Here is a 41,525-nt window from a genome sequence, read left to right on the forward strand (position 1 = left end):
AGCCCGCCCGCGGCCAGGGCGAGGCCGATCAGGGCGGCCACGTTCTCCAGCAGGACCGCCTTCACCGCGGTGTCCGGGGTGTGCTTCACGTACAGGCCCAGGGGCGCCCGCATCCGGGCCGCCTCGCCCTTGACCTGGCGCCAGGCGACCAGCAGCGAGTAGCCCTCCAGGGCGAAGGCCACGGCGAGGATGACGTAGGAGAGGGTCGGATCGCCCGGGTCCTCGCCGTGCACCAGGGTGTGGATCCCGTCGTACACCGCGAAGACCGCGCCGCCCACGAAGGTGGCGATCGAGGCCAGCAGCGCCCAGATGTAGCGCTCCGGCCCGTAGCCGAGCGGATGCGCCTCGTCCGCGGGCTTGGCGCTCCGCTTGAGCGAGGCCAGCAACAGCACCTCGGTCACGGTGTCGGCCACCGAGTGGGCCGCTTCGGACAGCATCGCGCTGGACCCGCTGACGATCCCGCCGACCGCCTTGGCCGCCGCGATCCCGAGGTTGGTGACCACGGCGACGAGTACGGTGGCGACGCTCTCGTCGCCACCGCCGCCGGAGCCGTCCGGGTTGCTGGACATGAGGCGACGGTACGTCCGCCGCCCCGGCTACGCGCGCGGGACGCGCACCACGCCCTCCTGGATGACGGTGACGGCGAGCCGCCCGTCCCGGGTCCAGATCCTGGCCTGCCCCAGGCCCCGCCCGGCGGCGGCCGAGGGGGACTCCTGGTCGTACAGCAGCCACTCGTCCGCGCGGAACGGCCGGTGGAACCACATCGCGTGGTCCAGCGAGGCGCCCACGACGTCACCGACCGCCCAGCCGCCGCGCCCGTGCGCGAGCAGGACGGAGTCGAGCAGGGTCATGTCCGAGACGTAGGTGGCCAGGCAGGTGTGCAGGAGGGGGTCGTCGCTCTCCAGCTTGCCCGCGGTGCGGAACCAGACCTGCGTGCGCGGCTCGACCGGCTCGCCGACGCTGCCCCACGGCGGGGTCGTCGCGTACCGCAGGTCCACCGCGGCCCGCGCGTCGATCAGCCGCTCCACCGTGCCCGGGTCGCGGAAGACGTCCCGGTAGCGGGGCAGGGCCTCGGCGGCCGTCTCCAAGGTCTCCGGATCGGGCGCGTCCGGCATCGCGGCCTGGTGGTCCAGGCCCTCCTCGGGCGTCTGGAAGGACGCCGAGAGGTGGAAGATCGGCTGTCCGTGCTGGACGGCGACGACGCGGCGCGTGGTGAAGGAGCGCCCGTCGCGGATCCGGTCGACGGAGTACACGATCGGCGCGCCGGGGTCACCGGCGCGCAGGAAGTACGAGTGCAGCGAGTGCGCGGCGCGGTCCTCGGGCACCGTGCGGCCGGCCGCGACCAGCGCCTGGGCCGCGACCTGACCGCCGAAGACGCGCGGTACCAGCGCCGAACGGCTGGTACCGCGGAAGATGTTCTCCTCGATCTGCTCCAGGTCGAGCAGGTCGAGGAGCGTCGTCAGTGCCTCGTTCATGGTCGGTAAGCGTAAGTGCCGGGTGGCTGCTCGCTCACAGGCCCATGGACTTGGCGATGATGGACTTCATGACCTCGCTGGTGCCGCCGTAGATGCGGTTCACGCGGTTGTCGGCGTACAGGCGGGCGATCGGGTACTCGTTCATGTAGCCGTAGCCGCCGTGCAGCTGGAGGCACTTGTCGATGACGCGGTGCGCGACCTCGGTGCAGAAGAGCTTCGCGGACGCGGCCTCGGCGGCGGTCAGCTCACCGGCGTCCAGGGCCTCCAGCGCGCGGTCCGCGACGGCCTCGGCGGCGTCCACCTCGGCCTGGCAGGAGGCCAGTTCGAACTTGGTGTTCTGGAAGTGGGCGACCGGCTTGCCGAAGACGGTGCGGTCCGTGACGTACTGCTGCGCGAACCGGACGGCCGCCTTGGCCTGGGCGTACGCGCCGAAGGCGATGCCCCAGCGCTCGGAGGGCAGGTTGGCGCCGAGGTAGTAGAAGCCCTTGTTCTCCTCGCCCATCAGGTCCTCGACCGGCACCTTCACGTCGACGAACGCCAGCTCGGCGGTGTCGGAGGTGCGCAGGCCCAGCTTGTCGAGCTTGCGGCCGATGGAGTAGCCCTCGGACTTGGTGTCGACGGCGAAGAGGGAGATGCCGAAGCGGCGGTCGTCCTCGCGCGGGGAGGACGTGCGGGCGCAGACGATCACGCGGTCGGCGTGGACGCCACCGGTGATGAAGGTCTTGGAGCCGTTGAGGACGTAGTGCGTGCCGTCCTCGGAGAGCTTGGCGGTGGTCTTCATGCCCGCGACGTCGGAACCGGTGCCCGGCTCGGTCATCGCGAGGGCCCACATCTCCTCGCCGGAGACGAACTTCGGCAGGTAGCGCTTCTTCTGCTCGTCGGTGGCGAGCATCTTGATGTAGGGGAGGGCCAGCAGCACGTGCACGCCGGAGCCGCCGAAGTTCACGCCCGCGCGGGAGGTCTCTTCGTAGAGGACGGCCTCGAACTTGTGCGTGTCCAGACCGGCGCCGCCGAACTCCTCGGGCACGTTGATGCCGAAGACGCCCAGCTCGCCGAGCTTGTAGTAGAAGTCGCGCGGCGCCTGGCCCGCCTGGAACCACTCGTCGTAGACCGGGACGACCTCGGCCTCGATGAAGGCGCGGATGGTCTCGCGGAACGCCTCGTGGTCCTCATTGAAAACGGTACGGCGCACGGGCCGGCTCCCTTCGGTCGCGGCGGTCCGCCGCCTATGGCTAAGCGCTTGCTCAGACTAAGTTACCGGTGGGTTGTCCGTGCTGTCCAGAGTGGCGGCGGCCACGCCGCCCCTCCCCGCGGGCTCCGGCCGGTGCGTCAGAAGCCGTTGCAGACGGCCGAGGCGAAGGGGCCCATCGCGCTCGCCGTGATCGGCGGGTCGTCGTCGACCGTGACCGAGCAGGTGGCGGCCCCGCCCTGGGCGCCCAGCGTCACCACGAGCGAGCCGCCCTTGGCGAAGCCCTTCGTAGTGAGCACCTTCGTCCACGGCAGGCTCTGGCCGCCCACCTGGCTGGTGGAGGCGCTGCCGTCGTGCCAGGTCGAATACGTGATGGTCACGTCCGTGGCCTTGCCGGTCGCCGCGTAGGTGACCCGGGCGGGCCGACCGGCCTCCTTCTGCACCTCGCCGACGAAGACGGCGAAGAGGGCCGCGCAGCCGCCGAGCAGCAGCAGGAGCAGGCCGAGCAGCACCCACGGCCAGCGGCGGCGCCGGCGCGGCGCGGGCGGGGGCGGGGGGTACGGGTACCCCGCCGGGGGGTCCTGGTGGGGCGGGCGGGGGCCCCATCCCGGCTGCTCCGGTGAACTGTCCGGTCGGCTGTTCATGTCACCAGCGTCACCCCGGCCGGCCCCCTTGTCGTGCGCAGCCCCCGTCGCCCCACCGGCGGGGCCGGGGATTTCAGCCTCGCCGGCGTTCGAGGCGCCCCCGGAGGGCGGGTCAGGGGCGGGCGGTGTCGGGGGAGGCGGTCCCGTCCTCCACCCCGGCGTGCCGCAGCGCGAACCACAGCTCCATCCGGGTGTCCGGATCGTCCAGGTCGAGCGCCAGCAGGGTCGCGCAGCGGGCGATGCGCTGGCGCACGGTGTTGCGGTGGACGCCGAGGGCGGCCGCGCTGCGGTCCCAGCTGCCGTGATGGGCCAGCCAGGCGCGCAGCGTCCGCGCGTGCGCCGGGTTCAGCGGGGCGAGCAGCGCCTCGGCGTGCGCGCGGGCCTCCGCCGGGTCGAGCAGGGCCGCGATGCCCCCGGGGGCGTGCCGGGCCAGCGGGGCGCGGGCCGCCTCGGCGCGCTCCAGGGCCCGCCGCGCCCGGGCCCCGGCGCCGCGCAGCTCCGCGGGCCCGGCGGGCGGGGCGACCCCGAGCCGCCAGCCGGGCTGGGGGGTCGGGTCCCGGTCGGTGAGCAGGCGCACGCCGTCCCCGCCCCCGTCCGGGTCCAGCAGTACGGTGCCCAGCGCGGCCGCCAGGGCCCGCGGATCACCGGCGCCGCGCGCGTGGACGGCGTACCAGGGCCCCGGGCCCAGCGCCCCGCCCGGATCCCCGTCGAGCAGCAGCCGGGTCAGGGCGGCCGTTTCCGGGCCCGGCGGGCGGTGCGCGGTCAGCAGCGTGAGCAGCACGGCGGCCACCGAGGCGATGGTGTGGTCCCCGGGAGCCCGACCGGGCGCGGCCAGCGCCAGCACGGGTACGAGCGCGGCCCCGGGAGCCGCCCCCGGGCGGCCCAGGGCGTGCACCGAGAGGTGCAGCCCCTCGTGGGTGTCGGTCGCGGTCGCGGCGGCGGGCGCGCCGGTCCCCGGGCCGTTGCCCGCGACGCGGGCGGCCAGCGCGGTCAGGGCCGCGAGCACCCCCGGGGGCGCGGGGCGGCCCGCCGCCTCCCGGACCCCGTCCGCGCCCACCAGTACGGCGTGCCCGTCCAGGACACCGGCCAGCCGGGACAGTACGGCCGGTACCGGATCGGGCCGGGCCGCGGCGGCGGCCAGCGCCTGCTGGGCCTCGGTGATCCGGCTCAGCTCACGGGTACGGGCCCGCGCCATCAGCCGCCACACGGCGCGGGCGACCGCCGTGAACGGCGTCCCGGCGGGCACCTCCAGCAGCGGCAGCCCGTGCCGGTCGCAGGCCGCCACCAGCTCCGGGGGCACGGTCGCGTGCACCGGGGTCACGCCGAAGCCGAGGGCCGCCGTACCGGCGCGGGCGAGCCGGGCGACGTACGCGTCGGGGTCCTCCAGCGCGGCGCCCGCGGTGAGCAGCAGCTCGCCGCCCAGCAGGTACGGCGAGGGGTCGGCCATCTCGGAGGCGTGCACCCCGTGCACCTCGGCCCCGGCGGGCCCGGCGAGGTGGCGCAGCCCCAGCTCCCGCTCCGGCAGCAGCGCGCCGAGCGGGACCGGCGGAGCGGGCGGGGCTTCCATGGATACTCCGTACACATCGGGGACGCTCGATGGATGGAACGTACACCCCGCGCGCCCGGGGTGTCCGTTTACGCTCGAAGCACCGCACTCGCAGGACCTCCAGGAAGGGCACCCCCCATGAGCACGCAGCCGCGCGGCCCCGTCGACTCCTCCCGCATCCCGCGCTACGCGGGCCCCGCGACCTTCGCCCGACTGCCCCGCCTCGACGAGGTCGGCGGCAAGGCGGACGTGGCCGTGGTCGGCGTGCCCTTCGACTCCGGCGTCTCCTACCGCCCCGGCGCCCGCTTCGGCGGCAACGCCATCCGCGAGGCCTCGCGCCTGCTGCGCCCGTACAACCCGGCCCAGGACGCCTCCCCCTTCGCCCTCGCGCAGGTCGCCGACGCCGGTGACATCGCGGCGAACCCCTTCAACATCAACGAGGCCGTCGACACGATCGAGGCCGCGGCCGACGAGCTGATCTCGGGCGGCTCCCGCCTGATGACCCTCGGCGGCGACCACACCATCGCGCTGCCTCTGCTGCGCTCGGTGGCCAAGAAGCACGGCCCGGTCGCGCTGCTGCACTTCGACGCGCACCTGGACACCTGGGACACGTACTTCGGCGCCGAGTACACGCACGGCACGCCCTTCCGCCGGGCCGTCGAGGAGGGCATCCTCGACACCGAGGCGCTCTCGCACGTCGGCACCCGCGGCCCGCTCTACGGCAAGCAGGACCTGGACGACGACGCCAAGATGGGCTTCGGCATCGTCACCTCGGCCGACGTCTACCGCCGCGGCGCCGACGAGGTCGCCGACCAGCTGCGCCAGCGCATCGGCGACCGCCCGCTGTACATCTCGATCGACATCGACGTGCTGGACCCGGCCCACGCGCCCGGCACCGGCACCCCCGAGGCGGGCGGCATGACCTCCCGCGAGCTGCTGGAGATCATCCGCGGCCTGTCGTCCTGCAACCTGGTTTCCGCCGACGTGGTCGAGGTGGCCCCGGCGTACGATCACGCGGAGATCACCTCGGTCGCGGCCTCGCACACCGCGTACGAGCTGACCACCATCATGAGCCGTCAGATCGCGCAGGCGAAGGGCAAGTAAGCACCGTGACGCACGACCACGACCTGGTACTCCGCCCCACCGAAGCCCAGAAGGCGGCCGCACTCGCGCCGCCGCCGGGCCGGACCGGCGGGGACCTGGTCGTGGAGACGTTGCGCTCGCTCGGCGCGACCACCGTCTTCGGCCTGCCGGGGCAGCACGCGCTGGCCACCTTCGACGCGCTGGGCCGCTCCGACCTGCGGCTGATCGGCCTGCGGGTGGAGAACAACGCGGCCTTCGCGGCCGACGCGTACGGCCGCCTCACGGGCGAGGCGGTCCCGCTGCTGCTGTCCACCGGGCCGGGCGCGCTGACCGCCCTGCCCGCCCTGGCGGAGGCGGCCGCCGCCTCCGCCCCGGTCGTGGCCATCGCCTCCCAGGTGCCGAGCGCGGGCCTGGGCGGCGGGCGGCGCGGCCACCTGCACGAGCTGCGGGACCAGGCGGCGTCCTTCCGGGACGTGGTCAAGTCGGTGCACGAGGCCCGCACCCCGTCCCAGATCCCCTCCGTGATCGCCGCGGCCTGGGAGTCGGCGCTGACCGCCCCGCACGGCCCGGTCTGGGTGGAGATCCCCGAGGACGTGCTGCGCGCGCGGACCATCGTTCCGCAGGTCACGGGCGTGGACGCGACCCCGCACGACCTCGCCCCGCGCCCGGAGCTGACCGCGCTGGCCGCGCACTGGCTGGAGCGTGCGGAGCGACCGGTGATCATCGCGGGCGGCGGGGTGGTCCGTTCGGACGCCGCGAAGAAGCTGCGGGAGCTGGCCGAGCGGCTGAACGCGCCGGTCGTCACCACCTTCGGCGGCAAGGGCGCCTTCCCCTGGACCCACCCGCTCTCCCTCCAGTCCTGGCTGGAGGACCGCCACATGACGGACTTCCTGGAGGACGCCGACGTCCTGCTGGTCGTCGGGTCGGGCCTCGGGGAACTCTCCTCGAACTACCACACGTTCTTCCCTGAGGGCCGGGTCGTCCAGATCGACGCCGACCTCGGCAAGCTGGAGTCCAACCACGCGGGGCTCGGCATCCACGCCGACGCCCGGCTCGCGCTCCAGGCGCTCCTGGAGACGGTGTCCGAGCGCCCGGATCCGGGCGCGCCCGAGCGCGTCCGCTCCGTCCTGGCCGCGATCGCGGAGCGGCTGTCCACCCAGGACGTGGCCCTGGAGCAGTCCCTGCTGGCCTCGATCAGGGCCGCCCTCCCGGCGCGCTCGCCGTCCTTCTGGGACATGACGATCCTGGCCTACTGGGCCTGGTCCGCCTTCGACCCGAAGCACCCCAACACGATGCACTCGGCCCAGGGCGCGGGCGGTCTCGGCTACGCCTTCCCGGCCGCCCTCGGAGCCTGCGCGGCCGAGCCGGACACCCCGGTCCTGGCCGTCTCGGGCGACGGCGGCGCGATGTACTCCCTGGCGGAGCTGGCCACGGCCCGCCAGTACGACCTGGACGTGACCTGGCTGATCGTCGACGACGGCGGCTACGGCATCCTGCGCGAGTACATGAGCCAGTCCTTCGACGGCCGCACCACGGGGACGGAGCTCACCCGCCCCGACTTCGTCGCCCTGGCCGAGTCCTTCGGCGTCCCGGCGGCGACCACCACCCCGGACTCCCTGCGCGCGGACCTCGCGAAGGCCCTGTCCACCCCGGGCCCCTCGGTCCTGGTCCTACCGGCCACCTTGAAGATGTTCGCCCCGACGCACCTGTAGGCGTTGCCCGACCCGCACCCCGCCTCCTATGCTTTATATGGGACCAGCATAGGAGGCATATATGTCCAACCTCTACATGGAAGTCGATGACGAGGCCCTCGCCGAGGCCGCTTCGATACTGGGCACCAAGTCGAAGAAGGACACGGTCAACGCGGCCCTCCAAGAGGTGGCGCGGCGCAACAAGCGGCTGAAGGCGCTGGAGCGGCTCGTCGAGATGGGCGAGCGCGGCGACTTCGAGCCCCTCCTGAACAAGGCCGACTACCGACGATGAGCCCGGTGACCCACCTCATCGACACCTCCGCCGTCGTGCGCGTCGTGACGAACGAGGACGTTCGCAAGAGCTGGCTGGAGCACCTCGCCGTGGGCGTGATCGGCGTCTGCGAGGTCACGGAGCTGGAACTGCTCTTCTCCGCCCGCTCGCTCGCCGACCGGTTGGAGAAGGAGGCCCTGCTCGGCGAACTCTTCAACTGGACGCCCATGCCCGAGCGGGTCTACCTCCGGGCCCGCGCGGTGCAGCGGCTGCTCACTGACCGGGGCGAGCACCGCAGTGCCGGCCCCGTCGACCTGCTCGTCGCCGCCACGGCCGAACTCACCGGCCTCACGCTGCTGCACTACGACAAGGACTTCGACACCATCGCGCGCGTGACCGGCCAGCCCGCCCGCTGGATCGCCCCTCCCGGCACCGTCTGACCGCGGGCCCCCTCGCCGCCCCCCACGTCCGGCCCCGCCCACCGTGCGCCCCCTCGGGTAAACGCGTTCGATTGTTGCGGCGGGATGAAATCCGCCGGTCGTGGCGTTGGGGCTTGCGGCAGGACAGGCAGGACGGACGGGGAGGCACCACGTGGCGGCGGCGGAGAAACAGGGCCAGGGTCAGGGCTGGGGACGGCGACTGGCCCGGTACACCTGGCGGTACAAGGCCAACGTGCTGCTCGCCCTCGGGTCCTCGCTCGGCGGCATGGCCGTCATGGCGCTCGTACCGCTCGTCACCAAGGTGATCCTCGACGACGTCATCGGGGACAAGAGCAAGCCCATGGGGCCCTGGGCCGGGATGCTCATAGGCGCGGCACTCGTCGTGTACGTGCTGACCTACATACGCAGGTACTACGGCGGGCGCCTCGCCCTCGACGTGCAGCACGACCTGCGCACCGACATGTACGACACGATCGGCCGGCTCGACGGGCGCCGCCAGGACGAGCTGTCCACCGGACAGGTCATCGGGCGGGCGACCAGCGACCTCCAGCTCATCCAGGGCCTGCTGTTCATGCTCCCGATGACCATCGGGAACTTCCTGCTCTTCGGCATATCCCTCGCGATCATGCTGTGGCTCTCGCCGCTGCTGACCCTGGTCGCGCTGCTCATGGCCCCCGCCCTCTGGTTCATCGCCAAGCGCAGCCGCAAGAAGCTCTTCCCCGCCACCTGGTACGCCCAGAGCCAGGCCGCGGCCGTCGCCTCCGTCGTCGACGGGGCCGTCACCGGCGTCCGCGTCGTCAAGGGCTTCGGCCAGGAGGAGCAGGAGACCGGCAAGCTCCGCGACGCCGGCCGCCGCCTCTTCGCCGGGCGCATGCGCAGCATCCGGCTGAACTCCCGCTACACCCCCGCCCTCCAGGCCGTACCCGCCCTCGGGCAGGTCGCGATGCTGGCCCTCGGCGGCTGGATGGCCACCAAGGGGCAGGTCACCCTCGGCACCTTCGTGGCCTTCTCCACCTACCTCGCCCAGCTCGTCGGCCCCGTCCGGATGCTCGCCATGATCCTCACCGTCGGCCAGCAGGCCCGCGCCGGTGCGGAGCGGGTCTTCGAGCTCATCGACACCGAGCCGGTGATCCAGGACGGCACGCACGCCCTGCCCGCCGACGCGCCCGCCACCGTCGAGTTCGAGGACGTGCGCTTCGGCTACGACCCCGAGCGCCCGGTGCTCGACGGTTTCGGCCTCTCGATCGCCGAGGGCGAGACCGTGGCCCTCGTCGGCGCCTCCGGCAGCGGCAAGTCGACCGTCTCCCTGCTCCTGCCGCGCTTCTACGACACCGACCACGGCACCGTCCGGGTCGGCGGGCACGACGTGCGCGAGCTGACCTTCGACTCGCTGCGCGACGCGATCGGGCTGGTCCCCGAGGACTCGTTCCTCTTCTCCGACACCATCCGCGCGAACATCGCCTACGGGCACCCCGACGCCACCGAGGAGCAGGTGCTGGCCGCCGCCCGCGCCGCCCAGGCCGAAGGGTTCATCGAGGAACTCCCCGCCGGTTTCGACACGAAGGTCGGCGAGCAGGGCCTGACCCTCTCCGGCGGCCAGCGCCAGCGCATCGCGCTCGCCCGCGCCATCCTCACCGACCCCCGGCTGCTGCTCCTCGACGACGCGACCTCCGCCGTCGACGCCCGGGTCGAGCACGAGATCCACGAAGCGCTGCGGGCCGTCATGGCCGGCCGCACCACCCTGCTCATCGCGCACCGCCGCTCCACGCTCGCGCTCGCCGACCGGATCGCCGTCCTGGACCACGGGCGGCTCTCCGACATCGGTACGCACGAGGAGCTGGAGCGCCGCTCCGCCCTCTACCGGCGGCTGCTGACCGATCCGGACGCGCTGGGCGCGGGCTCGCCGCGGACGCCCGAGGCGCCCGTGATGGCGGAGTTCGAGCGGGACATCGAGCGGGACCTGGAACGGGACATCGAGTTCGAGGCCGAGATCGACTCCGAGCCCGTCAACGCCAAGCGCCGGGTGGCCGGCGGCATCACCCCCGAGCTCTGGCAGCGCCAGGAGCAGGCGGACGAGAAGACCACCGCCCCCGCCGGGATGCCCGCCACCCCCGAACTGCTCGCGCAGGTGGCCGCGCTGCCGCCCGCCGACGACACCCCGGCGGTGGACGAGGCCCGCGCCGCCTCCAGCGAGGACAGCTACAACCTGCGCCGCCTGCTGCGCGGCTTCTGGGCACCGCTCGCGATATCCCTGGGCCTCGTCGCCCTCGACGCGGGCTCCGGGCTGCTGCTGCCGATCCTGATCCGGCACGGCATCGACAAGGGCGTCGAGGCCGCCGCGCTGGGCGCCGTCTGGGCGGCGTCCCTCCTCGCGCTCGGCGTCGTCCTGGCCCAGTGGGCCGCGCAGTTCGCCGAGACCCGGATGACCGGCCGCACCGGCGAGCGCGTGCTCTACGCCCTGCGCGTGAAGATCTTCGCCCAGCTCCAGCGCCTCGGCCTCGACTACTACGAGCGCGAGCTGACCGGCAAGATCATGACCCGGATGACCACCGACGTCGACGCCCTGTCCAGCTTCCTGCAGACCGGGCTGGTCACCGCGGTCGTCTCGGTCCTCACCTTCTTCGGCATCCTGATCGCCCTGCTCGTCCTCGACGTCGAGCTGGCGCTGATCGTCTTCGCCACCCTGCCCCTGCTGGTCATCGCCACGATCGTCTTCCGCCGCCGGTCGGTGGCCGCGTACGAGCTCGCGCGCGACCGGGTCGGCCTGGTCAACGCCGACCTCCAGGAGTCGGTGGCCGGGCTGCGCATCGTCCAGGCGTTCCGCCGCCAGGCCAGCGGATCCGTCCGCTTCGGGGAGCGCAGCGACTCCTACCGCGAGGCCCGCGTCCGCGGCCAGTGGCTGATCTCGGTCTACTTCCCCTTCGTCCAGCTCCTGTCCTCGGGGGCCGCGGCCGCCGTGCTGATCGTCGGCGCCGGACGGGTGGAGGCCGGCACGCTCACCACCGGCGCGCTGGTCGCGTACCTCCTCTACATCGACCTGTTCTTCGCCCCCGTGCAGCAGCTCTCGCAGGTCTTCGACGGCTACCAGCAGGCGACCGTCTCGCTCGGCCGGATCCAGGGCCTGCTGCGGGAGCCCACCAGCACCCCGCGCCCGGTCGAGCCCCGCCCGGTCCCCGAACTGCGCGGCGAGATCGCCTTCGAGGGGGTCCGCTTCGAGTACGGCACCGCCGAAGAGCGCGGGGCGAAGGAGCCGGCGCTGGCCGGGATCGACCTGCGCATCCCCGCCGGGCAGACCGTCGCCTTCGTCGGCGAGACGGGGGCCGGCAAGTCCACGCTGGTCAAGATGGTGGCCCGGTTCTACGATCCGACCGCCGGCCGGGTCACCGCCGACGGGGTGGACCTGCGCGAGTGGGACCTGACGGGCTACCGCCACCGCCTCGGCGTCGTCCCCCAGGAGTCGTACCTCTTCCCGGGGACCGTGCGCGACGCCATCGCCTACGGGCGCCCCGGCGCGAGCGACGCCGAAGTGGAGGGCGCCGCCCGCGCGGTCGGGGCGCACGACATGATCGCCACGCTGGACGGCGGCTACCTGCACGCCGTCGCCGAGCGCGGCCGCAACCTCTCCGCGGGCCAGCGCCAGCTGATCGCCCTGGCCCGCGCGGAGCTCGTCGACCCGGACGTCCTGCTCCTCGACGAGGCCACCGCGGCCCTCGACCTGGCCACCGAAGGCCTGGTCAACCAGGCCACCGACCGGCTCGCGGGCAAGCGCACCACGCTGGTGGTGGCCCACCGGCTGACCACCGCCGCGCGCGCCGACCGGGTCGTGGTGATGGACCACGGCCGGGTCGTCGAGGACGGCACGCACGCCGAACTCCTGGCCCGCGGCGGCCGCTACGCCCGCCTGTGGCGGACCTTCGTCGGCGAGGACGAGCGCGCCGCGGCCTGACCCCGCGGCGGCGAGCCGCCCCGCCCCCGCCCACCGGACCCCTCGGACGTGGTTGCCGCCTGCAACCTTCCGGGGGGTCCGTGCGTCGTACGGACGCGTACGTCGTACGGACGACCGGCAGGGGGAAACGTGTTCGGGTTGAGGGGTGGGGCGGGCCGGTGGGCCAGGGGTGCGGGGGTGTTCTCGGCGGGGCTGCTCCTCGCGTCCGGCGCGCTGGTGGCGCCGCCGGAGGCACGGGCGGCGACCGGCGGCTGTCCGGGCCAGCTGGCCCGGACCGTGGACTTCGCCGCGGGTGAGGTCCGCGTGTACAAGTCCCATGCCCACGTGTGCGCGGTGACCGTGCCCGCGCGTCCGGGGGCGCGGACGTGGATGTCGGTGAGCGTGCAGCCGCGGGGCGGGGTGCCGGTCCGCGACGAGGGCCGTTTCACCCGGTTCGCCGGGCCCGTCACCGTGCCGGCCGTGAGCCGCTGCGTGTATGTAAAGGGGCAGGTGGGCTCGGAAGTGATCGGTTCCGGCTGGATCCTGTGCTGAGAGGGAGGCCCAACGCCCCCTGTTCGAGCGTGCGTTGATCCCGCTAGGTTCACCGGTACCGCAGTGAACTCAAGGGGAGGGTGAGAATGCACAAGGCGCTCAGATGGCTGTTGTCGTTCGTGGTGCTGATCGGCACCATGGGCGCGGCGGGCGTGACGGCACAAGCGGCCACCGCCGCCGGGCCGACCGCCGCCACGGACATCAAGGACCGGATCCTCGCGATTCCGGGGATGACCCTCATCGAGGAGAAGCCCTACACCGGATACCGGTTCTTCGTATTGAACTACGAGCAGCCCGTCGATCACCGGCAGCCGTGGAAGGGCACCTTCAAGCAGCGGCTGACCCTGCTGCACAAGGACACCTCCCGCCCCACGGTCTTCTTCACCTCCGGGTACAACGTCAACATCAACCCGCGCCGCAGCGAGCCGACGACCATCGTCGACGGCAACCAGGTGTCGCTGGAGTACCGCTTCTTCACCCCGTCCCGCCCCGACCCGGCCAACTGGTCGAACCTGGACATCTGGCAGGCGGCCAGTGACCAGCACCGCATCTTCACCGCCCTCAAGAAGATCTACACCAAGAACTGGCTGGCCACGGGCGGCAGCAAGGGCGGCATGACGGCGACGTACTACGAGCGCTTCTACTCCCACGACATGGACGGGGTCGTCGCCTACGTCGCCCCCAACGACGTCGTCAACAAGGAGGACTCGGCCTACGACCGGTTCTTCACCAAGGTCGGCACCAAGGAGTGCCGCGACAAGCTGAACGCGGTGCAGCGCGAGGCGCTGGTGCGCCGCGTGCCGCTGGAGGCCAAGTACGCGGCCGCCGCCGTCGAGAACGGCTGGACCTTCACCACCGTCGGCAACATCGACAAGGCCTACGAGGCCGTCGTCCTCGACTACACCTGGGCCTTCTGGCAGTACAGCCTGCTGGCCGACTGCGCGGGCATCCCGACCGCCGCGACCGCCACCGACCAGCAGATCTGGGACACGGTGGACGCGATCTCCGGCTTCTCCGCCTACGCGGACCAGGGCCTGGAGACGTACACCCCGTACTACTACCAGGCGGGCACCCAGCTCGGTTCGCCCGACATCAAGCAGCCGCACCTGGCCGGTCTGAGCCGCTACGGCTACCAGCCCCCGCGCAACTTCGTGCCCCGCGACATCCCCATGACCTTCCAGCCCGGCGTCATGGCCGACGTGGACAACTGGGTGCGCAACAACGCCCAGCAGATGCTGTTCGTGTACGGGCAGAACGACCCGTGGGGCGCCGAGCCGTTCCGCCTCGGGTACGGGGTCCGCGACAGCTACGTGATGATCGCCCCCGGGGCCAACCACGGTGCCAACGTGGCCAAGCTCCAGGAGGGCGAGAGCAAGCTCGCCACGGCGAAGATCCTGCAGTGGGCCGGGGTCGCCCCCGCCGCGGTGCAGGCCGACCCGAACAAGGCGGCCCCGCTCGCCCGGGCCGACGCCCAGCTCGACAAGCGCGACCTGGAGCGCGAGCCGCAGCTGCGGCCGTGACCCGGTGAGCCGGTCGGCCGCGCCGACCCGGTGAGCCGGTCGTTCCGGTGACCCCTCCGCCCCCGCGGGCCTCGGCCCGCGGGGGCGGACGCGTCAGTACGTCAGCCCGTGCCCCAGCGGCCAGCGCCCCGGCACCTGCACCGGGAGCCGCCCCGTGGGCCGGTGCGCGCCCGCGACCACCCGCGCGGCGGCCCGCAGTTCCCCCTCGCCCCAGGAGTACGTCGCCAGCGCGGCCGCGACCGGCGGCAGCCGGGCCGGGTCGTACGGATTGCGCAGCGCCACCGTCACCACCCGGGCGCCCGCCGCCACCAGGTCCCGCACCAGGGCGTAGGGGGCGCTCGCGGCGCCCTCCGGGACGTTGTGGGTGCACACCAGCACCACGTCGTGGTCCGGGGCCGCGGCCACCGCCCGCTCGGGCGCCGTCGCGGTCGTCGTGAAGCCGAGCGCCCCCAGCTCGCGGGCGAGGACGGTCGTCGGCTGCCCGCCGGTTCCGGTGGGCGAGGCCGGATCGGCGCCGGTGACCAGCAGCTTCGGGTAGCGCACCGGATCCAGCGGAAGCAGCCCCTGGGTGTTGGCCAGCAGGGTGGTCGTGCCGGCCGCGATCCGGTCGGCCTCGGCGAGGTGCTCCGGGACGCCCACCACCGTCGCGAGCTCCGCGGGGTCCACGAAGGGGTTCGCCAACAGCCCCCGGCGTTCCTTGAGCCGAAGGATCCGCAGGACCGATTCCTCGATCCGGGCCTCGGTCAACTCGCCCGAGCGCACCGCCGCCAGCACGCTGCGGTGGGCGAGCCCCACGTCCGGCGGGTCGAGCAGCTGGTCGCAGCCCGCCGCGAGGGCGAGCACCGGCACCCGGTCGTCCCCGTACTTCTGCCGGACCCCGGCCATCCGCAGCGAATCGGTGACGACCACCCCGGTGAAGCCGAGGCGTTCGCGCAGGATGCCCGTGACGATGGCGTGCGAGAGGGTCGCCGGGTCCCCGGAGGGGTCGAGCGAGGCGAAGACGATGTGCGCGGTCATCACCGCGTCCACGCCCGCCTCGACGGCCGCCCGGAACGGCGGCTCGTCCCACTCCTCCCACTCGGCGCGGGTGTGCCGCATCACCGGCAGCCCGACGTGGCTGTCGGTGTCGGTGTCCCCGTGGCCCGGGAAGTGCTTGACGGTGGCCGCCACCCCGGCGCCCTGGTAGCCGCCCACCTGGGCCGCGACCAGCGCCGCGACCGCCCGCGGATCCGAGCCGAAGGACCGTACGCCGATCACCGGATTGGCCGGGTTCACGTTCACGTCGGCGACCGGGGCGTAGTCCTGGCGCACGCCCATCGCGGCCAGTTCGGTGCCCGCGATCCGCGCGGCCCGCCGGGCCCCCTCGGCCGCGCCCGCGGCGCCCGCGCCCGTGGCCGCGCCCAGGGCCATCGCCCCCGGCAGTTGGGTGGCCGGCTTCCCGATCCGGTTGACGGCCCCGTGCTCCTGGTCGGTGGAGAGCAGCAGCGGGACGCCGTCCCCGTCGGCGCCGGCGGCGCGCTGGAGTTCGTTCGACAGCTCGGCGACCTGGCGCGGGGAGCGGATGTTGTTCGCCCAGCCGAAGTAGATGATCCCGCCCAGGTGGTAACGGGCGATCAGCTCGGCCGCGTCGCGCACCCCCAGCTCGGTCTCGAAGGTGTCCGCGTCCGCCGGATCGGGCGCGGTCGCGGAATGCCCGTAGATCCGGCTGACGAAGAGCTGCCCGACCTTCTCCTCCAGGGTCATCCCGGCCAGCATCCGCGCCGCCACCTCCCCGGGGGCGGGGCCGGGCCCGCGGCCCCGCGGGGCGCCCTGCGCCCGGCGGGGGAGCGCGGCGGCGGCTCCGGTGACGGCGACGGCGGCCACGGCGGCGGCGGACAACAGGGAGCGGCGGGACGCGTGGTTCGGCACCCGGGCACGCTAACGCCGCGCGCCCCCGCGGCGGCTAAGGACACTCGCCGGGTCCCCCGGACGTGGTGGCCCAGTGTTCCCGCAGGGTGCGGACGGCCTCCGTGATGGCCGGTCGCCGCGCGGCCCCGGCCCGCCACAGGGCGTGCACCCGGCGCACGGGCGTCGGGCGCAGCGGGACGGCCACCGCGCCCGGCGGCAGCGGGCCGGTGCCCAGGCGCGGCACCACCGCGATGCCCAGGCCCGCCGCGACCAGGGCCACCAGGGTGTGGTTCTCCTCGGCGACGTGCACGACGTGCGGCTCGGCGCCGACCGCGCGCAGGGTGCGCACCAGCCAGTCGTGGCAGACCCGGCCGGGCGGTTGGCAGATCCAGCGCTCACCGCCGAGGTCCGTGCGCCGCACGACGGTCCGGGTGGTGAAGGGGTGGCCCGCGGGCACCAGCAGGTCGCAGAGGTCGTCGCCGATCACCGCCTGCTCGACCCCGTCGGGCACCGGCAGCGGCGCGATGTCCCAGTCGTGGGCCACCGCCAGGTCGGTGACGCCCCGGGTCACCAGGTCCACCGAGAGGTGCGGGTCGACCTCGGTCAACCGGACCTCCAGGGCCGGGTGGCGCTCGGCGAGTTCGGCCAGCACCCCGGGCAGCAGTCCGCGCGCGGCGGAGGCGAAGGCGGCCACCCGCAGCAGCCCGCTGGGCTGCCCCCGGCGCTCCTCCAGGGTGGTCTCGGCCCGCTCCACGATCCCCAGCAGCTCCTGGGCGGTGGAGGCCAGGTGGTGGGCCTCCTCGGTGAGCGCGACGCCGCGGCCGCGGCGCTCCAGGAGCGTGGTGCGGGTCTCCCGTTCCAACTTGGCGATCTGCTGGGAGACGGCGGACGGGGTGTAGCCGAGCGCGGCCGCCGCGCCCGCGACGGAACCGTGGACGGAGACGGCGTGCAGGGCGCGGAGCCGGGACAGGTCGAGCATCCTCGAATCGTAAGCGCTGCTTCATCCAACGGGGAAGAGATCATCGCTGGTGCTACATGGTTCCAGCGTCGATGCTCTTCTCATGCGTCCCGTACACACCGCCCTGGCCGTCCTCGTGGCCGCCGTCTGGGGCTTCAACTTCGTCGTCATCGAGATCGGGCTCGACCACTTCCCCCCGCTGTTGCTGTCCGCCCTGCGCTTCCTCGTCGCGGCCGTGCCCGCGGTGTTCTTCGTGGGGCGCCCCAAGGTCGCCTGGAAGTGGGTCCTGGGGGTCGGGGCGGCCCTGGGCATCGCGAAGTTCGGGCTCCTCTTCACCGGCATGGCCGCCGGGATGCAGGCCGGGCTGTCCTCGCTGGTGCTCCAGGTGCAGGCCGTCTTCACCGCCGTCCTCGCCGCCGTCGTGCTGCGCGAGCGGCCCGGGCGGATCCGGCTGGCCGGGATGGGCGTCGCGCTCGCGGGAATCGCCGTCGCGGCCGTGGACCGCGGGACCTCGGCGCCCGTCACCGCCTTCCTGCTGGTGGTCGCGGCCGCCGCGTGCTGGGGGGTGTCCAACGTGCTGACGCGCAGGGCCGCCCCGCCCGACGCGCTGAACTTCATGGTGTGGGTGTGCACGGTGCCGGTGCTGCCCCTGTTCGGCCTCTCGCTGCTGGTGGAGGGGCCCGAGCGGGACCTCGCCGCGCTGCGCGCCCTGGACTGGTCCGGGGCGGCCGTCATCGGCTACGTCGCCTGGGTGTCCACCGTCTTCGGCTTCGGGGCCTGGGGCTACCTGCTGCGCCGCTACCCGGCCTCGTCGGTGGCGCCGTTCTCGCTGCTGGTGCCGGTCTTCGGGATGTCCTCGGCGGCGCTGGTGCTGGGCGAGGGGATCTCGCCGCTGCGCTGGCTGGCCGCGGTGCTGCTGGTCGGCGGGGTCGCGGCCACCTCGCTGGCCCCGGCGCGGGGCGCCCGTACGGCCTCCCGCACGGTCCGCGGCTCCGCCGCGCCGCTCAGTGCGGCGGGCCTTCCTGGAGCGGCAGCCGCCAGTCCTGTCCGATCAGGGTGACGCCGTACGAACGGTGCTCGCGCTCGGCGACCAGGGTGAACCCGGCGCGCTGGTAGAGGCAACGGGCGCCGGTCAGTACGTCGTTGGTCCACAGCACCAGCTCGCGGTAGCCGACCGAGCGGGCGAAGGCGATCACCGTGTCCACCAGCAGCGCGCCGGTCCCGCGGCCCCGGCCCGCCGGGTCCACCAGGAGCAGGCGCAGCCGGGCGGTGCCGGGGGCCGGATCGCGCACGCACATGACCGAGCCCACCGGGTGGCCGTCCCGCTCGGCGATCCAGACGCGTTCGAGGTAGGGGTCGTGGTCCTGGGCGAAGTCCGCGACGATCCGCGCGACCAGCCCCTCGAACTCGCTGTTCCAGCCGTACTCGGCGGCGTAGAGGGCGCCGTGGCGCTGCACGATCCAGCCCAGGTCGCCGGGTTCCGGAGGGCGCAGTACTACCTGTGCGGCGGACGTGTCCATGGCGTCCGAGGATACGGCGCGGCGCGGAGCCGGGGAACGGGGGTTTCCGGCTCCGCGCCGCACCGGGGCGTCCCGGATGCGCCGTACGGGTGAGGCGGCGGGAGCGCTACTTCTTGCCGCCGCCGAGGATCTGGCCCAGCAGGTCGCCGAGGCCGCCGCCGCCCGGGGCCGCGCCCGGGGCCGAGCCCGGGGCCGGGGCGCCCGAGGCCTGGGGGGAGCCCGCCCCCGCGCCCTTGCCCGCCGCCCGCTTGGCGAAGACGGCCAGCAGGACGGGGATCAGCAGCTCGATCACCCGGGCGACGGTGGGGGCGGGGATGCCGGTCTTCTTCGAGACGGCCGCGGCGACGGGCTTGCTCACCTTGGCCAGCACGCCGGCCATCATGCCGCCGCTCAGCAGGCCCCCGCCCAAGGTGGCCACGCCCTGCAGCGGGGGCTCGCTCACCTCGGCGAAGGCCTGGCGGACCTCGTGGCCGTCGTCGTCGTCCGCGTCGGCCTTCTGCTGGAGGTCGCCGGTCATGGCGCCGACGGTGGTGGCGATCGCGTCGCGCGCGCCCGTGGCGTCGGTACCGAGCAGACCCGCGATCTCGGTCAGCTTGTCGTCGCCCAGCTCGTTGATCACGTCGTCCTGGAAGGAAGGTTCGCTCATGACTGAAACGCTACGTCTGTCATGTTTTGGCGGCACCTCGGGTAACGGAACGATAAAGCCTCGCATCTCTGTGCAACCGTCCGGCGGGGTCGAGGGTCGTATGGTGCGTCGGAACTTCCGGGAGGGGATCTGGGGGGATCGGGAAGTCCGACGAGGGAGGGGTAACCGTGAGGGGGTCCGGCCGCGAGGCCGGACCCCCTTTCGTTTCTCGTTCTCCACGGGCTCGACGGGCTGTCGGCGCCGGACGCTAGCGTTGCGCCATGGGGACGGACAGTGCGGTGAACACGGCGGTGCTCGAAGGGGTCCTGGAGCGCATCACCTACGCCAACGAGGAGAGCGGTTACACGGTCGCCCGCGTCGACACCGGGCGCGGCGGCGGCGACCTCCTCACGGTGGTCGGCGCGCTGCTCGGCGCGCAGCCCGGCGAATCGCTGCGCATGGAGGGCCGTTGGGGCTCGCACCCGCAGTACGGCAAGCAGTTCACGGTCGACAACTACTCCACGGTGCTCCCCGCCACCATCCAGGGCATCCGCCGCTACCTCGGCTCCGGCCTGATCAAGGGCATCGGACCGAAGATCGCCGACCGGATCGTCGAGCACTTCGGCGTCGACACCCTGGACGTGATCGAGGACGAGCCGAAGCGGTTGGTCGAGGTGCCCGGGCTCGGGCCCAAGCGGACGAAGCTGATCGGCGCCGCCTGGGAGGAGCAGAAGGCCATCAAGGAGGTCATGGTCTTCCTCCAGGGGGTCGGGGTGTCCACCTCCATCGCGGTGCGCATCTACAAGAAGTACGCCGACGCCTCCATCTCGGTGGTGCGCAACCAGCCCTACCGGCTCGCCGCCGACGTCTGGGGCATCGGCTTCCTCACCGCCGACAAGATCGCCCAGTCCGTGGGCATCCCGCACGACAGCCCCGAGCGGGTCAAGGCCGGACTCCAGTACGCCCTCTCCCAATCCACCGACCAGGGCCACTGCTTCCTGCCCGAGGAGCGGTTGATCGCCGACGGGGTCAAGCTCCTCCAGGTGGACACGGGCCTGGTCATCGAGTGCCTGGCCGAACTGGCCGCGGATCCCGAGGGCGTGGTGCGCGAGCAGGTGCCCGACCCGCAGGGCGGCCCGCCGCTCACCGCGGTCTACCTGGTCCCCTTCCACCGCGCCGAACTCTCCCTCGTCGGGCAGCTGCGGCGGCTGCTGCACACCGACGAGGACCGGATGCCGGGCTTCGGCGACGTCGACTGGGAGAAGGCGCTGGGCTGGCTGGCCGGGAAGACCGGAGCGACCCTCGCGCCCGAGCAGCGGGACGCGGTCAAGCTCGCCCTGACCCGCCGCGTCGCGGTGCTCACCGGCGGGCCGGGCTGCGGCAAGTCCTTCACCGTCCGCTCGATCGTGGAGCTGGCCCGGGCCAAGAAGGCCAAGGTGGTGCTGGCCGCGCCCACCGGGCGGGCCGCCAAACGGCTGGCGGAGCTGACCGGCGCCGAGGCCTCCACGGTGCACCGGCTGCTGGAGCTGAAGCCGGGCGGGGACGCGGCGTACGACCGGGACCGGCCGCTGGACGCGGACCTGGTGGTGGTCGACGAGGCCTCGATGCTCGACCTGCTGCTCGCCAACAAGCTCGTCAAGGCGGTGGCGCCCGGCGCCCACCTGCTGCTGGTGGGGGACGTGGACCAGCTGCCGTCGGTGGGCGCGGGCGAGGTGCTGCGGGACCTGTTGGCCGAGGGCGGACCGGTGCCCGCCGTCCGGCTGACCCGGATCTTCCGGCAGGCCCAGCAGTCGGGCGTGGTCACCAACGCGCACCGCATCAACACCGGGCTCCCGCCCCTCACCGAAGGGCTGCCGGACTTCTTCCTCTTCGCCGAGGAGGACACCGAGGCGGCCGGAGTGCTCGCCGTGGACGTGGCGGCCCGTCGCATTCCGGCCAGATTCGGCCTCGACCCGCGCCGCGACGTCCAGGTCCTCGCGCCCATGCACCGGGGCCCGGCCGGAGCCGGGAACCTCAACGGACTGCTCCAGCAGGCGATCACCCCGGCCCGGCCGAACCTGCCCGAAAAGCGCTTCGGCGGCCGGGTCTTCCGGGTGGGCGACAAGGTGACCCAGATCCGGAACAACTACGAGAAGGGGGCCAACGGCGTCTTCAACGGCACCGTGGGCGTGGTCACCGCGCTCGACCTGGACGAACAGCGGATGACCGTGCGCACGGAGGAGGACGAGGAGATCGGCTACGAGTTCTCCGAGCTGGACGAGCTGGCCCACGCCTACGCCGTCACCATCCACCGTTCCCAGGGGAGTGAATATCCCGCGGTCGTGATCCCGGTCACCACCGGAGCTTGGATGATGCTCCAGCGCAACCTCCTCTACACGGCGGTGACCAGGGCGAAGAAACTGGTCGTGCTGGTCGGGTCCCGCAAGGCCCTCGGTCAGGCGGTGCGTACGGTTTCCGCAGGCAGGAGGTTCACGGCTGTCGCGCCCCGGCTGTCCGGACAGATACCGGTGGGAAACATCACCTAAATGATCGATCATTTGGGGTATCCCCGCCGGTTCGGAGGGGGCAGGATGAGCAGCTTGAAGGCACTCAGTGCCGTCAAAAACACCAAACCCCGACCCCGAGTGCACTCACCTGTGCCAAATGGGGGAAGGTAGAGGCAGTCAGGGCACCTCGAAGAAGAGGCACTACGTCGGTGAGGGATGACGTGAGCGACAACTCTGTAGTACTGCGGTACGCGGACGGTGAATACACCTACCCGGTGGTCGGAAGCACCGTAGGCGACCAGGGCTTCGACATCTCGAAGCTCCGGTCCCAGACCGGGCTGGTCACCCTGGACAGCGGCTACGGGAACACCGCCGCCTATAAGTCCGCCATTACCTACCTCGACGGCGAACAGGGCATCCTGCGCTACCGCGGATACCCGATCGAGCAGCTGGCCGAGCGCTCGACCTTCATCGAGGTCGCGTACCTGCTGATCAACGGTGAGCTGCCGACCGTCGACGAGCTCGCGTCGTTCCGCAACGAGATCACCCAGCACACGCTGCTGCACGAGGACGTGAAGCGCTTCTACGACGGCTTCCCCCGTGACGCGCACCCGATGGCGATGCTGTCCTCCGTGGTCAGCGCGCTGTCGACGTTCTACCAGGACAGCCACAACCCGTTCGACGAGAAGCAGCGCAACCTCTCGACGATCCGGCTGCTCGCCAAGCTTCCGACGATCGCGGCCTACGCGTACAAGAAGTCGGTCGGCCACCCGGTCGTCTACCCGCGCAACGACCTCGGCTACGTCGAGAACTTCCTGCGCATGACGTTCTCCGTGCCGGCCCAGGAGTACGACCTGGACCCGGTCGTGGTCTCGGCGCTCGACAAGCTGCTCATCCTGCACGCGGACCACGAGCAGAACTGTTCGACCTCCACCGTGCGTCTGGTCGGCTCCTCGCAGGCGAACATGTTCGCCTCGATCTCCGCCGGCATCAGCGCCCTGTGGGGCCCGCTGCACGGTGGCGCCAACCAGTCCGTCCTCGAGATGCTGGAAGGCATCAAGAACGACGGCGGCGACGTCGACGCCTTCATCCGCAAGGTGAAGAACAAGGAAGACGGCGTCCGCCTCATGGGCTTCGGGCACCGCGTCTACAAGAGCTTCGACCCCCGGGCGAAGATCATCAAGGCCGCGGCCCACGACGTCCTCTCGGCGCTCGGCAAGAGCGACGAGCTGCTCGACATCGCGCTGAAGCTGGAAGAGCACGCGCTGGCCGACGAGTACTTCGTCTCGCGCAACCTCTACCCGAACGTGGACTTCTACACCGGTCTGATCTACCGGGCCATGGGCTTCCCGACCGAGATGTTCACCGTGCTCTTCGCGCTCGGCCGCCTTCCCGGCTGGATCGCCCAGTGGCACGAGATGATCAAGGAGCCCGGCTCCCGCATCGGCCGTCCGCGCCAGATCTACACCGGCGAGGTCCTGCGCGACTTCGTCCCGGTCGAGGGCCGCTGAATCCCGGGCCGTCGAACCCCTGGCCGCCGATCACCCCACCGGTGATCGGCGTGCCGCCGTTTTCGGGAGTGCGAGCCGCCCTCCCGATGGCGTGAGCGCAACGAAAAGCGCCCCGCCGTCGATCCCCCCACGGGTCGACGGTCGGGGCGCTTTCCTTTCCCCGGTGCGGATTCCCCCCACGGGACCCGGACCAGGGCGTCGGTGAGGAGCGCGCGCGGCGCTCCGGCGGGGGAGTCTGCCGGGACCCGTTCGGATCGGGAAGCCCTTGGGCGTGCTCCCCGCGGGTACGTGTCCCGGCCGGCGGGTGCCTGCGGACGTCCCCCAAGACCTCCGTGAACGTCCCCCAAGACGTTCTTGGCACCGCCCCATTAGACCCGCGCCACCACCTGATGGTTACGTTCCAATCACTGTGATCTGCGTCTCCCGTGAAGGAAGTGTGTGCACCGTGGGGAGGGCGCTCTCTAGCGGAACGAGCGCAACCGGAGGCTGTTGCTCACCACGAAGACCGAGGAGAACGCCATCGCGGCGCCCGCGATCATCGGGTTGAGCAGCCCGGCCGCGGCGAGCGGCAGCGCCGCCACGTTGTAGCCGAAGGCCCAGAAGAGGTTGCCCTTGATGGTGGCCAGGGTGCGCCGGGAGAGCCGGATCGCGTCCGCCGCGACCCGCAAGTCCCCCCGTACGAGCGTCAGATCGCCGGCCTCGATGGCCGCGTCCGTACCCGTTCCCATGGCCAGCCCCAGGTCCGCCTGGGCCAGCGCCGCCGCGTCGTTGACCCCGTCGCCGACCATCGCGACCGTACGGCCCTCGGCCTGCAGGCGGCGTACGACGTCCACCTTGTCCTGCGGCAACACCTCGGCGATCACCTCGTCGATGCCCACCGCGCGGGCCACCGTCTCGGCCACCGCGCGGTTGTCGCCCGTGAGCAGCACCGGGGTCAGCCCCAGTGCCCGCAGTCGGGCCACCGCCTCGGCGCTGGTCTCCTTGACCGCGTCGGCGACGCTCAGCACTCCGCGCGCCGCCCCGTCCCAGGCCACCAACACCGCCGTGCTGCCCGCGGCTTCGGCGTCCGCCTTGGCCCGCGCGAGCTCCTCGGGCAGGGCGATCGACCAGTCGGCCAGCAGTTGTTCGCGGCCCACCAGGACGGCGTGGCCGTCCACCAGGCCCTGGACGCCGAGACCGGCGAGGGCGCGGAAGTCCTCCGGCACCGGCAGCGAGCCCGCGCGCTCGGCGGCGCCGGCGGCGACGGCCCGGGCGATCGGGTGCTCGGAGGCGTGCTCCAGCGAGCCCGCCAGGCGCAGGAGTTCGGTGGCGTCGGTGCCTTCGGCGGGGTGCACCCCGGCCAGGGTCATACGGCCGGTGGTGACCGTACCGGTCTTGTCCAGGACGACGGTGTCCACGCGCCGGGTGGACTCCAGCACCTCGGGGCCCTTGATCAGGATGCCGAGCTGCGCGCCGCGGCCGGTGCCGACCAACAGGGCGGTCGGGGTGGCGAGTCCCAGGGCGCAGGGGCAGGCGATGATCAGTACGGCCACGGCGGCGGCGAAGGCGGCGGTCGGGTCGTCGGTGATCAGCAGCCAGGTCACCCAGGTGCCGAGCGCGAGCAGCAGCACGACGGGCACGAAGACGGCGGCGATCCGGTCGGCCAGCCGCTGGACCTGCGCCTTGCCGTTCTGTGCCTGCTCGACCAGCTTGGCCATGCGGGCGAGTTGGGTGTCGGCGCCGACCCGGGTGGCCTCGACGACCAGGCGCCCCGAGGTGTTGACGGTGGCGCCGGTGACGGAGTCGGCGACGGTCACCTCGACCGGTACGGACTCGCCGGTCAGCATCGAGGCGTCCACGGCGGAGCTGCCCTCGACGACCGTGCCGTCGGTGGCGATCTTCTCGCCGGGGCGCACGACGAAGCGGTCGCCGACGGCCAGCGCGCTCACCGGGATCCGGACCTCGGCGCCGCCGCGCAGCACCGCGACGTCCTTGGCGCCCAGGTGCAGCAGCGCCTTCAGGGCCGCGCCCGCCTTCCGCTTGGAGCGCGCCTCCAGATAGCGGCCGAGCAGGATGAAGGCGACGACACCGGCCGCGACTTCGAGGTAGATGGCCGAGGCGCCGTCGGTGCGCGAGACCGTGAGGTCGAAGCCGTGCCGCATGCCGGGCATGCCCGCGTGACCGAAGAACAGGGCCCACAGCGACCAGGCGAAGGCGGCCAGGGTGCCGACCGAGACCAGCGTGTCCATGGTGGCGGCGCCGTGCTTGGCGTTGGTCCAGGCGGCCCGGTGGAAGGGCAGCGCGCCCCAGACGACGACGGGCGCGGCGAGGGTGAGCGAGAGCCACTGCCAGTTGTCGAACTGGAGGGCCGGGACCATCGACAGCAGCACGACGGGGAGGGCGAGGACGGCCGAGACCAGCAGGCGCTGGCGCAGCGCGGCGAGTTCCGGATCGGCCGCCGCCGCGTCGCCCGCGGAGCCGGCCGCGGCTTCCGCATCCGCTTCCGCATCGGCTTCCGGTTCGGGAGTCGGCGGCGGGGGCTGCGCGGCGGTGTAGCCGGTCTTGACGACGGTGGCGATCAGGTCGGCCACCTGGACCTCGGGCGCGTAGGAGACCCGGGCCTTCTCGGTCGCGTAGTTCACCGTCGCGCTGACGCCGTCCATCCGGTTCAGCTTCTTCTCGATGCGGGCCGCGCAGGAGGCGCAGGTCATCCCGCCGATCGTCAGCTCGACCTCGGTCACTATCGGTCCGTCGTGCACTGTGCTGGTCATTCCGGCTCCAGGGGGAGGGCCGGGTCCGTACGGAACCAGTATGAGCTGGACGGTACGGCCCGGCGGGGTGCTGCGGAGGAGGAGGGGGTCGGCGGGCCCGGGCCCGCCGACCCCGGGGGGTCAGGCCCGGCCCGCGTACACGTATCCGGCCTCGTCGACGGCGGCGCGCACGTCGTCCTCGCCGAGCGGGCCGGCCGAGACCACGGTGACCTCGCCGGCCGCGGCGACGGCCTTGACCGAGCTGACGCCGGGCAGGGCGCTCAGTTCGGCGGTCACGGCGCCTTCGCAGTGGCCGCAGGTCATGCCGGTCACCCGGTAGACGGTGGTGGTCTGGGTGTCCGTCTCGGCGCTCATGTCGTTCTCCTCTTGGGGGGCGTGTCCGGTCGCCGGCGGGCGGTGGATCCCTCCACCCTCCTGCCGATGGCTCCAGACTATACCCCTAGGGGGTATCGAAGCGAGCGCCGACGCCTGTGATCACCGGTGGACACGGTGCGTGCACCGTATGTAAATGGCAGGTATGTCCGCTTCGGGAAGTCTCACGCTGATCCTGATCATGTCGATCGCGGTGTTGGCGCCCCTGCTCGCGTACGGCGTGTCCCGGTGGGTGTCGGTGCCCCTGGTGATCTTCGAGATCCTGCTCGGCGTGCTGGTCGGGCCCGACGTGCTGGGATGGGCCGCGCCGGGCCCGGTGATCGACGTGCTCGGTCAGCTGGGCCTCGCGATGCTGATGTTCCTGGCGGGGTACGAGATCCAGTTCGACCGGATCGGCGGCGCCACCCTCAGGCGCTCGGCCGGGGCCTGGCTGATCGCCCTGGTCCTGGGGCTGGCGGCGGGCACCCTGCTCGCGCACGGCGGCGGTTTCGACAAGGGCGTCTACGTCGGCACCGCGCTGACCAGCACCGCGCTCGGCACGGTGCTGCCGGTGCTGCGCGACGCGGGCGACCTGCGGGGGCGGTTCGGCTCCGTGGTGATGGCCATGGGGGCGATCGGCGAGTTCGGGCCGGTCATCGCCATGGCCCTGCTGCTCAGCGGGCGGGCGCCCGGGCGCTCCGCGGCCCTGCTGGTGGCCTTCGGGGTGCTCACGGCCGCCGCCGTGTTCTGGGCGCTGCGGCCCAAGGCGACCTGGCTCTCGACGGTCATCGCCAGGACGCTGGACAGCAGTGCGCAGTTCGCGGTGCGCCTGGTGATGCTGCTGCTGGTGGCGATGCTGGGGCTGGCGCAGGCGCTGGGGCTGGACGTGCTGCTCGGGGCGTTCGCCGCCGGTCTGATCACCCGGCTGGTCCTGCAGGGGGCCGCGCCCGAGAGCCGCGGCCTGGTGCTGTCCAAGGTGGAGGCGATGGGCTTCGGCTTCCTGGTGCCGCTGTTCTTCGTGCTCACCGGGATCCAGTTCGACCTGGAGGCCCTGCTCGGGGGCGGGCGGGTGCTGCTCCTGCTGCCCGTGTTCCTGGTGCTGTTCCTGGTGGTGCGCGGGCTGCCGATCTGGTGGCTGGCGCCGCGCGACCTCGTGCGGCGGGACCGGGCGGCGCTGGTGCTGCTCGGGTCGACGGCGCTGCCGCTGGTGGTCGCGATCACCACGCTCGGGGTGCAGGACGGGATGGTGCCACCGGGCGAGGCGGCGGCGCTGGTGGGGGCCGGGATGATCTCCGTGCTGGTCTTCCCGCTGCTGGCGCTGCGGCTGCGGTCGGGTGGGGGAGCGGGGGCGGACGCGGGGGCGCGCGCCGCCGGTCGGGAGGCGCGGGCGCGGGTCAGCGAGGGGGAGTCGTGGTGACCATCGGCTCCAGGTAGCGCAGCAGTACCTTCTTCAGCTCGGCCACGTAGGCGTCGCGCTCGGCGCCCTCGGTGGCCAGCACCAGGTCGAGGGACGACTTGAAGATGCCCAGCACCATGTTGGAGACGTGCGTGAGCTGCTCGGGGGTGAACTCCGGGGCGAAGCTGCTCAACACGCCCTCGACCCGGGCCAGCAGGCCGACGTGCAGCTCCTCGTGCTCCTGGGTCATGCCGGGGACGCCCGAGCCGTGCATGAGGGCCCAGAAGGCCGGGTTCTCGCAGTTGAAGGCGATGACCGGGTCCAGGACCGCGTCGAGCAGCTCGGGCAGCGGCTTGACCAGGTTCTCGGGCAGGAAGGCCTGGCCGTGCATCTCGTGGGCGCGCTTGAGGAGCTCGCCGCCCAGCTCGACCGCGATGGCCTCCTTGTTCGGGAAGAACTGGTAGAGCGTCCCGGGGGAGACACCGGCCTCGCGCGCGATGGCGTTGGTGCTCGCCGCGGCGTAGCCGGTGCGGCAGAACACCCCCGCGGCGGCGGCCAGGAGCTGCGCGATCCGGCGCTCGCCGCGGGCCTGGCGGCGGCGCGGGGCCGGTTCGGCGGCCGGTTCGGCGGCGGTGGCGGGCGACGCCTTGCGCGCGGGCTTCGCGGCCTTCGCAGCCTTCGCGGTCTTTGGTGCGGCGCCTGCGGGCGCGGACGTTTCCGGCATGTCGGGCACTTCGCTCCCGTTCCTTCCCGAGGGTGATTGACAAACACGAGTCTTCGCTCGCATTCTGTGGGAACGCGAGCGACTGCTCGTGTTTGCCAGTCTAACTTCTGGCAATCACGGTGAAGGGGACACCGAGACATGTCCGAAGTCAAGAAACCATCGGGTCGAGGGCAGCGAGCGGGGGCGGCCGGGGCCGGGGCGCACGGCGCCCCCGGGCCGGAGCTCGGGGGCTGGACGCGGTTCGTCACCGCGCGGCCCAGGCTCTCGCTCCTGGTCGCCCTCGTCCTGACGGCCCTGGCCGTGCTCGCGGGCAGCGGGGTCGCCGACCGGATGGGCAGCGGGGGCTGGCAGGATCCGGACGCCCGGTCCACCTACGCCACCGAGGCGCTGGAGCGCGAGTTCCCCGCCTCGCAGCCCAACCTGCTGCTGCTCGTGGACGCCGGGGAGGCCGGGGTGGACGATCCGGCCGTCGCCGCCGAGGCGGACCGGCTGACCGCGCGGCTCGCCGCGGAGCGGGGGATAGCCGGGGTCGGCTCGTACTGGCAGAGCCGCCGACCCGCGCTGCGCTCCGAGGACGGGCACCAGGCCCTGATCGCCGCCCGCGTGGAGGGGGACGAGAAGACCACGGCCGAGGTGCTGGACCGGATCGCCCCGGAACTGCGCGGGGCGCACGGACCGGTACGGGTCTCCCTCGGCGGGCCCGTAGCCGTGCAGCGCGAGATCACCAGCACCATCCAGGAGGACCTGCTCCGGGCCGAGCTGATCGCCCTGCCCCTCACCCTGATCCTGCTGGTGCTGGTCTTCGGCAGCGCGGTGGCCGCCGTCCTGCCGCTCGGCATCGGCATCGTCGCGATCCTCGGGACCAACGCGGTCCTGCGCGGGCTCACCGAGATCACCGACGTCTCCGTCTTCGCCCAGAACCTCACCACGGCCCTGGGGCTCGGACTCGCCATCGACTACGCCCTGTTCATCGTCCGGCGCTTCCGCGAGGAACTCGCGGCCGGTCGGGAGCCGAAGGAAGCGGTGGGGGTCACCCTGCGCACCGCGGGGCGGACGGTGTTGTTCTCGGCGCTGACCGTCGCCGTGTCGCTCTCGGCGATGATGTTCTTCCCGATGTACTTCCTGCGCTCCTTCGCCTACGCCGGGGTCGCGGTGGTGCTGCTCGCGGCGGCCGCCGCGCTGATCCTGCTGCCCGCGGCGCTCGTGCTGCTGGGCGAGCGGGTCAACTCCCTCGACCTGCGGGCGCTGTGGCGGCGCGGCCGTCGGACGCCGGACGCGGAAGGCCGGGGCTGGGCGCGCGGAGCCGCGTTGGTGATGCGGCGGGCGCCGGTCTTCGCGGTGGTCACCACGGCCGGGCTGCTGCTGCTCGGCCTCCCCTTCCTCGGGGTGAAGTTCGGCACCGTGGACGACCGGCAGCTGCCGGCCACCGCCGCTTCGCACCTGGTCCAGCAGAAGATCCGGGACGACTTCCCGGGCGGTCCCGCGGCGCAGCTCGTCGTGTTCGCCGAGGGCCCGGCCGACGCCGCCGCCTACGACGCCTACCGCAGCCGGTTGAGCGCGCTGCCCGGGGTGGTCCGGGTCGACGGGCCGGTGGGCTCGGGACCCGGTGGGAGCCCCGGGCAGTACGCCTACTTCTCGGTGGTCGGCAAGGGCGAGGCGGTGGGGCAGGAGGCCCAGGACCTGGTCGGCGAGGTCCGCGCGGTGGACGCGGGCTTCAAGACCTCGGTCACCGGGCAGGCGGCCGTCCTGGTCGACGCGCAGGAGGCGATAGGCGAGCAGCTGCCGTGGGCGCTCGCCCTGGTCGTCCTGGCCACGCTGTTGCTCGTCTTCCTGCTCACCGGGAGCCTGCTGATACCGCTCCAGGCGGTGCTGCTCAATGCGCTCAGCCTGACCGCGATGTTCGGTGCGGTGGTGTGGGTCTTCCAGGACGGCAACCTCTCGGGGCTGCTCTCCTTCACCTCCACCGGGGACATCGAGACCACCCTGCCGGTGCTGATGTTCTCGATCGCCTTCGGACTCTCCATGGACTACGGGGTGTTCCTCATATCCCGGATCAAGGAGGAGTACGACCGCACCGGGGACCACGAGGGCGCGGTGCGGACCGGACTGGCCCGCACGGGCGGGCTGATCACCGCGGCGGCCGTGATCCTGGCGGTGGTGATGGTGGCCATCGGCACCTCGCGGGTGACCAACACCAAGATGCTGGGACTCGGGATCGCGCTGGCCGTGCTGATGGACGCGATGGTGGTGCGCAGCCTGCTGGTCCCGGCGGTGATGAAGCTGACCGGACGGGCCACTTGGTGGGCCCCGGGGCCGCTGCGCAGGCTGCACGACCGGTTCGGGCTGAGCGAGGGCGGGGACGCGAGCGCGGAGGGGAAGGGTCCGCGGGAGCCGGAGGCCGAGCCCACCGACCGGGTGCCGGTCGGGACGTAGGGGGCCGTGCCGGGGTGGGGGCACCCCGGCACGGGTCGGCCGATCAGTCCTCGCGGCGGCCCCGGTTGCCGGGGCGTCGGGCTACCCAGGCGCGGATCGTGTCGGCGTACCAGAAGGGCTTGCCGACCTCGACGTGGTCGGGCGGGGGGAGCAGCCCGTGCTTGCGATAGGAGCGCACGGTATCCGGCTGGACCTGGATGTGCGCGGCGATCTCCTTGTACGACCACAGCTTCCGGTCGGTCATCTGGGGCACCTCCTTGTCCACACCTCGGGGGCGGCCGGGAGGCCGTCGGGGGAGCCTGAGTGTGGACACTGACGATCACTCAAGGTTGTGCCCGGAGAACGACGCTCAGTGAGCCCAGGGGAGGGGCTGTCGTGCGCCTGTGACGGAAGACCCGCGTAATGCGGACATGTGTGACAGGACCACGACCCCTGTGACAGAAGCGGCACAGGGGTCGGATGGGGCAAACGGGTTACGCCCCCCCGGCAGCGCCCGGCCATCGGCCACCGCTGCCGGGTCGGTGGTGGAGGGCCGCCGGTGGAGGGCGGTGGCTCAGCGGTACAGGGTCGGCCGTTCCACCAGCTCGACCACCGTCCGCGCCCCCGTCCGGGAGGCGGTGAGGCCCGCCTCCGAGGCCGCCGCCGCCGCGTAGCCGTCCCAGGTGTCGGGGCCCTCGACCCGGCCCGCCGCGGCCGCGGCCACCCACCGGCGCAGTTGGCGGTCGTAGGCATCGGCGAAGCGCACGGTGAAGTCCTGGGCGATCTCGCCGCCCCAGCGCCCCCCGGCCTGCACCACCATCGCCTGGCCGTCACCGATCCGGGCGCTGCCCGCCTCGCCCACGGCTTCGCACTGCACCTGGTAGCCGAAGCCGCAGTTGACGAAGATCTCCACGTCCACGATCGCCCCGCCCGAGGTCTCCAGCAGCACCAGGCGGGGATCGCGCAGTCCCTCGGGGGCCGCGCCCGACGGCGCCGGGGACAGCACGGTGACGGCGGTGATCTCCTGTCCCAGCAGCCAGCGGGCCGCGTCCACCTCGTGCACCACCGAGTCGGTGATCAGCATGTCGCTGGTGAAGAAGGACGGCGAGGAGGCGTTGCGGTGGCGGCAGTGCAGGAAGAGCGGCCGTCCGATGCCCCCGGCGTCCAGCAGCTCCTTGAGGCGCTCGTACTCGGCGTCGTAGCGGCGCATGAAACCGACCTGCACGCGTCGGCGCCCCAGCCGTTGCTCGGCCTCCATGATGCGCAGCGCGCCCGCCGGGTCCGGGGTCAGCGGCTTCTCGCACAACACCGGCAGGCCCAGGGCCAGGGCCTGGAGGACGGACTCCTCGTGAGCGGGCCCGGGCGAGGCGATCAGGACCGCGTCCACCCCGGGCGCGGCTATGGCGGCCGCCGGGTCGGTGTGGGCGCTCGCGCCCTCCAGCGCGGCCGCGACCTCCTTGACCCGGTCGCCGTCGGGGTCGGCCACGGCCACCACCCGTGCCCCGCCCACGGTCCGCCCGATCCGGCGGACGTGGTCGCTGCCCATCTTTCCGGTGCCGATGACGGCGATGCCGAGCGTGCTCATGCGCTACCTCTTCCAGGGTCCGGCGGGATCCGGGTGGGGATCGGGATCGGGGGGCGTGGCGTGCGGTGTGCGGCGGGTGGTCAACGGGCGCCGCAGGAGCGCAGGAAGGCGCGGGTGCGCCGGGCGATCGGCAACGGCCGCTCCGGCGGGCACGGGTACATGTCCTGCTCGACGATGGCGAAGAGGTCCACCCCGAGCCGCTGGGCCGCCGCCAGTACGGGCTCCAGCGCGGGCACCCCGGACGGCGGTTCGCACATCACCCCGCGGGCCACGGCCGGACCGAAGGGCAGCTGCTCCGCGACGACTTCGGCGAGGATCCGGGGATCGACCTGCTTGAGGTGGAGGTAGCCGATGCGCTCCCCGAAGGTCTCGATCAGCTCGACGCTGTCGCCGCCGCAGTAGGCGTAGTGCCCGGTGTCCAGGCACAGCGAGACCGCTTCCGGATCGGTCGCGTCCAGGAACCGGGCCACGTTCTCCGGGGTGTCGACGTGGGTGTCGGCGTGCGGGTGGACCACGATCCGCAGCCCGTAGCGCTCGCGCACCTCACGGCCCAGCCGCTCGGTCTGGGCGGCCAGTTCGCGCCATTGCGGCGCGGTCAGGTTCCGGTCCTCCAGGACCGCCCCCGTCTTGTCGTCCCGCCAGAAGGAGGGGATGACCACCAGGTGCTCCGCGCCCATCGCCTGCGTCAGGGCGGCGATCCGCGACACGTGCTCCCAGGTCTGCTCCCAGACGGCGGGCCCGTGATGGAGTCCGGTGAAGACCGTGCCGGCCGAGACCTTGAGCCCGCGCCTGCCGGTCTCCTCGGCGAGGCGCGCGGGATCGGTGGGCAGGTAGCCGTAGGGGCCCAACTCGATCCACTCGTAGCCGGAGTCCGCGACCTCGTCGAGGAAGCGCGACCAGCCGGTCTGCCGGGGATCCTCGGGGAACCACACCCCCCAGGAGTCCGGAGCCGAACCGATGCGGATACGGGTCAACGCGGGCGGGGATGACGTCATGACGACACCTTAGGGTGCGACGCTCGAGGGGACGGGCAAGAGTGCCCGTAGAGGACGCGAGACGCGAGGACAACGGGGTGGACGGGCCCGGTTGCAGAGCCCGGCCGACGCGCCGGACGAGGAGCAGGGAGGACCGCGGGTGACCACCGCCCCCGACGACCAGCACGACCAGCACGACCCGCACGACCGGCCGGACCGGTTCGACCTGATCACGATGGGCCGGATCGGGGTGGACCTCTACCCCCTGAGGACCGGCGTGCGGCTGGCGGAGGCCGACACCTTCGGCAAGTTCCTCGGCGGCTCGCCGACCAACGTCGCGGTCGCCGCCGCCCGGCTCGGGCGGCGCACCGCCGTGATCACCCGGACCGGGGCCGACCCCTTCGGCGACTACCTGCGCGAGGAACTGCGCGGATTCGGCGTGGACGACCGCTGGGTCACCGAGGTCGCCGCCTACCCGACCCCCGTGACCTTCTGCGAGATCTTCCCGCCCGACCACTTCCCCCTCTACTTCTACCGCCACCCCAAGGCGCCCGACCTGGAGATCCACCCGGGCGAGCTCGACCTCGAAGCGGTGCGCGCCGCCCGGGTGTTCTGGATGACCGGCACCGGCCTGAGCGACGAGCCGAGCCGGACCGCGACCCTGGCCGCGCTGGAGGCCCGGGCGAAGGCCGGGACCACCGTCTTCGACCTCGACTGGCGGCCGATGCTGTGGTCCTCCGAGCCGCGGCCCTGGTACGAGCGGGCGCTGGCCGCCGCCACGGTCGCCGTCGGGAACGCCGAGGAGTGCGCGATCGCCACCGGTGAGAGCGAGCCCTGGGCGGCGGCCCGGGCGCTGCTGGCGGCCGGGGTCGAGCTGGCGGTGGTCAAGCGGGGCCCGGAGGGGGTCCTGGCCGTCCACCGCGACGGCCGCGCGGTGCAGGCCGCGCCGGTCAAGGTGGAGGTGGTCAACGGCCTCGGCGCCGGGGACGCGTTCGGCGGCGCGCTGTGCCACGGGCTGCTCGGCGGATGGGAGCTGGAGCGGGTGGTCCGGTTCGCCAACGCGGCGGGAGCCATCGTGGCGTCCCGGCTGGCGTGCTCCACGGCGATGCCGGTGGTCGACGAGGTCGAGGAGGTGCTCGCGTCGTGGCGGTGACGGGGACGTGGGGGATGGCGCACACGCAGCTGCGCGTACTGGACCTCGAAGCGGGCGAGACGTACCGGCTGGACTGCGGCGACCACGAGTGGATCGTCCTGCCGCTGGCGGGAGCGTGCACGGTCCGCAGCCACGAGCCCGCCGACGCGCCGGGCGGGCGGTCGACGCGGGTCTTCGAACTGCGGGGGCGCGCGGACGTGTTCGCGGGGGTCAGCGACTTCGTCTACCTGCCGCGCGACGGGCACGCCGAGGTCGGCTCGGCCGCCGGCGGCCGGTTCGCGCTCGCCGGGGCCCGCGCCACGCGGAGGCTGACCGCACGTCACGGACCGGCCGAGCGGGTGCCCGTGGAGCTGCGCGGCGCGGGCAACTGTTCGCGGCAGGTCAACAACTTCGCCGCCGCGGACGTCTTCGCCTGCGACCGGCTGATCGCGGTCGAGGTGCTCACCCCCGGCGGGAACTGGTCCTCCTACCCGCCGCACAAGCACGACGAGCACCACCCCGGCGCCGAGTCCGAGCTGGAGGAGATCTACTACTACGAGATCGCCCCGCACGCCGACGCCCCGGGCCTCGGCTACCAGCGTGTCAGCCCCTCCCCGGCCGGGAAGACCGACATCCTCACCGAAGTGCGGACCGGTGACGCCGTGCTGATCCCCGACGGCTGGCACGGTCCGTCCATCGCCGCGCCCGGGCACGACATGTACTACCTGAACGTGATGGCGGGCCCGGGGGAGACCCGGGAATGGCTCATCCGGGACCACCCCGACCACGGGTGGATCCGGGACACCTGGCCCGACCAGGCGGTCGACCCCAGGCTGCCCTTCCCGACCGCCGCACCCGCACCCGAGCCGGCACCCGCACCCGCACCCGCCGCCGACCGAACGGAGGACGCCCGGTGAGCGATACCCGTCACCTCACCGTCGCGCAGGCCCTCGTCGCCTTCCTCGCCCGCCAGTACACCGAGCGCGACGGCCGCCGCGCCCGCCTGATCTCCGCGACCTGGGGGATCTTCGGGCACGGCAACGTCGCCGGGATCGGGCAGGCGCTGCTGGAGAGCGGGCCGGAGGCGATGCCCTTCCTCCAGGGCCGCAACGAACAGGCGATGGTGCACGCCGCCGTCGGCTACGCCCGCCGCAGCGGCCGGCTCTCCGCGCACGCCGTCACCACCTCCATCGGCCCCGGGGCGACCAACCTCGTCACCGGAGCGGCCCTCGCCACCATCAACCGGATCCCGGTGCTCCTGCTCCCCGGGGACGCCTTCGCCACCCGGCCCGCCGATCCGGTGCTCCAGCAGCTCGAAGTGCCCTGGGCCGGGGACGTGTCCGTCAACGACGCCCTGCGGCCCGTCTCGCGCTACTTCGACCGGATCACCCGACCCGAGGCGCTGGTCCCGGCCGCGCTCCAGGCCATGCGCGTGCTCACGGACCCCGTCGCGACCGGCGCCGTCACCCTCGCGCTGCCGCAGGACGTCCAGGCCCAGGCGTGGGACTGGCCCGAGGAGTTCTTCGCCGAGCGCGTGTGGTCCGTACGCCGCCCACGGCCCGACCGCGCCGAGCTGGCGCGGGCCGCCGAGGCGGTACGGTCCGCCGCGCGCCCCCTGCTCATCGCGGGCGGCGGCATCCGCCACAGCGGGGCCGAAGCCGCCCTCGCGGCCTTCGCGCGGGCCACCGGCATCCCGGTCGCGGCCACCCAGGCGGGCAAGGGCGCCCTGCCCCACGGCCACCCCGCCGAGGTCGGCGGGGTCGGCCACACCGGCACCGACACCGCCGCCGAGCTGGCCCGGGAGGCCGATCTGGTCATCGCGGCCGGCACCCGGCTCACCGACTTCACCACCGCCTCCGCGACCCTCTTCCAGCATCCCGACGTCCGCTTCGTCGGGCTCAACCTCGACCCGTACGACGCCCACAAGCTGGCCGCCCTGCCGCTCGTCGGCGACGCCCGCGAGGGACTGGACGAGCTGCGCGCGGCGCTCGCGGGCCACCGGGTCGCGCCGGAGTACGCCGCGCACTACACCCGCGCGAAGGAGCGCTGGGAGGAGCGCGTGGACCGCGCGTACGCCACCCCGGACGAGAGCGCCGTGCCGACCCAGGCGCAGGTGCTCGGCCTCCTCGACTCCCTCGTGACCGCGGACGACGTGATCGTGAACGCGGCCGGGTCCCTCCCCGGTGACCTGCACAAGCTGTGGCGGGCGCGCTCGCCGCACCAGTACCACGTGGAGTACGGGTACTCCTGCATGGGCTACGAGATCCCGGCGGCGCTCGGGGTCGCCCTCGCCGCGCCCGGGGACCTGGTCTGGGCCCTGGTCGGCGACGGGACGTACCTGATGAACCCGACCGAGATCGTCACCGCCGTGCAGGAGAGGGTCCCGCTGCGCCTGGTCATCCTCGACAACCACGGCTACGCCTCCATCGGCGGGCTCTCGGGAGCCGTCGGCGGCGAGGGGTTCGGGACCGCCTACCGCTTCCGGGAGCCCGACGGGTCGTACGGCGGCGCGCCGCTCCCGCTGGACCTCGCGGCCAACGCGGCCTCCCTCGGGATGGCCGTCTTCCGCGCCCGCACCGTCGGTGACCTGCGGGAAGCCCTGACCGCGGCGCGCGCCGCGGACCGTCCCACATGTGTCTACGTGGAGACCCGAACGCCCGACACTGTGTCGGGCCCACCCCCTGCGGCGGCGTGGTGGGATGTTCCTGTGGCCGAGACCGCGACCCGTGCGTCGGCGGCCGGAGCCCGTGAAGAGTACGACCGGCAAGCCGCGCAGCGACGTCGCCATCTGTGAAGGAGCAAGGCATGAAGACCGTCAACCACTGGATCGGTGGCACGACCGTCGAGGGCGCGTCGGGCAACTACGGCCCGGTCACCGACCCGGCCACCGGCGAGGTCACCACCCAGGTCGCGCTCGCCTCGACCGAAGAGGTCGACGCGGCGGTACGGGTCGCCAAGGAGGCGTTCCTCTCCTGGGGCCAGTCCTCGCTGGCCGCCCGCACCAAGGTGCTGTTCGCCTACCGCGCGCTCCTCGACGCCAACCGCGACGCGATCGCCGAGCTGATCGTCGCCGAGCACGGCAAGGTGCACTCGGACGCGCTGGGCGAGGTCGCCCGCGGCCTGGAGATCGTCGAGCTGGCCTGCGGCATCACCACGCAGCTCAAGGGCGAGCTGTCGACCTCCGTCTCCAACCGCGTGGACGTCTCCTCGATCCGCCAGCCGATCGGCGTCGTCGCGGGCATCACCCCCTTCAACTTCCCGGCGATGGTGCCGATGTGGATGTTCCCGCTGGCCGTGGCCTGCGGCAACACCTTCATCCTCAAGCCGAGCGAGAAGGACCCCTCGGCCGCCAACAAGCTGGCCGAGCTGGCCACCGAGGCCGGGCTGCCGGCGGGCGTGCTGAACGTGGTCCACGGTGACAAGGTCGCCGTCGACGCGCTCCTCGCGCACCCCGACGTCGCCGCCGTCTCCTTCGTCGGCTCCACGCCGATCGCCCGCCACATCCACACCACCGCCTCCGCCAACGGCAAGCGCGTGCAGGCCCTGGGCGGCGCCAAGAACCACATGCTCGTCCTCCCGGACGCCGACCTCGACGCGGCCGCCGACGCGGCGGTCTCGGCGGCGTACGGCTCGGCGGGCGAGCGCTGCATGGCGATCTCCGCGGTCGTCGCGGTCGGCGCCATCGCCGACGAGCTGGTCGAGAAGATCCGCGAGCGCGCCGAGAAGATCAAGATCGGCCCCGGCAACGACCCCACCTCCGAGATGGGCCCGCTGATCACCGCGGCCCACCGCGACAAGGTCGCCTCCTACGTCACCGGCGCGGCCGCCCAGGGCGCGGACGTCGTGCTCGACGGCACCGGCTACACCGTGGAGGGCAACGAGAACGGCCACTGGATCGGCCTCTCGCTCCTCGACAACGTCTCCACCGACTCCGACGCCTACCGCGACGAGATCTTCGGCCCGGTCCTGTGCGTCCTGCGCACGGAGACCTACGAGGAGGGCGTCGCCCTCATCAACGCCTCGCCGTTCGGCAACGGCACCGCGATCTTCACCCGCGACGGCGGCGCCGCCCGCCGCTTCCAGCTGGAGGTCCAGGCGGGCATGGTCGGCGTGAACGTGCCGATCCCGGTCCCGGTCGGCTACCACTCCTTCGGTGGCTGGAAGGACTCGCTCTTCGGCGACCACCACATCTACGGCAACGACGGCATCCACTTCTACACCCGCGGCAAGGTCGTCACCACCCGCTGGCCGGACCCCTCGGAGGCCCCCTCGGGCGTCGACCTGGGCTTCCCCCGCAACCACTGACGCCCCCGCAGCCCCCCGTCGAACCCCCGGCCAACCCTCACCGGCCGGGGGTTCCCGCCGTCCCGTGGTCACGTCGAAGTCGTGGAACGGCTACACGAGGGACCACACGTCCTCGGCGGCGGTGTCGCTCCAGGTGGCGTCGCCGTGGGCGTAGCCCGGGACCACGCGGTAGGTGACCTCGGGGTTGCCGGCCGCGCGGATCAGGTCCGCGCCGCGGGGGTGGTCGCCGCGGCCGTGTTCGGTGTTGAGCCAGAGCACCTGCGCGCGGATCCGGTCCCAGGCGAGGGCGTACGTCGCGTCGTCGCCCGCCCAGATCGCGCTCAGATCGCGCAGCAGGGCCACCGGGATCAGCCCGCTGCCCAGGGCGGACGTCGCCGCGTGCCATGCGGTGAGGGGAGTGTGGGTCAGGGTGAAGCGGTCCTCGGCCGGTGCGGCGCCGAAGGCGTAGCTGCCGGCGGCGTGGCCCCGGGCGTAGATCCAGTTGGCCGGGCCCGGCAGCTCGGCGGTGCGGATCAGGGCGAAGTGGGCCAGGCCCGCGTGGGTGAAGCGGAGCGTCGGGTCCGGCGGCCACGGCACGGCGGAGGCGCCGTCCGGGTCCGTCACGGCCCGGGAGACCAGCCCCGCCAGCCCGGGATCGCTCGTGTGCGTGCCCGCCGCGAGCTGGGCGGCGTACGCGTCCCGGGTCGCGGCGGCCCGGGCGGCGTCCGGGCCGGTCAGCGGGCCGGTCGTGTCCAGGGCCAGGACGCGCCGCAGCCGGGGCGAGGGGTCGTGGGCGGCCGCGTCGAGGGCGAGGGCGGCCCCGGCCGAGTGCCCGGCGTACTGGTACGGCAGGCCCAGTACGCGGTCCAGCCCGGCCACCACCCCGGCCAGGTCCCGGCGGTGCGCGGCGAGCCCCCACCCGGCGGTGACGTCACCGGGCCGGGCCGCGTCCTCGCGCGGGGTGACCCCGACGACGAGGTGGCCCCGACGGCGCAGGTGGTGGGCGAGGCCCCGCCCGCCCGGGGCGAGGAACTCGGCGGCGAAGTTCAGGCCGCCGCCCGGCAGCAGGTACGCGATCGAGTGCGGGGCCCGGTCGGCGTCGGCGATCACGTCCACGGTGACCGGGACCCCGCTCCCGTGGCCGCCGTCCCCGTCGAAGAGCGGGAGGGTCAGGCGCAGGAAGTCGCGGCCGGGGAGGTGGGCGGCGGTGCCCGTGCTCAAGGCGCGCTCGATCAGGGTCAGCAGGGCCGGGCCCGCGACCGTGTCCGTGGCCGTCCGGTCGGCGGGCTGCTGTCGGTCCATGGAAGTGCCTCCCCGTAGCGGTGGCGGACGAGCGCCGCCACCTGGGGACACCCTTCATGATCAGCGGGTTTCAGCCAAGTCCCCCGCCGTTTGCGGAAGTTCCCCGTCCGCACGGCGCCGCCGACGCAGCACCCAGGCCGCCACGCCGACCCCCAGCAGGACGAGCGCCGCGCCCGCCGCCGGCCAGGGCACGGCGAGGAACTCCGCCCCGCCGGTCGTGGTCAGGTCCGGGTACGTCGCGGAGCCGGCCGTCACCTTGACGGTGACCCAGTCCAACTGGGGCGCGTCCGGCCACGGTTCGCTCAGTTCGATGCGCTGGCCCGGCAGCAGGGTCAGCCGCAGCTCCCGCCCCGGGCGGGACAGCACGTCCCGCCCGAAGAGGCCCTCGGCGCTCACCGCCACCTTCGGTTCGATCACCACGTTGCCCCGGTTGACCAGCGTGTACGTGATGGTGGCCGACGCGTCGTGCACCCACGGCAGCAGGGGCGCGTCCCGGTGGACCCGGACGTCCTCGACGCTCAGGCCGGGGGTCAGCGGCCCCGGCACGCGGAAGTAGAGCCGGGCGCCGACCGAGCGCTTCACCCCGACCTGGACCTTGCCCTCCTTCTGGACGCCCTCCACCTCGGTGTTGAGGGCGACGATCCCGCCGACGTGGTCGCCCGGCGTCGCGTCCTCGGGGACCTTCACGGTGAAGGGGATGTCCTTGCGGCCCTTGGCGGGGACGGTGACGGTGCCCGTGTCCTTGGGCAGGGAGAGCCAGGTGCCGACGTCCTTGGGCTTCGTCTCGACGGGCAGCAGCGCGAAGGCGCCACCGGCCGGGGTGTTCACGGCATCGGTGGCGAACACCTGGAAGGTCAGGTCCTTGGCGGAGGAGTTCAGGATCGTCACGCTGTCACTGACCGTGGTCCCGGCCGTGCCCTGGTGGAAGAAGTACGCCCGGTCGGTCATCGCCGCGCCCGCCGGGGGCGTCGGGAAGACGCCCCAGGTGCCGTTCTCTGCGGCGTGCGCGGTCCCGGCGGGCAGGAGCAGGCCGGCGAGCGGCAGGAGCAGGCCGAGGAGCAGCCCGAGGGGAAGGCCGAAGGGAAGGCCGCTTCGGGGGGCGCTTCGGCCGGGCGGGCAGGTGCGGGAGCACATGGGCGGGTCTCCAGACGTGACGGAAACGGGAAGGGTGGTGGGGGGGCGGGGGGGCCCCCCCCCCCCCGGGGCCGGGGCGGGGGGGGGGGGGGGGGCACCGCAAGCGAGGTGTTGCGGGCAAAATAAAGAGCGCGGGGTGTTGTGAAAACCGCCGCCCC

At 73.2% G+C, this 41,525-nt stretch carries 32 protein-coding genes and 1 pseudogene (1 of these 33 running past the window's edge); 16 read left to right on the forward strand and 17 right to left on the reverse strand.

The window, feature by feature from the left end; all coding sequences use genetic code 11:
* The 5 genes from ACFWAR_RS03880 to ACFWAR_RS03900 all read right to left on the reverse strand — a co-directional run.
* A protein-coding gene (locus tag ACFWAR_RS03880; protein WP_385772710.1) for a cation diffusion facilitator family transporter crosses the window boundary here: on the reverse strand, positions 1-569 show its 5' portion. The gene continues 394 nt to the left of window position 1, outside the view; only the first 569 of its 963 coding nucleotides appear in the window; its start codon is at positions 567-569; its stop codon lies off the left edge, out of view.
* Between the two features lie 27 nt (positions 570-596).
* Entirely contained in the window at positions 597-1,475 is an 879-nt protein-coding gene (tesB, locus tag ACFWAR_RS03885; RefSeq protein ID WP_385772712.1) for an acyl-CoA thioesterase II, read from the reverse strand.
* A gap of 34 nt (positions 1,476-1,509) precedes the next feature.
* Positions 1,510-2,667: an acyl-CoA dehydrogenase family protein gene (locus tag ACFWAR_RS03890; protein ID WP_354382465.1), complete on the reverse strand. Its 1,158-nt coding sequence runs from the start codon at positions 2,665-2,667 to the stop codon at positions 1,510-1,512.
* A 137-nt stretch (positions 2,668-2,804) separates the two neighbouring features.
* Positions 2,805-3,308, reverse strand: a complete 504-nt coding sequence (locus ACFWAR_RS03895) for a hypothetical protein (protein WP_385772715.1) — start codon at positions 3,306-3,308, stop codon at positions 2,805-2,807.
* A gap of 112 nt (positions 3,309-3,420) precedes the next feature.
* The gene (locus ACFWAR_RS03900) at positions 3,421-4,875 is read right to left on the reverse strand and encodes a PucR family transcriptional regulator (protein WP_385772717.1); all 1,455 of its coding nucleotides are present in this window, start codon (positions 4,873-4,875) and stop codon (positions 3,421-3,423) included.
* Between the two features lie 117 nt (positions 4,876-4,992).
* Between ACFWAR_RS03900 and speB the strand changes: the two genes are divergently transcribed.
* From speB to ACFWAR_RS03935, 7 genes are all read left to right on the forward strand, one after another.
* Positions 4,993-5,958 (forward strand): agmatinase, encoded by a 966-nt coding sequence (gene speB, locus ACFWAR_RS03905; protein WP_385772719.1) that lies wholly within the window; start codon positions 4,993-4,995, stop codon positions 5,956-5,958.
* A 5-nt stretch (positions 5,959-5,963) separates the two neighbouring features.
* Complete coding sequence (locus ACFWAR_RS03910) at positions 5,964-7,649, forward strand: thiamine pyrophosphate-binding protein (RefSeq protein ID WP_385772721.1); 1,686 nt, start codon at positions 5,964-5,966, stop codon at positions 7,647-7,649.
* A gap of 61 nt (positions 7,650-7,710) precedes the next feature.
* On the forward strand, positions 7,711-7,920 hold the full coding sequence (locus tag ACFWAR_RS03915; protein ID WP_385772723.1) for a type II toxin-antitoxin system VapB family antitoxin: 210 nt from the start codon (positions 7,711-7,713) through the stop codon (positions 7,918-7,920).
* On the forward strand, positions 7,917-8,339 hold the full coding sequence (locus tag ACFWAR_RS03920; protein WP_385772725.1) for a PIN domain nuclease: 423 nt from the start codon (positions 7,917-7,919) through the stop codon (positions 8,337-8,339). The genes ACFWAR_RS03915 and ACFWAR_RS03920 overlap by 4 nt, the downstream gene beginning before the upstream one ends.
* Positions 8,340-8,490: 151 nt before the next feature.
* Positions 8,491-12,285 carry an ABC transporter ATP-binding protein gene (locus tag ACFWAR_RS03925; protein WP_385772727.1) on the forward strand — a complete coding sequence of 1,265 codons (3,795 nt, stop codon included), beginning with the start codon at positions 8,491-8,493 and terminating at the stop codon, positions 12,283-12,285.
* Between the two features lie 177 nt (positions 12,286-12,462).
* Entirely contained in the window at positions 12,463-12,816 is a 354-nt protein-coding gene (locus ACFWAR_RS03930) for a hypothetical protein (RefSeq protein WP_385772729.1), read from the forward strand.
* Between the two features lie 86 nt (positions 12,817-12,902).
* Positions 12,903-14,336: an aminopeptidase gene (locus ACFWAR_RS03935; protein ID WP_385772731.1), complete on the forward strand. Its 1,434-nt coding sequence runs from the start codon at positions 12,903-12,905 to the stop codon at positions 14,334-14,336.
* Between the two features lie 93 nt (positions 14,337-14,429).
* Here the strand turns inward: ACFWAR_RS03935 and ACFWAR_RS03940 are convergent, their stop codons facing one another.
* Together ACFWAR_RS03940 and ACFWAR_RS03945 are read right to left on the reverse strand one after the other, a co-directional pair.
* Positions 14,430-16,244, reverse strand: a complete 1,815-nt coding sequence (locus ACFWAR_RS03940; RefSeq protein ID WP_385772733.1) for a glycoside hydrolase family 3 protein — start codon at positions 16,242-16,244, stop codon at positions 14,430-14,432.
* Positions 16,245-16,278: 34 nt separating this feature from the next.
* Positions 16,279-17,202: a LysR family transcriptional regulator gene (locus tag ACFWAR_RS03945; RefSeq protein WP_385772735.1), complete on the reverse strand. Its 924-nt coding sequence runs from the start codon at positions 17,200-17,202 to the stop codon at positions 16,279-16,281.
* 82 nt (positions 17,203-17,284) lie between these two features.
* On the opposite strand from ACFWAR_RS03945, the gene ACFWAR_RS03950 reads away from it, so the two are divergent.
* A complete protein-coding gene (locus ACFWAR_RS03950) occupies positions 17,285-18,241 on the forward strand; it encodes an EamA family transporter (RefSeq protein WP_385772737.1) in 957 nt (318 codons plus the stop codon).
* Here ACFWAR_RS03950 and ACFWAR_RS03955 read toward each other — a convergent pair.
* Together ACFWAR_RS03955 and ACFWAR_RS03960 are read right to left on the reverse strand one after the other, a co-directional pair.
* Positions 18,186-18,686 (reverse strand): annotated as a pseudogene (locus ACFWAR_RS03955) (GNAT family N-acetyltransferase); the annotation flags it as partial. The gene ACFWAR_RS03950 and the pseudogene ACFWAR_RS03955 overlap by 56 nt on opposite strands.
* 121 nt (positions 18,687-18,807) lie before the next feature.
* The gene (locus ACFWAR_RS03960) at positions 18,808-19,347 is read right to left on the reverse strand and encodes a DUF937 domain-containing protein (protein ID WP_385772739.1); all 540 of its coding nucleotides are present in this window, start codon (positions 19,345-19,347) and stop codon (positions 18,808-18,810) included.
* A 260-nt stretch (positions 19,348-19,607) separates the two neighbouring features.
* On the opposite strand from ACFWAR_RS03960, the gene ACFWAR_RS03965 reads away from it, so the two are divergent.
* Entirely contained in the window at positions 19,608-21,851 is a 2,244-nt protein-coding gene (locus ACFWAR_RS03965; RefSeq protein ID WP_385772741.1) for an ATP-dependent RecD-like DNA helicase, read from the forward strand.
* A gap of 182 nt (positions 21,852-22,033) precedes the next feature.
* Entirely contained in the window at positions 22,034-23,323 is a 1,290-nt protein-coding gene (locus ACFWAR_RS03970; RefSeq protein ID WP_385772743.1) for a citrate synthase, read from the forward strand.
* A gap of 461 nt (positions 23,324-23,784) precedes the next feature.
* Here ACFWAR_RS03970 and ACFWAR_RS03975 read toward each other — a convergent pair whose 3' ends face one another.
* Together ACFWAR_RS03975 and ACFWAR_RS03980 are read right to left on the reverse strand one after the other, a co-directional pair.
* Positions 23,785-26,073, reverse strand: coding sequence for a heavy metal translocating P-type ATPase (locus ACFWAR_RS03975; RefSeq protein ID WP_385772745.1), 2,289 nt, complete (start codon positions 26,071-26,073; stop codon positions 23,785-23,787).
* A gap of 120 nt (positions 26,074-26,193) precedes the next feature.
* Positions 26,194-26,427 (reverse strand): heavy-metal-associated domain-containing protein, encoded by a 234-nt coding sequence (locus tag ACFWAR_RS03980; RefSeq protein ID WP_385772747.1) that lies wholly within the window; start codon positions 26,425-26,427, stop codon positions 26,194-26,196.
* Positions 26,428-26,590: 163 nt separating this feature from the next.
* On the opposite strand from ACFWAR_RS03980, the gene ACFWAR_RS03985 reads away from it, so the two are divergent.
* A complete protein-coding gene (locus ACFWAR_RS03985; protein ID WP_385772861.1) occupies positions 26,591-27,841 on the forward strand; it encodes a cation:proton antiporter in 1,251 nt (416 codons plus the stop codon).
* On the opposite strand, the gene ACFWAR_RS03990 is transcribed toward ACFWAR_RS03985, so the two are convergent.
* Entirely contained in the window at positions 27,819-28,544 is a 726-nt protein-coding gene (locus ACFWAR_RS03990) for a TetR/AcrR family transcriptional regulator (protein ID WP_385772749.1), read from the reverse strand. The genes ACFWAR_RS03985 and ACFWAR_RS03990 overlap by 23 nt on opposite strands.
* Before the next feature lie 138 nt (positions 28,545-28,682).
* Between ACFWAR_RS03990 and ACFWAR_RS03995 the strand changes: the two genes are divergently transcribed.
* Positions 28,683-30,977: an MMPL family transporter gene (locus tag ACFWAR_RS03995; protein WP_385772751.1), complete on the forward strand. Its 2,295-nt coding sequence runs from the start codon at positions 28,683-28,685 to the stop codon at positions 30,975-30,977.
* Between the two features lie 43 nt (positions 30,978-31,020).
* On the opposite strand, the gene ACFWAR_RS04000 is transcribed toward ACFWAR_RS03995, so the two are convergent.
* The 3 genes from ACFWAR_RS04000 to ACFWAR_RS04010 form a co-directional block, all read right to left on the reverse strand.
* A complete protein-coding gene (locus ACFWAR_RS04000; RefSeq protein ID WP_354382447.1) occupies positions 31,021-31,221 on the reverse strand; it encodes a MerR family transcriptional regulator in 201 nt (66 codons plus the stop codon).
* A 309-nt stretch (positions 31,222-31,530) separates the two neighbouring features.
* Positions 31,531-32,541 (reverse strand): Gfo/Idh/MocA family protein, encoded by a 1,011-nt coding sequence (locus ACFWAR_RS04005; protein WP_385772753.1) that lies wholly within the window; start codon positions 32,539-32,541, stop codon positions 31,531-31,533.
* Positions 32,542-32,621: 80 nt separating this feature from the next.
* Positions 32,622-33,536, reverse strand: coding sequence for a sugar phosphate isomerase/epimerase family protein (locus ACFWAR_RS04010; RefSeq protein WP_385772755.1), 915 nt, complete (start codon positions 33,534-33,536; stop codon positions 32,622-32,624).
* A gap of 214 nt (positions 33,537-33,750) precedes the next feature.
* Between ACFWAR_RS04010 and iolC the strand changes: the two genes are divergently transcribed.
* The 4 genes from iolC to ACFWAR_RS04030 are packed head-to-tail and all read left to right on the forward strand — an operon-like array spanning position 33,751 to position 38,952.
* Entirely contained in the window at positions 33,751-34,668 is a 918-nt protein-coding gene (gene iolC / locus ACFWAR_RS04015; protein ID WP_385772863.1) for a 5-dehydro-2-deoxygluconokinase, read from the forward strand.
* Positions 34,665-35,564 (forward strand): 5-deoxy-glucuronate isomerase, encoded by a 900-nt coding sequence (gene iolB / locus ACFWAR_RS04020; protein WP_385772865.1) that lies wholly within the window; start codon positions 34,665-34,667, stop codon positions 35,562-35,564. Before iolC ends, iolB begins: the two co-directional genes overlap by 4 nt.
* Positions 35,561-37,441 carry a 3D-(3,5/4)-trihydroxycyclohexane-1,2-dione acylhydrolase (decyclizing) gene (gene iolD / locus ACFWAR_RS04025; protein WP_385772757.1) on the forward strand — a complete coding sequence of 627 codons (1,881 nt, stop codon included), beginning with the start codon at positions 35,561-35,563 and terminating at the stop codon, positions 37,439-37,441. The genes iolB and iolD overlap by 4 nt, the downstream gene beginning before the upstream one ends.
* An 11-nt stretch (positions 37,442-37,452) precedes the next feature.
* Entirely contained in the window at positions 37,453-38,952 is a 1,500-nt protein-coding gene (locus tag ACFWAR_RS04030; RefSeq protein ID WP_385772759.1) for a CoA-acylating methylmalonate-semialdehyde dehydrogenase, read from the forward strand.
* A 90-nt stretch (positions 38,953-39,042) separates the two neighbouring features.
* Here ACFWAR_RS04030 and ACFWAR_RS04035 read toward each other — a convergent pair whose 3' ends face one another.
* Together ACFWAR_RS04035 and ACFWAR_RS04040 are read right to left on the reverse strand one after the other, a co-directional pair.
* Positions 39,043-40,233, reverse strand: a complete 1,191-nt coding sequence (locus ACFWAR_RS04035; RefSeq protein ID WP_385772761.1) for a hypothetical protein — start codon at positions 40,231-40,233, stop codon at positions 39,043-39,045.
* Positions 40,234-40,293: 60 nt separating this feature from the next.
* Positions 40,294-41,367, reverse strand: a complete 1,074-nt coding sequence (locus ACFWAR_RS04040) for a WxL protein peptidoglycan domain-containing protein (RefSeq protein ID WP_385772763.1) — start codon at positions 41,365-41,367, stop codon at positions 40,294-40,296.
* Between the last annotated feature and the right edge of the window lie 158 nt (positions 41,368-41,525).

It is taken from the genome of Streptomyces sp. NPDC059917, from assembly GCF_042730635.1.
Classification (GTDB): Bacteria; Actinomycetota; Actinomycetes; order Streptomycetales; family Streptomycetaceae; genus Streptomyces.

Excerpts from the sequence above, each read along its gene's own strand:
- tesB (WP_385772712.1), bottom strand. The coding sequence starts at position 1,475 with ATGAACGAGGCACTGACGACGCTCCTCGACCTGCTCGACCTGGAGCAG.
- ACFWAR_RS03895 (WP_385772715.1), bottom strand. The coding sequence starts at position 3,308 with ATGAACAGCCGACCGGACAGTTCACCGGAGCAGCCGGGATGGGGCCCC.
- ACFWAR_RS03900 (WP_385772717.1), bottom strand. The coding sequence starts at position 4,875 with ATGGAAGCCCCGCCCGCTCCGCCGGTCCCGCTCGGCGCGCTGCTGCCG.
- speB (WP_385772719.1), top strand. The coding sequence starts at position 4,993 with ATGAGCACGCAGCCGCGCGGCCCCGTCGACTCCTCCCGCATCCCGCGC.
- ACFWAR_RS03915 (WP_385772723.1), top strand. The coding sequence starts at position 7,711 with ATGTCCAACCTCTACATGGAAGTCGATGACGAGGCCCTCGCCGAGGCC.
- ACFWAR_RS03920 (WP_385772725.1), top strand. The coding sequence starts at position 7,917 with ATGAGCCCGGTGACCCACCTCATCGACACCTCCGCCGTCGTGCGCGTC.
- ACFWAR_RS03935 (WP_385772731.1), top strand. The coding sequence starts at position 12,903 with ATGCACAAGGCGCTCAGATGGCTGTTGTCGTTCGTGGTGCTGATCGGC.
- ACFWAR_RS03945 (WP_385772735.1), bottom strand. The coding sequence starts at position 17,202 with ATGCTCGACCTGTCCCGGCTCCGCGCCCTGCACGCCGTCTCCGTCCAC.
- ACFWAR_RS03950 (WP_385772737.1), top strand. The coding sequence starts at position 17,285 with ATGCGTCCCGTACACACCGCCCTGGCCGTCCTCGTGGCCGCCGTCTGG.
- ACFWAR_RS03960 (WP_385772739.1), bottom strand. The coding sequence starts at position 19,347 with ATGAGCGAACCTTCCTTCCAGGACGACGTGATCAACGAGCTGGGCGAC.
- ACFWAR_RS03965 (WP_385772741.1), top strand. The coding sequence starts at position 19,608 with ATGGGGACGGACAGTGCGGTGAACACGGCGGTGCTCGAAGGGGTCCTG.
- ACFWAR_RS03975 (WP_385772745.1), bottom strand. The coding sequence starts at position 26,073 with ATGACCAGCACAGTGCACGACGGACCGATAGTGACCGAGGTCGAGCTG.
- ACFWAR_RS03980 (WP_385772747.1), bottom strand. The coding sequence starts at position 26,427 with ATGAGCGCCGAGACGGACACCCAGACCACCACCGTCTACCGGGTGACC.
- ACFWAR_RS03985 (WP_385772861.1), top strand. The coding sequence starts at position 26,591 with ATGTCCGCTTCGGGAAGTCTCACGCTGATCCTGATCATGTCGATCGCG.
- ACFWAR_RS03990 (WP_385772749.1), bottom strand. The coding sequence starts at position 28,544 with ATGCCGGAAACGTCCGCGCCCGCAGGCGCCGCACCAAAGACCGCGAAG.
- ACFWAR_RS03995 (WP_385772751.1), top strand. The coding sequence starts at position 28,683 with ATGTCCGAAGTCAAGAAACCATCGGGTCGAGGGCAGCGAGCGGGGGCG.
- ACFWAR_RS04000 (WP_354382447.1), bottom strand. The coding sequence starts at position 31,221 with ATGACCGACCGGAAGCTGTGGTCGTACAAGGAGATCGCCGCGCACATC.
- ACFWAR_RS04005 (WP_385772753.1), bottom strand. The coding sequence starts at position 32,541 with ATGAGCACGCTCGGCATCGCCGTCATCGGCACCGGAAAGATGGGCAGC.
- ACFWAR_RS04010 (WP_385772755.1), bottom strand. The coding sequence starts at position 33,536 with ATGACGTCATCCCCGCCCGCGTTGACCCGTATCCGCATCGGTTCGGCT.
- iolC (WP_385772863.1), top strand. The coding sequence starts at position 33,751 with ATGGGCCGGATCGGGGTGGACCTCTACCCCCTGAGGACCGGCGTGCGG.
- ACFWAR_RS04030 (WP_385772759.1), top strand. The coding sequence starts at position 37,453 with ATGAAGACCGTCAACCACTGGATCGGTGGCACGACCGTCGAGGGCGCG.
- ACFWAR_RS04035 (WP_385772761.1), bottom strand. The coding sequence starts at position 40,233 with ATGGACCGACAGCAGCCCGCCGACCGGACGGCCACGGACACGGTCGCG.
- ACFWAR_RS04040 (WP_385772763.1), bottom strand. The coding sequence starts at position 41,367 with ATGTGCTCCCGCACCTGCCCGCCCGGCCGAAGCGCCCCCCGAAGCGGC.